62 protein-coding genes and 2 other annotated features (2 of these 64 cut by a window edge) are annotated in these 57,671 nt (G+C 35.7%); of the genes, 22 read left to right on the top strand and 40 right to left on the bottom strand.

Features of this window, described 5'->3' with window-relative positions; genetic code table 11:
- The 5 genes from RCJ96_RS23265 to RCJ96_RS23285 all read right to left on the bottom strand — a co-directional run.
- On the bottom strand, nt 1–61 hold the 5' end (the start) of the coding sequence (locus RCJ96_RS23265) for a thioredoxin family protein (RefSeq protein ID WP_001982629.1). Its footprint begins 248 nt before the window's first position; 61 of the gene's 309 nt are visible here — the first part of the coding sequence; its start codon is at nt 59–61; its stop codon lies off the left edge, out of view.
- 3 nt (nt 62–64) lie between these two features.
- Complete coding sequence (locus RCJ96_RS23270) at nt 65–409, bottom strand: toprim domain-containing protein (RefSeq protein ID WP_000640869.1); 345 nt, start codon at nt 407–409, stop codon at nt 65–67.
- A gap of 704 nt (nt 410–1,113) precedes the next feature.
- A complete protein-coding gene (gcvH, locus tag RCJ96_RS23275) occupies nt 1,114–1,497 on the bottom strand; it encodes a glycine cleavage system protein GcvH (RefSeq protein WP_000026900.1) in 384 nt (127 codons plus the stop codon).
- Nucleotides 1,498–1,538: 41 nt separating this feature from the next.
- Entirely contained in the window at nt 1,539–1,904 is a 366-nt protein-coding gene (locus tag RCJ96_RS23280) for an arsenate reductase family protein (RefSeq protein ID WP_000218967.1), read from the bottom strand.
- A gap of 421 nt (nt 1,905–2,325) precedes the next feature.
- On the bottom strand, nt 2,326–2,853 hold the full coding sequence (locus tag RCJ96_RS23285) for a hypothetical protein (RefSeq protein ID WP_074606427.1): 528 nt from the start codon (nt 2,851–2,853) through the stop codon (nt 2,326–2,328).
- A gap of 143 nt (nt 2,854–2,996) precedes the next feature.
- Between RCJ96_RS23285 and RCJ96_RS23290 the strand changes: the two genes are divergently transcribed.
- Nucleotides 2,997–3,644, top strand: a complete 648-nt coding sequence (locus RCJ96_RS23290; RefSeq protein ID WP_446699864.1) for a phosphatase PAP2 family protein — start codon at nt 2,997–2,999, stop codon at nt 3,642–3,644.
- A 56-nt stretch (nt 3,645–3,700) separates the two neighbouring features.
- On the opposite strand, the gene RCJ96_RS23295 is transcribed toward RCJ96_RS23290, so the two are convergent.
- From RCJ96_RS23295 to RCJ96_RS23310, 4 genes are all read right to left on the bottom strand, one after another.
- The gene (locus RCJ96_RS23295; protein ID WP_000666170.1) at nt 3,701–4,714 is read right to left on the bottom strand and encodes a PTS transporter subunit IIC; all 1,014 of its coding nucleotides are present in this window, start codon (nt 4,712–4,714) and stop codon (nt 3,701–3,703) included.
- A 22-nt stretch (nt 4,715–4,736) separates the two neighbouring features.
- Nucleotides 4,737–5,687, bottom strand: coding sequence for an L-lactate dehydrogenase (locus RCJ96_RS23300; RefSeq protein ID WP_001974376.1), 951 nt, complete (start codon nt 5,685–5,687; stop codon nt 4,737–4,739).
- A gap of 245 nt (nt 5,688–5,932) precedes the next feature.
- Nucleotides 5,933–6,181 carry a spore coat protein gene (locus tag RCJ96_RS23305; protein ID WP_416504331.1) on the bottom strand — a complete coding sequence of 83 codons (249 nt, stop codon included), beginning with the start codon at nt 6,179–6,181 and terminating at the stop codon, nt 5,933–5,935.
- A gap of 13 nt (nt 6,182–6,194) precedes the next feature.
- Entirely contained in the window at nt 6,195–6,380 is a 186-nt protein-coding gene (locus RCJ96_RS23310; RefSeq protein ID WP_001180555.1) for a hypothetical protein, read from the bottom strand.
- Between the two features lie 202 nt (nt 6,381–6,582).
- On the opposite strand from RCJ96_RS23310, the gene RCJ96_RS23315 reads away from it, so the two are divergent.
- On the top strand, nt 6,583–6,825 hold the full coding sequence (locus RCJ96_RS23315) for a hypothetical protein (protein WP_113759709.1): 243 nt from the start codon (nt 6,583–6,585) through the stop codon (nt 6,823–6,825).
- A 259-nt stretch (nt 6,826–7,084) separates the two neighbouring features.
- Here the strand turns inward: RCJ96_RS23315 and RCJ96_RS23320 are convergent, their stop codons facing one another.
- From RCJ96_RS23320 to RCJ96_RS23350, 7 genes are all read right to left on the bottom strand, one after another.
- Entirely contained in the window at nt 7,085–7,651 is a 567-nt protein-coding gene (locus RCJ96_RS23320) for a permease (protein WP_074606432.1), read from the bottom strand.
- 86 nt (nt 7,652–7,737) lie between these two features.
- Nucleotides 7,738–8,295: a TetR/AcrR family transcriptional regulator gene (locus tag RCJ96_RS23325; RefSeq protein ID WP_074606434.1), complete on the bottom strand. Its 558-nt coding sequence runs from the start codon at nt 8,293–8,295 to the stop codon at nt 7,738–7,740.
- Nucleotides 8,296–8,298: 3 nt separating this feature from the next.
- A complete protein-coding gene (locus RCJ96_RS23330; protein ID WP_073541770.1) occupies nt 8,299–9,021 on the bottom strand; it encodes an MBL fold metallo-hydrolase in 723 nt (240 codons plus the stop codon).
- 139 nt (nt 9,022–9,160) lie between these two features.
- On the bottom strand, nt 9,161–10,945 hold the full coding sequence (locus tag RCJ96_RS23335; protein ID WP_000416279.1) for an acyl-CoA dehydrogenase family protein: 1,785 nt from the start codon (nt 10,943–10,945) through the stop codon (nt 9,161–9,163).
- A gap of 143 nt (nt 10,946–11,088) precedes the next feature.
- Nucleotides 11,089–11,322: a hypothetical protein gene (locus RCJ96_RS23340; RefSeq protein ID WP_242304766.1), complete on the bottom strand. Its 234-nt coding sequence runs from the start codon at nt 11,320–11,322 to the stop codon at nt 11,089–11,091.
- Between the two features lie 11 nt (nt 11,323–11,333).
- The gene (locus tag RCJ96_RS23345) at nt 11,334–12,506 is read right to left on the bottom strand and encodes an acetyl-CoA C-acetyltransferase (protein ID WP_001206335.1); all 1,173 of its coding nucleotides are present in this window, start codon (nt 12,504–12,506) and stop codon (nt 11,334–11,336) included.
- 21 nt (nt 12,507–12,527) lie between these two features.
- Nucleotides 12,528–14,909 (bottom strand): 3-hydroxyacyl-CoA dehydrogenase/enoyl-CoA hydratase family protein, encoded by a 2,382-nt coding sequence (locus tag RCJ96_RS23350; RefSeq protein WP_074606436.1) that lies wholly within the window; start codon nt 14,907–14,909, stop codon nt 12,528–12,530.
- 235 nt (nt 14,910–15,144) lie between these two features.
- Here RCJ96_RS23350 and RCJ96_RS23355 point away from each other — a divergent pair, with 235 nt between their 5' ends.
- Both RCJ96_RS23355 and RCJ96_RS23360 read left to right on the top strand, forming a co-directional pair.
- Nucleotides 15,145–15,291, top strand: coding sequence for a YuzL family protein (locus RCJ96_RS23355; RefSeq protein ID WP_001096347.1), 147 nt, complete (start codon nt 15,145–15,147; stop codon nt 15,289–15,291).
- An 87-nt stretch (nt 15,292–15,378) separates the two neighbouring features.
- A complete protein-coding gene (locus RCJ96_RS23360) occupies nt 15,379–16,218 on the top strand; it encodes a D-alanyl-D-alanine carboxypeptidase family protein (protein ID WP_000831476.1) in 840 nt (279 codons plus the stop codon).
- A 22-nt stretch (nt 16,219–16,240) separates the two neighbouring features.
- On the opposite strand, the gene RCJ96_RS23365 is transcribed toward RCJ96_RS23360, so the two are convergent.
- The 4 genes from RCJ96_RS23365 to RCJ96_RS23380 form a co-directional block, all read right to left on the bottom strand.
- Nucleotides 16,241–17,158, bottom strand: coding sequence for a proline dehydrogenase family protein (locus tag RCJ96_RS23365; RefSeq protein WP_000436772.1), 918 nt, complete (start codon nt 17,156–17,158; stop codon nt 16,241–16,243).
- Nucleotides 17,159–17,468: 310 nt separating this feature from the next.
- Complete coding sequence (locus RCJ96_RS23370; protein ID WP_001290596.1) at nt 17,469–17,714, bottom strand: YusU family protein; 246 nt, start codon at nt 17,712–17,714, stop codon at nt 17,469–17,471.
- Between the two features lie 48 nt (nt 17,715–17,762).
- Complete coding sequence (locus RCJ96_RS23375) at nt 17,763–18,065, bottom strand: MTH1187 family thiamine-binding protein (protein WP_001018860.1); 303 nt, start codon at nt 18,063–18,065, stop codon at nt 17,763–17,765.
- A gap of 77 nt (nt 18,066–18,142) precedes the next feature.
- On the bottom strand, nt 18,143–20,143 hold the full coding sequence (locus RCJ96_RS23380) for a methyl-accepting chemotaxis protein (protein ID WP_416504329.1): 2,001 nt from the start codon (nt 20,141–20,143) through the stop codon (nt 18,143–18,145).
- Nucleotides 20,144–20,329: 186 nt separating this feature from the next.
- Here RCJ96_RS23380 and RCJ96_RS23385 point away from each other — a divergent pair, with 186 nt between their 5' ends.
- Nucleotides 20,330–21,088: a TrmB family transcriptional regulator gene (locus RCJ96_RS23385; RefSeq protein WP_416504328.1), complete on the top strand. Its 759-nt coding sequence runs from the start codon at nt 20,330–20,332 to the stop codon at nt 21,086–21,088.
- A gap of 30 nt (nt 21,089–21,118) precedes the next feature.
- Here the strand turns inward: RCJ96_RS23385 and RCJ96_RS23390 are convergent, their stop codons facing one another.
- The 3 genes from RCJ96_RS23390 to RCJ96_RS23400 form a co-directional block, all read right to left on the bottom strand.
- On the bottom strand, nt 21,119–23,275 hold the full coding sequence (locus RCJ96_RS23390; protein WP_416504327.1) for a SpaA isopeptide-forming pilin-related protein: 2,157 nt from the start codon (nt 23,273–23,275) through the stop codon (nt 21,119–21,121).
- Nucleotides 23,276–23,545: 270 nt separating this feature from the next.
- Nucleotides 23,546–23,713 carry a hypothetical protein gene (locus tag RCJ96_RS23395; protein ID WP_162200734.1) on the bottom strand — a complete coding sequence of 56 codons (168 nt, stop codon included), beginning with the start codon at nt 23,711–23,713 and terminating at the stop codon, nt 23,546–23,548.
- An 81-nt stretch (nt 23,714–23,794) separates the two neighbouring features.
- Nucleotides 23,795–24,979 (bottom strand): MFS transporter, encoded by a 1,185-nt coding sequence (locus RCJ96_RS23400; RefSeq protein WP_139302703.1) that lies wholly within the window; start codon nt 24,977–24,979, stop codon nt 23,795–23,797.
- A 398-nt stretch (nt 24,980–25,377) separates the two neighbouring features.
- Here RCJ96_RS23400 and RCJ96_RS23405 point away from each other — a divergent pair, with 398 nt between their 5' ends.
- On the top strand, nt 25,378–26,133 hold the full coding sequence (locus RCJ96_RS23405) for a YiiX/YebB-like N1pC/P60 family cysteine hydrolase (protein ID WP_416504326.1): 756 nt from the start codon (nt 25,378–25,380) through the stop codon (nt 26,131–26,133).
- Nucleotides 26,134–26,200: 67 nt separating this feature from the next.
- Nucleotides 26,201–27,415 (top strand): hypothetical protein, encoded by a 1,215-nt coding sequence (locus RCJ96_RS23410; protein WP_416504325.1) that lies wholly within the window; start codon nt 26,201–26,203, stop codon nt 27,413–27,415.
- Nucleotides 27,416–27,539: 124 nt separating this feature from the next.
- Here the strand turns inward: RCJ96_RS23410 and RCJ96_RS23415 are convergent, their stop codons facing one another.
- Complete coding sequence (locus RCJ96_RS23415) at nt 27,540–28,853, bottom strand: APC family permease (RefSeq protein ID WP_048557419.1); 1,314 nt, start codon at nt 28,851–28,853, stop codon at nt 27,540–27,542.
- Between the two features lie 65 nt (nt 28,854–28,918).
- Nucleotides 28,919–29,156, bottom strand: a binding site (T-box leader).
- Between the two features lie 166 nt (nt 29,157–29,322).
- Between RCJ96_RS23415 and RCJ96_RS23420 the strand changes: the two genes are divergently transcribed.
- Nucleotides 29,323–29,550, top strand: a complete 228-nt coding sequence (locus RCJ96_RS23420) for a hypothetical protein (RefSeq protein ID WP_416504324.1) — start codon at nt 29,323–29,325, stop codon at nt 29,548–29,550.
- A 78-nt stretch (nt 29,551–29,628) separates the two neighbouring features.
- Here RCJ96_RS23420 and RCJ96_RS23425 read toward each other — a convergent pair whose 3' ends face one another.
- The 3 genes from RCJ96_RS23425 to RCJ96_RS23435 all read right to left on the bottom strand — a co-directional run bounded on the left by RCJ96_RS23425 (nt 29,629) and on the right by RCJ96_RS23435 (nt 31,669).
- Nucleotides 29,629–30,444, bottom strand: coding sequence for a hypothetical protein (locus tag RCJ96_RS23425; RefSeq protein WP_416504323.1), 816 nt, complete (start codon nt 30,442–30,444; stop codon nt 29,629–29,631).
- 129 nt (nt 30,445–30,573) lie between these two features.
- Nucleotides 30,574–31,356, bottom strand: a complete 783-nt coding sequence (gene yidC / locus RCJ96_RS23430; RefSeq protein ID WP_000920536.1) for a membrane protein insertase YidC — start codon at nt 31,354–31,356, stop codon at nt 30,574–30,576.
- Nucleotides 31,357–31,384: 28 nt separating this feature from the next.
- A complete protein-coding gene (locus RCJ96_RS23435; RefSeq protein WP_000394930.1) occupies nt 31,385–31,669 on the bottom strand; it encodes a hypothetical protein in 285 nt (94 codons plus the stop codon).
- A 277-nt stretch (nt 31,670–31,946) separates the two neighbouring features.
- Here RCJ96_RS23435 and RCJ96_RS23440 point away from each other — a divergent pair, with 277 nt between their 5' ends.
- Nucleotides 31,947–32,840: a YitT family protein gene (locus RCJ96_RS23440; RefSeq protein ID WP_000530036.1), complete on the top strand. Its 894-nt coding sequence runs from the start codon at nt 31,947–31,949 to the stop codon at nt 32,838–32,840.
- 98 nt (nt 32,841–32,938) lie between these two features.
- Here the strand turns inward: RCJ96_RS23440 and RCJ96_RS23445 are convergent, their stop codons facing one another.
- A complete protein-coding gene (locus RCJ96_RS23445) occupies nt 32,939–33,460 on the bottom strand; it encodes a GNAT family N-acetyltransferase (protein WP_074607021.1) in 522 nt (173 codons plus the stop codon).
- 461 nt (nt 33,461–33,921) lie between these two features.
- Between RCJ96_RS23445 and RCJ96_RS23450 the strand changes: the two genes are divergently transcribed.
- Nucleotides 33,922–34,308 (top strand): DUF3938 domain-containing protein, encoded by a 387-nt coding sequence (locus RCJ96_RS23450; protein ID WP_001077770.1) that lies wholly within the window; start codon nt 33,922–33,924, stop codon nt 34,306–34,308.
- 603 nt (nt 34,309–34,911) lie between these two features.
- Here RCJ96_RS23450 and RCJ96_RS23455 read toward each other — a convergent pair.
- From RCJ96_RS23455 to RCJ96_RS23470, 4 genes are all read right to left on the bottom strand, one after another.
- Nucleotides 34,912–35,052 (bottom strand): DUF3985 family protein, encoded by a 141-nt coding sequence (locus RCJ96_RS23455; RefSeq protein ID WP_000404782.1) that lies wholly within the window; start codon nt 35,050–35,052, stop codon nt 34,912–34,914.
- A 96-nt stretch (nt 35,053–35,148) separates the two neighbouring features.
- Nucleotides 35,149–36,201 (bottom strand): M50 family metallopeptidase, encoded by a 1,053-nt coding sequence (locus RCJ96_RS23460; RefSeq protein ID WP_242304753.1) that lies wholly within the window; start codon nt 36,199–36,201, stop codon nt 35,149–35,151.
- A gap of 42 nt (nt 36,202–36,243) precedes the next feature.
- Nucleotides 36,244–36,954 carry a DUF3169 family protein gene (locus tag RCJ96_RS23465; protein WP_000238426.1) on the bottom strand — a complete coding sequence of 237 codons (711 nt, stop codon included), beginning with the start codon at nt 36,952–36,954 and terminating at the stop codon, nt 36,244–36,246.
- The gene (locus tag RCJ96_RS23470) at nt 36,941–37,162 is read right to left on the bottom strand and encodes a helix-turn-helix transcriptional regulator (RefSeq protein ID WP_000776167.1); all 222 of its coding nucleotides are present in this window, start codon (nt 37,160–37,162) and stop codon (nt 36,941–36,943) included. The genes RCJ96_RS23465 and RCJ96_RS23470 overlap by 14 nt, the downstream gene beginning before the upstream one ends.
- Before the next feature lie 164 nt (nt 37,163–37,326).
- Between RCJ96_RS23470 and RCJ96_RS23475 the strand changes: the two genes are divergently transcribed.
- Nucleotides 37,327–38,118, top strand: a complete 792-nt coding sequence (locus RCJ96_RS23475) for a hypothetical protein (RefSeq protein WP_074607015.1) — start codon at nt 37,327–37,329, stop codon at nt 38,116–38,118.
- 56 nt (nt 38,119–38,174) lie between these two features.
- On the opposite strand, the gene RCJ96_RS23480 is transcribed toward RCJ96_RS23475, so the two are convergent.
- The gene (locus RCJ96_RS23480) at nt 38,175–38,789 is read right to left on the bottom strand and encodes a DedA family protein (protein WP_000454749.1); all 615 of its coding nucleotides are present in this window, start codon (nt 38,787–38,789) and stop codon (nt 38,175–38,177) included.
- A 404-nt stretch (nt 38,790–39,193) separates the two neighbouring features.
- Between RCJ96_RS23480 and RCJ96_RS23485 the strand changes: the two genes are divergently transcribed.
- The 6 genes from RCJ96_RS23485 (at nt 39,194) to RCJ96_RS23510 (ending at nt 43,948) form a co-directional block, all read left to right on the top strand.
- Entirely contained in the window at nt 39,194–39,637 is a 444-nt protein-coding gene (locus RCJ96_RS23485) for a DUF3978 domain-containing protein (RefSeq protein WP_074607013.1), read from the top strand.
- 30 nt (nt 39,638–39,667) lie between these two features.
- Nucleotides 39,668–40,129, top strand: a complete 462-nt coding sequence (locus tag RCJ96_RS23490; RefSeq protein ID WP_000734938.1) for a L,D-transpeptidase — start codon at nt 39,668–39,670, stop codon at nt 40,127–40,129.
- Nucleotides 40,130–40,493: 364 nt separating this feature from the next.
- Nucleotides 40,494–41,159: a response regulator transcription factor gene (locus tag RCJ96_RS23495; RefSeq protein ID WP_000148833.1), complete on the top strand. Its 666-nt coding sequence runs from the start codon at nt 40,494–40,496 to the stop codon at nt 41,157–41,159.
- On the top strand, nt 41,137–42,579 hold the full coding sequence (locus tag RCJ96_RS23500) for a sensor histidine kinase (protein WP_074607011.1): 1,443 nt from the start codon (nt 41,137–41,139) through the stop codon (nt 42,577–42,579). Before RCJ96_RS23495 ends, RCJ96_RS23500 begins: the two co-directional genes overlap by 23 nt.
- 139 nt (nt 42,580–42,718) lie before the next feature.
- The gene (locus tag RCJ96_RS23505) at nt 42,719–43,621 is read left to right on the top strand and encodes an EamA family transporter (RefSeq protein WP_416504322.1); all 903 of its coding nucleotides are present in this window, start codon (nt 42,719–42,721) and stop codon (nt 43,619–43,621) included.
- Between the two features lie 72 nt (nt 43,622–43,693).
- Nucleotides 43,694–43,948, top strand: coding sequence for a hypothetical protein (locus tag RCJ96_RS23510; protein WP_416504321.1), 255 nt, complete (start codon nt 43,694–43,696; stop codon nt 43,946–43,948).
- Between the two features lie 41 nt (nt 43,949–43,989).
- Here the strand turns inward: RCJ96_RS23510 and metG are convergent, their stop codons facing one another.
- Entirely contained in the window at nt 43,990–45,624 is a 1,635-nt protein-coding gene (metG, locus tag RCJ96_RS23515) for a methionine--tRNA ligase (RefSeq protein WP_416504320.1), read from the bottom strand.
- Nucleotides 45,625–45,674: 50 nt separating this feature from the next.
- Nucleotides 45,675–45,945, bottom strand: a binding site (T-box leader).
- A gap of 114 nt (nt 45,946–46,059) precedes the next feature.
- On the opposite strand from metG, the gene RCJ96_RS23520 reads away from it, so the two are divergent.
- The 4 genes from RCJ96_RS23520 to RCJ96_RS23535 all read left to right on the top strand — a co-directional run bounded on the left by RCJ96_RS23520 (nt 46,060) and on the right by RCJ96_RS23535 (nt 51,337).
- On the top strand, nt 46,060–46,878 hold the full coding sequence (locus RCJ96_RS23520; RefSeq protein WP_416504319.1) for a class I SAM-dependent methyltransferase: 819 nt from the start codon (nt 46,060–46,062) through the stop codon (nt 46,876–46,878).
- A 413-nt stretch (nt 46,879–47,291) separates the two neighbouring features.
- Nucleotides 47,292–48,986 (top strand): methyl-accepting chemotaxis protein, encoded by a 1,695-nt coding sequence (locus RCJ96_RS23525; RefSeq protein WP_416504318.1) that lies wholly within the window; start codon nt 47,292–47,294, stop codon nt 48,984–48,986.
- Between the two features lie 224 nt (nt 48,987–49,210).
- Entirely contained in the window at nt 49,211–50,902 is a 1,692-nt protein-coding gene (locus RCJ96_RS23530; RefSeq protein ID WP_074607005.1) for a methyl-accepting chemotaxis protein, read from the top strand.
- A gap of 117 nt (nt 50,903–51,019) precedes the next feature.
- On the top strand, nt 51,020–51,337 hold the full coding sequence (locus RCJ96_RS23535; protein WP_000076425.1) for a metal-sulfur cluster assembly factor: 318 nt from the start codon (nt 51,020–51,022) through the stop codon (nt 51,335–51,337).
- 42 nt (nt 51,338–51,379) lie between these two features.
- Here RCJ96_RS23535 and nprB read toward each other — a convergent pair whose 3' ends face one another.
- From nprB to RCJ96_RS23565, 6 genes are all read right to left on the bottom strand, one after another.
- Nucleotides 51,380–53,029 carry a neutral protease NprB gene (nprB, locus tag RCJ96_RS23540; RefSeq protein WP_139302731.1) on the bottom strand — a complete coding sequence of 550 codons (1,650 nt, stop codon included), beginning with the start codon at nt 53,027–53,029 and terminating at the stop codon, nt 51,380–51,382.
- 156 nt (nt 53,030–53,185) lie between these two features.
- Nucleotides 53,186–53,884 carry a pirin family protein gene (locus RCJ96_RS23545; protein WP_416504317.1) on the bottom strand — a complete coding sequence of 233 codons (699 nt, stop codon included), beginning with the start codon at nt 53,882–53,884 and terminating at the stop codon, nt 53,186–53,188.
- Nucleotides 53,885–53,934: 50 nt separating this feature from the next.
- Nucleotides 53,935–54,345, bottom strand: a complete 411-nt coding sequence (locus RCJ96_RS23550; protein WP_416504316.1) for a MarR family winged helix-turn-helix transcriptional regulator — start codon at nt 54,343–54,345, stop codon at nt 53,935–53,937.
- A gap of 112 nt (nt 54,346–54,457) precedes the next feature.
- On the bottom strand, nt 54,458–54,892 hold the full coding sequence (locus RCJ96_RS23555) for a DUF3920 family protein (protein WP_074607000.1): 435 nt from the start codon (nt 54,890–54,892) through the stop codon (nt 54,458–54,460).
- 164 nt (nt 54,893–55,056) lie between these two features.
- A complete protein-coding gene (locus RCJ96_RS23560; protein WP_000380209.1) occupies nt 55,057–56,256 on the bottom strand; it encodes a cation:proton antiporter in 1,200 nt (399 codons plus the stop codon).
- Nucleotides 56,257–56,754, bottom strand: a complete 498-nt coding sequence (locus tag RCJ96_RS23565) for a cation:proton antiporter regulatory subunit (RefSeq protein WP_001026065.1) — start codon at nt 56,752–56,754, stop codon at nt 56,257–56,259.
- A 406-nt stretch (nt 56,755–57,160) separates the two neighbouring features.
- On the opposite strand from RCJ96_RS23565, the gene RCJ96_RS23570 reads away from it, so the two are divergent.
- Nucleotides 57,161–57,671, top strand: the start of a protein-coding gene (locus tag RCJ96_RS23570; RefSeq protein WP_000227572.1) for an alanine/glycine:cation symporter family protein. It continues 923 nt past the right edge of the window; the window shows 511 of its 1,434 coding nt (coding positions 1–511); it begins with the start codon at nt 57,161–57,163; the stop codon falls past the right edge of the window.

Raw genomic sequence — 57,671 nt, forward strand, 5'->3', positions numbered from 1 at the left:
TTTCTTCGTTCTCTATTAGGGCTGTAGCTTCGGCTCCTGTCCAATCAATCACTTCTATCATTCCTTACCGTAAATATTCTGTATAAACGTCAATGTCAGCTCCCCATAATACATTTGCTAAGTGTGAAGATGGCGCTGTTGCCACTTCCCGGTACGAGCGATCAATATAAATATGCTCTGCTTGCGGAAATTCTTTTCGAAACTGTTTCCTTAACTTTTCTCCAGCATCATCAGCATCCACTAGCACATACACTTCCTTATCAAAAAACTGATCAACGAGCTCATCCATTTTCGACAAACCAATTGTACCATTTGTACAAACAATTTCCACTGGTTCCCGAATAATAGATTCAATCTTTCTTCTATCTGATGTACCTTCTACAATAATGACTTTTTCTACATAAATCATATGTCATCACCCGATCACCATATACTATACAACCTTTAACTTAGTATATAGTATATTCGTTATTTTCATGTTGTTTCCTGTTTATTTTTGCAAAAGAAAAGCGCAAGCGGCTCGTTCAGAACAGAAGGGCATTGGAACTCCTGAACTAGAGGCGCCTTTTGCCTCAAGTGAAGGAGTGAAATGACCGACTGTTCTAGCCGCTGGAGCTGGATCATAATAAAAAGCGCAAACGGCTCGTTTAGATTGTGAGAGGGATGGAGCTTCTGACGCAAAGGCGATTTTTGCCTTGCAGGAAGAAGTGCAGCCACCGAACAATCTAGCCGCTGGAGCTGGATCATAAAGAAAAGCGGAACCGACTGCTTAGCCCTGTTGGCTAAGGTTCTTTCGCACAGAAGACGCTTTTTGTCTTCTCGTGCGGAAGGTTCTTAGACATGAAGGGCTAGGAGGTGGAGCTGGACAATGAAAAGTGCAAGCGCTCGTTCAGAACAGGAGGACACCCGAACCCCTGAACTAGAGGCGCCTTTTGCCTTGCAGGAAGAAGTGCAGCCACCGAACAATCTAGCCACTGGAGCTAGACAATAAAAAAACAAAAATTTTTTTCAAAAAACGTTCTTCCACACGATAATTAGTATATGATTCTACGTTCATTATTTTACATAAAATAAAAAAGGACAGCACAAAGGCTGTCCTTCATTCGACTATAATTAGTCTTGGTTTGTCATTTCTGCATATTTTTCAGCAGTTAATAACTTTTCAACTTGGCTTGCATCAGAAAGTTCAACTTTAACCATCCATGCACCCTCGTATGGAGATTCGTTAACAAGTTCTGGTTGGTCACTTAATTCTTCGTTTACTGCTACAACTTTACCGCTTACAGGTGCGTATAATTCAGAAACTGTTTTAACAGATTCTACGCTTCCGAATGGCTCGTCAGCTTCGATTGTTGCACCTACTTCAGGAAGTTCAACGAATACGATATCGCCTAGCTCACTTTGTGCAAAGTGAGTAATACCGATAACAACTTCATTACCTTCAGTTTTTACCCATTCGTGTTCTTCAGAGTAACGTAAATTATTTGGAATGCTCATGACTGTACCTCCAGTGAATGTATTAATTATGTAAAAATACCTTATTGGTACTTTTTCCACACACTTTCAAACTGCTCTTCGTTAAAACCAAGTGTTACCTTCGTTCCATCTGTTACAATTGGACGTTTAATCAACATGCCATCAGATGCTAAAAGCTCGTACATTTCGTCTTCACTTGCATCTTTTAACTTATCTTTCAGACCAAGTTCACGGTAACGCATTCCACTTGTATTAAAGAATTTTTTTAATGGTAATTCACTTTTTTCATGTAAATTACGTAAATCTTCTTTTGATGGTGGATTTTCAACAATATGAATCATCTCATATGCTACATCGTTTGCCTCAAACCATTTCTTTGCTTTTTGACATGTGCCACACTTTGGATATGAATAAAATGTTACTGTCATAAATTCACCTACTTTTTTACTAACCTTTACCTTTATCATATAGAAAACGTTTTATTATTTCAAACGATTATTCGCTAAACTTTTACTTATTTCGTGATAATTTTTAATAATCCTGCAAATTTTTCTTATTTTTCCGCCATTTGTTAAGAAAAAATAAATATATATTTTTTTAGATTTTTCTCTCATTCTGTATCGAACATATATGTTAAACAAACGTTTGATTAACTCACTATTTTTCTTTGTTCACTCTTTTAGCTACATCGTTTTCTTTCTACCGAACATATATGTTAAACAAACGTTTGATTAAATTCCTATTTTCCCTTGTTCACCCTTTAGCTACATCAATTTCTTCCTACCGAACATACATCTTAAACAAACGTTTGATTAAAAAAATAAGAAGCCTCTTTTGCAGGCTCCTTCATTATCTATTCAAATAATCTGCAATTGTTTGAAATACGACGATATACATATTATGAATACTTTCTTCTGTATTTCCGCCATTAGATAAACCAACTGCCCATTGTTGTCCTTCACCACTTCCGATATTTGCAAACCCTTGCGTATACATCGCATTTACATCTTTTCGGGCACTGTTATACTCTATCCCTTTTGTAATAAAAATCGAATATGATTTATCTTGTAAACCGATAAAAAATACTGGTTTCTTTAGTGATGAAAATACATTTTTATACTGATTTGTTGAGGCTTCTTGAAAGTGATCTTTCATTATTAGAAAACCATCTACTTCCTTAGATTTCTTTTCCAGTTCCTCTAACTTCATTTCCTCAAACTTTACATTCCTAAACGTATCTTTCGGTTTTTCTCCAACAACTCCAATTACGAGTGCTCTTCCGTTATATTCTAATTTCTCTCCTTCTTTATCCTTTGCACACCCAGCACTCGCTAGGCATATCAATATAAAAACTAAGAAATACGATAAACGCTTCATTCAGCACCCTCCCCTTCTTTTCAGTCAAGTGACAAAAACGTAAGGTTCATTCAAGAAAATGTAAGCAAAATCGATAGCCCAAATTACGTTTCTATATTATAATCAATTGAATTTACTTACATTACTAAACATAGGAGATTATCATGAAGAAATTTAAACTTTCATCTTTTCTTCCGTTAAGTTATATACTTCTACTCGTACTCGTAAGTCCCCTTTACGATGTATTAAATAAATCGGCTGTTCACGCAGTAGATGTCACAACTGTAGTAGATGATTGGATTCCATTTGTGAAAGCATTTATTATTCCTTATTTACTTTGGTTTCCTTACTTATACGGCGCACTTATTTATTACTGCTTTGCAGATCGAAAACAATATTATGTCACTTTAAGTAGTATCATTCTTGGAAAACTTGCTTGTTTTTCCATTTATTACTTTTGGCAAACAACTGTACCACGTCCAACAGTCGTTGGATCAGACGTATTTTCCGAATTAGTTCGCTATATTTATAGTATCGATCAACCGGTGAACTGTTTCCCTAGCATTCACGTTCTTACTACCTTTATCATTATGTTAGCTGCCTTTAGACGTAGAGAACAACATGCTTTTGAATATTACATTCTTACCTTCTTCGGTACGCTTATTATTTTATCAACGCTATTTACGAAGCAACATGCATTTGTAGACGCCATTTCTGGAATGACGCTTGCAAGCATACTCTACTTCGGCGTTCAGCTTTTATTAGCAAAAGAAACCGTACGTGTTCTAGTAAAACAAAATCATAAAATGTAAAAAGCAGACTGTGGCTTCTCAGTCTGCTTTTCTCTATATAAAAGGAGATTTTTAAGTTAAGATTGCGGTACAGTCATATCACCAGAGTGAATACGACCTGCTTTTTTAAGAGCAATGTAAAGTATATAAGAAACAGCTACTGGAATGACGATATAAGTGATTACCATCGCTGGGACAACTTCCCATCCTTCGCTGGAAATTAAATTAATTGGTGCGATAAGAGAACTTAATCCAAGACCTGCAATTTCTTTTCCTGCTTCCAGTTGGAAAATTAATGCGGATACTGGACCAACTATAGCACTGGCGACGACAGTTGGGACGAGAATCATTGGATTTTTAGTGATATTTGGCAACTGTACTTTCGGAGTACAAAGTGCTTGAGCTAATATGCCGCCTAAATTGTTTTCTTTCGCTGAGATAACAGAGAATCCGATAAACTGAGCAACGCAGCCTGCAAGAGCAGCACCACCTGCAACACCGTCTAAGCTAAGTGCGATCGCTAGCGCAGCTGATGAAGCTGGAGAGATAAGTAATAGTCCCCAAACAACTGCAATGACGATAGAAGCGATAAACGGGCTACCAGCTGAACTATCTTTAATGAAAGCTCCAACTGCGTTTAAAACAGGAGTGATATTATGAGATAACCAAATACCTACTAAACCAGAACCTAATATTGCCGCAAATGGAACGAGCATCATATCTAACGCAGTTTTTCCACTTAAACGTTTGCCAATATATACAGCTAAAGTCGCTGTTAATAATGCACCGATTGGTTCACCTGTTTTAATAATTAGACCTGCTTCAGTAATGGAAATGGATCCGGCACCAATCGCTCCAGCTACCATAGCCGAGAAGATTACAAGTCCGTTTGCACCGAGCATAAAAGCAATTCCCGCCCCAATGGCTGGTGCCATAAGTGATTTTGCAACAACTCCGATTGTAATAAGCAACGGAATATCAACAATTCTTCCTATATTTTCGATTAGTAAACCAATTCCAAGGGATACGAAAATACCTTGTGCGATTCCAGCTGATGCTTTAAATACACGAGACATTATATATTCCTTCATTTGTTTCACCTTCTCCTATAAGTTAGTAACCAATTGTTTTCATATAATCACGTAAAATATCGTTTGATTTTGCGAATCGAGATTCTTCATCCTCTGTTAAATTTAGTTCTACAATTTCTCTTATACCATCTCTAGTAATAATAGCTGGCACTCCTGTACAAATATCATATTCACCATACTCACCATCTAAAATAGCTGATACAGCAATGACACGATGATCATCGTTAAAGATTGAGTTTGCAATATATGCTAGAGAATTTCCGATTCCGTAATAAGTAGTACCTTTTCGTTTATAAATTTCCCATCCGGCTTTCGCAGTCTTCTCAACGATTTCATCTAAATCTATTTCACCAAATCGTTCTTTTTGTTCTTCTAATATTTGCAGAATTGGTTTTCCACCAACAGTTACGTGTGACCAAGCAACCATTTGAGAATCACCATGTTCTCCTAATGAATACCCATGAATACTACGAGGATCTACATGTAACATTTCAGATAAAATTGTTCGTAAGCGAGAAGAATCTAGTGATGTACCAGTACCGATCACACGATTTCTAGGTAATCCAGATAATTTCCACACTTCATATGTAATAATATCAACTGGGTTTGATGCAAGTAAGAAAATACCATCAAATCCACTTTCCATTACGCCGCCAACAACACTTTCCATAATCTTTGCACTCGCTCCTAAAGTATCTAAGCGACTTTGTCCTGGCTTTGGTGCTGGTCCTGCTGTAATAATAACAATGTCCATATCTTTGCAGTCTTCATAACTTCCTGCATATACTTTTGTTCTTGTATTTGTAAAGTTAATGCAGTGTGATAAATCCATTGCTTCCCCAACTGCACGTTCATGATTTATATCAATTAATAATAGCTCTTCGCAAATGCCTTGATTGACAATGGAATATGCACAACTTGATCCAACTAATCCAGTACCGATAATTGCAATTTTTCTTGTATGTCTTTTCATAGCAATCTCTCCTAATTGATCATATAATCTATTTCTTTTGTTCCTTACACTCCTAATTATAGAGGTTCCCACAATAGAAACCATGGATACTTTGTGAAATATTGAGCAAAGTTTTTGTCCTTTTTGTGAATTGTTATATTCCATTTTCGTCATATTTGTTACAACTGGAAAAATATTTATTATGTATTTATTGACATATACAAAAAGAAAACGAGCGAATAGATTCGCTCATTTTCTTTTTCCTGTTATTCCGCACTTAATTGGCTTTTTAATTGTTGTACAATCATCGGATTTGCAGGTGCTGCCGGCTTGTAATAACTCTTTTGCTTTGCGTATTCATACATATTACGTTGGCGAATTTCATCTTGATTACGAATTTGAATTAACGTTTGGTGTAACTGTTCATTATCAGACTGAGCAATATAATTTGCATAACTTGTTAAACTTGCATTTAATCCTGCTAAATAATCATTTACCATATCTTTTTCATTCATGTTCCGCTTCCTCCTATCCTAGGAAAGTCATTAATTGTTGCTTCGTATTTCGTGCATCTTGCGCATCTTTTTGTAGCATTTGTTTCAGTTGTGGATCCGTACATGTCTGTGCATACTGCTCCAACTTGTTAATAATTGTTGCATGTCCACCAATTAAATGACGTAAGTTTTCTACTTCAAGCTCTGTTAAGTTTTGCATAGGATACTCCTACCTTTCTTCTTTCATTCCCCTTTAGTATTCTGTTCTTTTTAAATCGTATTCATGAAAAAGCTTTCTTACATTTCACATCTATTTATAAATACAAAAAAATGTTACAATTACAGAAAAATACAAATTTTCAAAAGGTCACCTTACACTAACGATAGCATCTCAAAACAAACCATAGTAGGTAGGTGTGCTTATGCAAAAATATTTTAAAATTATCTTCTTTATCGTCTACACCATTCTATATGTAAAATTATTAATTGATGTATTAACTTTAAAACCACTATTCACTTCTATCCCTTTACATATGTTATTTCTCATTTGTTTTTTACTCATTGCGCTTAACAATTATAAAAATCGTAACACTACATTTTTCCTATTGTTTATTAGTGCAACTCTATTAGTAAGTATTAGTTTCATTAAAAGTATTCTTATATAAAGGAGCAATGAACATGAAAACACACGACTTCCTTACAGAAATCCAGAAGGGCTCTGAGCCTAGTCCCTATCAAGATCCCTTCGTATTCGGCTTCGTTTGCTTTTTCTTAGCAATATATACATTTTTCAAACCTGCAAAATAATATCATTTAACAAGAAAAAGCCTCTAAACCACTAGAGGCTCTTTCTCATCTAATCTTTTGGACTCATACGCACTAAAAAACCTTAGAATCGCTTCTAAGGTTTCCGGCTATCCATATTCAAGACACTATACTGATGAGCAACGAAAAAATTAATAATATAACTACCAACCCGCCGGTTATTCTTGCTATAAATTTCTTTTGTTCGCCCGCACTTGAAACGATAAAACGGAAATATAATATACCACCTATCGCAATAAGAATACATTCCGATATGATACTAATAGCCGGAAATCTCCACAATCCAAAACCAAGCATAGGTAAACCCCCGTAATTGCCCGGAAGTAACGGCAAATCAGCACGGTGCACAAGTAAATCTAAAATCCAATGACTAAAAACTACAGCTCCAATAACAAAGCCATTTCGCTTTCCCCACAGCCTCGTACCGACTATTCCTGCAACAAAAGCAATAAACAGTGCTCCTATTAAAGAGTGTGTGTAATCCGCATGAATGATTGCTTCACCATAATTATTCCTGTTAATAGGTTCAATTGTCTCTACTCCTAAAATATAAAGTGGCAAAAAAATGACATCCAACAATTGTGAGCTTAACATGAGAACCCAAAGTGGTAGTTTCGGTGACTTTGTTTTCACTAATACTGCTAAACCAAAATGCCCTGCAAACATTTCACATCACATCCTTTTGTCATGTGCCTCCAACAAACCGCAACTTACTGTACAAAAGCATAATCAGATGTTTTCTTTCTTCTTATTCATTTTCGCATTACATGTAATCCTTTAATAAACGTTTCCAATAATACATGTAAACTTATATCCAAATCTAACGGCAAACCAAATCCGCCCTGCTGTTCAATCGACGCAAACCCGTGACAAATACTTCTGAATCCACGTGTCGCATGAAGTGCATTTTCCCCTTCTAAGCCGTACTGTTGTAAAACTTGAAGACAAAGCTTTACAATCCCGTCACCCGCTTTTCTTACTTCTTCATCTCGTAAAAAGGTTGCTTCATATAGTCCAGGATGTTTGCGTACGAATGCTACATATGCTTCTCCTAAAGCATGAATTGCTTCATCCATCCGTTTACCCTCGGCCGCTTCTTCCAGTTTGTTATACAGCTGCTTGATTCCGTAAATACCAAGATGTTTCCGTACATCTTGTAAGCCTTTCACATGATTGTATAGCGAAGGTGAACGTACCCCTAATGTTTGCGCTAATGAAGCTAACGTTACTTCTTGTATTCCATTTGTATCTGCAATTTCTGCTGCTGTTTCTACAATTTTCTGTAATGTAAGTCCGATTCTCGGTGACATAAATTAACCCTCTTTTCTACTTTCTATATTTCGCTTAGCTTCCTTAATAGCAAGCTCTATGACAGCCCCTGGATCGTTTATCATTTTCCCATGCCCTGCCGCAAGCAAGGACGGCTCATATTCTCTTAACTTCTCTGCACTTTGTAATGATATTTCTTTACTCCACGTTGCCATCGCAGGAAACGGAAACCAAAATTTCATTTGTCCTGAAACAGCCGTACCTCCTCTTGTTTGAAATGCATCCCCAACAATAAGAGCTTTATTTCTTATATCAAGAAACGACATGGAGCCCGGTGTATGTCCCGGTGTCATAATAGCAAGCAGCGATCCAACTCGGTCACCATCTTCTAATAAAATATCAGGTACCGTTTTTATCTTTTTAGGTACACCGCCTTTTATTGGCGTATTTGGTTCATCCTTTTGTAACGTCGTATCTCCTTCTAACAGCTTTGCGTCCCGCTTAGAAATGTAGACTGGAACATAAGGAAGTACTTCCTTTAATGCGTCTAATGCACCGATGTGATCATCATGCGCATGTGTTAATACAATATTCGTAATTGGTTTTCCTATTTTCTCAGCCGCCTGTAAAATTCCTTTTGCGCTATATGGTAAAGCAGCATCAATTAAAGTTAAACCATCTTCTTCCTCCACAAAGTAACAATTCACAGGAAACACTCTTGGCAAAAATGACAATTGATATACCGTTTTTTCATGCATCATTCTCATATTCCCATCTCCCTCTTCACAAAAACTAATACCATTAGTTTTATTATACTAATGGTATTAGTTTTATACCACTAAAAATTTCATTTTTTCAGAAAAAAAGAACAGTAGCCTTATAAACGACTACTGTTCTTTAAAGGTATTAAACTGTATAACGCTCATCTTCTAAAATTTTCGCAGCAATTTCACGTTTCTTCGGAATTACGTTAAGTGGTGTGTGGCGAGTTAATTTACGTAATGATGATAACATCATGCGTAACATGTCGCCGTTTTCAACTGCGATAAGTGTTTCTTTCGCATGTGCTTCGATTTCGTTGAATGCTTCTTGGCAGAATACTTCAGTGTATAACACTTTTTGTTTATTCTTTTCAAGACCAGTTGTTTTAATTGCTTTTTCTGTACGAAGAACAGCTGACTCCATTGCGTATAGGTTGCTTACGATGTCAGCGATATTCACAAGAATTTCTTGCTCTTTATCTAATGCTTTACCGTATTTTTGAGCAGCTAATCCAGCTACCATTAAGCCGATTTTCTTCGCGTTATTTACTAAATACTTTTGAAGTGCTAATGGCTCATCGCCTACTTCTTCTGGCATCATCATCATTAACTCTTCTTGTAATTTTTGTGCTTTTTGAAGAAGTGGTAATTCACCTTTCATTGCTTTACGTAAGAACGTACCTGGTACGATTAGGCGGTTAATTTCGTTCGTCCCTTCAAAAATACGGTTAATGCGAGAATCACGATACATTCTTTCAATCTCGTACTCTGCCATAAATCCGTAACCACCGTGAATTTGAACACCTTCATCTACTGTATAGTCTAACACTTCAGAACCGAATACTTTGTTTAAAGAGCACTCGATTGCATATTCAGCGATAGAAGCTGCTACTGCTTTACCGTCTTTTACTTCTTCTTCAGATAATGTGCTCATACGACTTTCGAATAAACCTACTGTACGATATACAGAGCTTTCAGCTGCATATGTTTTCGCTGCCATATTCGCAAGTTTCTCTTGAATTAATGGGAAGCGAGCAATTGGTTGTTTGAACTGTTGACGTTGGTTTGCATATTGTGCTGAAATTTCTACTGCACGTTTCGCAGATCCAACCGTACCAACACCTAATTTATAACGACCGATATTTAAAATGTTGAATGCGATAATATGACCTTTACCGATTTCACCAAGTAAGTTTTCTTTCGGTACTAACGCATCTTCTAAAATTAACGTACGAGTTGAAGAACATTTAATACCCATTTTCTTTTCTTCTGGGCTTGTAGATACGCCAGCGTAGTCTTTCTCTACGATAAATGCTGAGAAGTGCTCTCCATCGATTTTTGCATATACAATAAATACGTCAGCGAATGCAGAGTTTGTAATCCACTGTTTTTCACCGTTTAATACGTAATGTGTACCTTCTGCATTTAAACGTGCAGTTGTTTTTGCACCCAATGCGTCAGATCCTGAACCTGGCTCTGTTAATGCGTATGCAGCTAATTTTTCACCAGTTGCAAGTAATGGTAAATACTTTTTCTTTTGCTCTTCGTTACCGAATAATACGATTGGTAAAGATCCGATACCTACGTGAGCACCGTGAGTAATTGCAAAGCCACCAGCGCGAGAGAATTTCTCTGCGATTAACGCTGAACTTACTTTATCAAGACCAATTCCACCGTACTCTTCTGGTACGTCAGCGCCTAATAAACCAAGTTCACCAGCTTCTTTTAAAAGACGAACAGAACGATCAAACTCATGTTGCTCTAAATATTCAAGCTCTGGAAGAACTTCATTTACGATAAAGTCCTCTGTCGTTTTTGCAATCATTTTATGCTCAGATGAAAAATCTTCTGGCGTAAACACTTGATCAATCGTAATCTCATCTACTAAAAAGCTACCGCCTTTAACCGCATTTCCTACTGTTTTTTCCATGAAAATTTCCTCCTTCATATTTTCATAAGCCGCTTCTCTCATTTCGAAAGAAGCTGGCTCTCCCGTTTATTTTTTATAAACCTTTGTTGCTTCCATTCTTTGCATTGTCGGCGTCTCGTTGTGAGCGAGCCACTTCCATTTTTTTATAATCCAGTTTCAGCGGCTAGAATGTTCGGTGGCTTCGCTTCTTCCTGCGAGGCAAAGAGCGCCTCTTCGTCTGAAGCTCCATCCCCCTCACATTCTGAACGAGCCGCTTCCACCTTTTTATATAATCCAGTTCCAGCGGCTAGAACAGTCGGTCGTTTCACCCCTTCCTGTGAGGCAAAAAGCGCCTCTTCGTCAGGGCTTCCAACGCCCTCCTGTTCTGAGCAAGCCACCTGCACCTTTTTTATAGTAATTCAAACACTCCCGCTGCTCCCATTCCGCCGCCGATACACATTGTTACGATACCGAATTGTTCGTTGCGGCGTTTCATTTCGTGAATAAGAGATAGTGTTAGTTTTGCTCCTGTACAGCCAAGTGGATGTCCAAGTGCGATTGCACCGCCGTTTACGTTTACTTTTTCTTCATCTAAACCAAGTTCACGAATAACTTGGATCGATTGAGAAGCGAATGCTTCATTTAGTTCGAATAAGCCAATATCAGATAGCTCTAAGCCAGCTAATTTTAACGCCTTTGGAATTGCAGCGATTGGGCCGATTCCCATCACTTCTGGTGGTACGCCAGCTACTGCAAATGAACGGAATTTCGCAAGTGGTTTCATGCCATCGCTCACTGCTTTTTCACGATCCATTAATAGTACAGATGCTGCGCCGTCACTCATTTGTGAAGAGTTACCAGCTGTTACAGAACCGCGAACGTTAAATGCTGGACGTAATTTACCTAAAATATCTAGCGTCGTCTCTGCTCTTACACCTTCGTCTTGCGCAAAAGTAATTGTTTCTTCTTGCAGTTTGTTATTTGCTCCAACAGTACGTAACGTTACATCTACAGATACTGTTTCATCAGCAAAGTTTCCTGCAGCTAATGCTTTCGCAGCACGTTGATGACTTCTTACTGCAAATGCATCTTGCTCTTCACGAGAAATTCCATATTTCACAGCAACTTGCTCCGCTGTATGTCCCATACCCATATAATATTCTGGAGCTGCTTCTACAAGGCGACTATTTGGACGAACAACGTGTCCCATCATTGGAACTAAACTCATTGATTCCGCTCCGCCTGATAATACCGCTTCCGAGTGACCGAGCATAATGCGCTCTGCTCCGTAAGCGATACTTTGTAAACCTGAAGAACAGTAACGGTTAATTGTAATAGCTGGAACATCGTAAGAAAGTCCTGCTAATCCGCCGATATTACGAGCCATATTTAAACCTTGCTCTGCTTCTGGCATCGCACAACCGAAAATTAAATCATCGATTGGTCCTTCATAATTCGCACGCTTTAACGTTTCTTTTACTACTAACGCCCCTAAATCGTCAGGACGAACTGTTTTTAATGAACCCCTCTTTGCTTTTCCAATTGGTGTTCTTGCTCCCGCAACAATGACAGCTTCTCTCATGAACGATATCTCCCCTCGTTATTAGTTACGTAATGGCTTTCCTTTTACAAGCATGTGCTGCATTCTTGCTTGTGATTTCATCTCACTGACTAAGCTAATAAATGCTTCACGTTCTACATCTAATAAATACTGCTCATCAACTTCTGTTCCGTACGGCACTTTTCCGCCTGCGATGACATATGCAAGTTTCTTCGCAATATGAAGGTCGTACTCTGAAATGTAACCAGATAAATGCATTGCTTCTGCACCAAGTGCAAGAGTTGCATATCCTGTTTCACCAACAACAGGTATCTTTTTACGAATCGGTGCTTTGTAACCAGCTTCATATAAAGCAAGTGCTTTCTGTTTTGCATCGTATAGTAAGTGATCACCATTCACACTAATACCGTCTTTATCACCTAAGAAGTTATGAGAAACCGCTTCTTGTCCTGAAGTTGAAACTTTCGCCATCGCGACTGTTTCGAACACTTTATTTGCAACTTTTTGCAAGTCAAATTCTACGCCGTTTGCCATTTTATTTAAGTGTTTAATGTATAGCTCTTTATTACCGCCTCCGCCAGGGATTAAGCCAACACCAACTTCTACTAAGCCCATATACGTTTCACTAGAAGCTTGAATGCTCGCTGCTGGTAAGCAAACTTCTGTACCTCCGCCAAGCGTCATACCATATGGCGCTGCTACAACTGGCTTAGAAGAGTATTTAATTTTCATCATTGCATCTTGGAAGTTTTTCACAACCCACTCAATTTCAAAGTAGTTGTCGTCTTGTGCTTCCATTAAGATCATTGCGAGATTCGCACCAACGCAGAAGTTCTTCGATTGGTTACCGATAACAAGACCTTTATAATTCTTTTCTACTTCATCAACAGCGTAGTTAATCATTTGCGTAATATCCATACCGATTGCATTGCTCTTCGAATGGAATTCTAAACAAAGGATACCGTCGCCTAAATCGATTAAGCTCGCTCCGCTATTTTTCTTTAATACGCCATTTTTCGCTTTTAATTGCTTAAGAGAAATTGCTTTTTTATTACGTTCGATTAGCTTATATTCGCCATTATCGTAATAGTAGCTATCTCCGTTATCATGTTTGTAGAAAGTAGTGAAACCTTTCTCTAACATTTCTTTCACCCAAGCCGGAACAACTACGCCGTTTTCTTCCATCTTTTGAACGGACTTTTCAACGCCGATTGCATCCCAAACCTCAAACGGTCCTTGCTCCCAGCCGAAGCCCCACTTCATCGCTTGGTCTATTGCAACGATATCGTCAGCAATTTCTTTATGAAGTTTTGCAGAGTATAAAAGAGTTGGTGTGATGATGTTCCATAACAACTCTCCTGCGCGGTCTTTCGCATATACAAGCGCTTTCAATTTATTCGATAAACCTTTTTCTTGTTTACTTAACTCGATCGATGCAGCTTTTAATTTTTTACGAGCTTCGTACTCCATCGTTTCTGGATTTAATTCTAAAATTTCTTTTCCTTGTTTTAAGAAGAAGCCTTGACCTGTTTTGCTTCCAAGCCATTTTTTATCAAGCATGTCATGCATGAAAGCTGGTACTTTAAATACATCACGCTCTTCTTCTTGTACGTTTTCATATACGTTATTTGCAACGTGTACAAATGTATCTAAACCGACAACATCTAATGTACGGAACGTTGCACTCTTCGGACGACCAATAAGTGGGCCTGTTACAGAATCAACTTCCCCAATGCTATAGCCGCGTTTTACCATCTCTTGAAGGGTTACAAGTAAACCGTACGTACCGATGCGGTTTCCAATAAAGTTTGGTGTGTCTTTCGCGATAACAACGCCTTTTCCAAGAACGTCTTCGCCAAATAGTTTCATGAAGCTTAATACTTGTGGATCAGTTTCTTTCGTCGGTATTACCTCTAGAAGTTTTAAATATCGTGGTGGGTTAAAAAAGTGTGTGCCTAAGAAGTGTTTCTGGAAGTCGTCTGAACGACCTTCTGCCATTTTTTCAACTGAAATGCCTGACGTATTCGAGCTTACGATAGAACCCGGTTTACGAACAGCATCTACTTTTTCAAATAGTTTCTTTTTAATATCTAAGTTTTCAACTACTACTTCAATAATCCAATCTACATCAGCTAGACGCTCAAGATCATCTTCTAAGTTACCTGCTTCAATCAGTGCTAAATTTCCTTTCACTGTCAGAGGAGCTGGTTTTTGCTTTAATAGTTTTTGCACAGCCGTATTACTAAAACGATTTCTCACACTTTTATGTTCTAATGTAAGTCCCTTCGCCTCTTCTTCTTTCGTAAGCGCAGGTGGTACAATATCAAGCAATAATGTCGGAATACCAATATTAGCTAAGTGTGCCGCAATTCCTGAACCCATTACGCCTGACCCTAGAACAGCAGCCTTTTTAATTTGGAACATCCAATTCTCCCCCTATTCTTGAATGAATGCTCATTCAATTTTTCGACATAAGTCGCAATCAATGAGTGAGCCTCTACTAATAAATATATGATACTGTTTAAATTTTCGCAATATATTTATTGATAAAATTTTCTGAAATAAATATTTTTCTTTTATTTGCCCATGCTATATATGTATTTTCTTCACTAAAATACACTTTCCCTTTTTATAATCTGACGAAACTGGAGGAATATATATGGCAAAACTTAAGAAGAACCCTTCAAAGGCTGGAATTAGCGCAGCGAGTGTGACAGGAAACGCTGGACCAACTGATCGAGGCGTGGAAAAAGGACGTCAAGGTAATAACCAACAATATAAGAAGCATAATATGGGCGAAAAATAACGCTATATTTTTGGGCAGAGAACGTGGCATAATGGGTAATGGCTGCTTTTTCTGCCCAATTTATTTGTAACAAATGAGGGAATTATAATGAAACGAACAATAGTTATGATTGTAATGATTGCCACACTATTTACAGGGATGATTTTCTTCTCTTATGCACAAAGACAACAAGCTGTAAGAGCCGATCAGCCTAGCATCACTGGACAATACGGAATTACAATCGATGCAGACACAGGTGAAATTTTGTATGGAAAACGAGAAGACGAACGCTCTTATCCGGCTAGTATAGCCAAAATGATGACAACCCTTCTTTTACTAGAAAATGTAAAAGAGAATGAAGAAATTACAGTTACAGAAAACGCAATTAAAACAGAAAGTCAAAGTAAGAAAATTAAACTTCGTGCTGGGGAAAAGTTAAAACGTGATGAGGCATTAAAACTGATGCTTATCATTAGTGCAGATCCAATAGCTGAATCCATCGCAGAACATATTGCAGGATCAAAAAATGAATTTGTAAAAATGATGAATGCTAGAGCGAAGGAACTTGGTACAAAGCATGCGACTTTCAAAAATGCAAGTGGTGCTGATGCATTAGGAAACAAAGTATCACCATATGACATTGCTATGATTACGAAAGAAGCATTAAAATACCCAGTTGTTTTAGAATATATGAATTCAACGCGTACAACTCTACATACTTCAGAACGCTCTCCAAACATCGCAAACTATGGACGAGAAGAACTATACGACGATCCATATGCAATTGGAAGTAAAAGCGGTCTATCAGCACTCGGAAAATATACAGTCGTAACAGTGGATGAGAAAGACGGTAAACGCGTCATTAATGTTGTATTATCTTCTACTCGCAAGCAACTGTATCCTGATACGAAGAAAATGGCACATTACGCATTTCAGCAATTAAAATAACCAAGGAGTATTTACTCCTTGGTTATTTTTTAACCATACCTTTTAATACGAACGCAACGTTTGCTGGACGCTCTGCTAGGCGACGCATGAAGTAGCCATACCAGTCGTTTCCATAAGGTACGTAAACACGCATTTTGTAACCTTCTTTTACTAGCTCAAGTTGACGCTCATTACGAATACCATATAGCATCTGGAATTCAAATTGATCCCTTGGAATGTTGTGTTCTTCGGCAAGTTTTTTCGTATATTCAATAATCGCTTCGTCATGTGAAGCAATTGCAGTATAATTTCCATTTAATAAGTGCATTTTAATAATCTTTTTATAATTGTCATCTACATCTTTTTTGTCCGGGAACGCCACTTCTTCAGGTTCTTTATAAGCCCCTTTTACAAGACGTAAATTAGGATTATAAGCATTTAAATCCTCAATATCTTTTTCTGTACGATATAGGTAAGCTTGAATAACAGTACCGATATTATCGTACTCAGATTTTAATTGTTTAAAGATATCGATTGTCTTTCCGCAACGTGTATAATCTTCCATATCAATTGTAACGAATACACCATTTTCTTTTGCAGCTTCTAAAATGCGGCGCATATTGTTCATTACAATTTCATCAGAGATATCTAATCCCATAGAAGTCATCTTTAAAGAAAGTTGCGAATCCAAACCTTCTCTTCCAATTGCACGGATTGCTTCAATCGATTGGTTAGCCATTTCATTTGCTTCCGCTTCATTATCAACGAATTCCCCTAAATAATCGATTGTTACACAAAGTCCTTGCTTGTTCAATTGTTTAATAGCTGCTGTCGCTAATTCAATTGTCTCCCCTGCGACAAAGCGACCTGCACCAAAGCGTAAACCGTACTTTTTAGCCAGTTTTGTTAGCGCTTTATTTTTAGATAAGAAAAGAAACGAATTTCGCATTAATTGTTCCATGTAATTCACCCCTATGACTTAATTTATCTGTTTTTTACCCCTCTTCAAAATTATATCATTGTTTAAAATTATTGGATACAAATAATTATTTAGATAATTTATAAAATACTATAAAAACATTTAAAACCCTATATTCTCGCTTGTAAATATGTCTGAAATATTTTTCGACATTTAGAAAAATGGAGTTTACTAGGCACAAAATAAGCATGTCGAAAATATTCGACATGCTTATAAAACCCTTTATATTCCATGTAAATTATATGAGGATATTAATACAGAAAACTTGAGATTATATTTATCCCAAGTTTTTTTATTGTTCATTTCTCTTTTCTTCATTCAGCCTTTTAATATGTGTAATTAACTGCACCATCTCTTCTTTCGCATCGGGATAAGTCTCATTCCAGTGCTTCACTAAAGCCGGCATCGTCTTCGCTATGTAAGAATACAGTGCCCACTTCTGTACCTGTTCTTTTCTCTCTTCATTGCTCTCTCCAAGTAATAGTTCCGTGTATTTCTCTAACAACCCGTCAAACTGTTCATTAAACTTTTCACTCATCTTATCTACCTCCTATATGAAAAAAGCAGCGAAGATCGCTGCTTTTCTTTATAATTTTGATCGAACAGAGTTTAATTTTTTCTCCATTGTGCTTACTTTATCACGACGATCATCGATACGAATTGTTGTTGCAACGCGCTGTGCACCTTTCGTATATGGAACTTCATGCATTTGTTGAATTACTTCTAGAATGACAGGAAGATCTCCTTCAATAATTGTATTCATTGGTGTTAATTGATACTTCACGCGATCTGCATTTTTCTCTAGCACCTTTTGTACTTCTGCTACATATTCACTCACACTTGGATTACCTGTTCCTACTGGAATAATCGATACGTCAACAATTGCCATAGTAGTCTTCCTCCTATAATTGCTTCTTATATATCCATTTTCTATTTTACCGAAATACGCATCATTTTACTAATTTGTTATTCCTCTATTTTAAACTGCTCAACTAATCTTTCTAAGTCTCTCATATGCTCCGTCAAGCTTTCCATCGTATGAGCTACCTTTTCTAGATGATTTACTTGTGATTCAGTTGCAGCATTTACTTCTTCCGAAACAGCTGCACTTTCTTGACTCGTACCAGCAATTGTATGCATTACCGCTGTAATTTCTCCTTGTTCATGACCAATGTTATGTACCTCTTCTACAATTTGTTCCACTGAAGTACTGATGGTATTAACAACTGACATAATTGTGCGGAACTCCGCCTCTGCTTCTGTCGTAACATTATTTTGTATATCCGCAATATCTTTTAATTTACTTACAACTTCTACAACTCGTCTTACCTCTACTTGTACATCACCAATCATCGTCGCAATTTCTACTGTTGCTTCTTTTGATTGTTCCGCTAATTTCCGAACCTCTTCCGCAACAACAGCAAAGCCTTTACCTTGTTCACCCGCACGTGCCGCCTCGATTGAAGCATTTAAAGCAAGTAAATTCGTTTGATCCGAAATACCTTTTATAAGCTCTACAACATTTTGAATCGATCCAACCCTTTGCTCTAACTTTCCAGATGCTTCCTCTGTATGAACAACAATTGAAGAGGATTGTTCTCTCGTACGAACTAAATTACGCATCGTATTTAATCCTTGCTTAGATGCCTCTTCAGCTTTGCCAGCTACACCTTTTATTTCACCAACAGAGTTATTCATTTGTTCCACTGACTGCGCCATATTCTCGAGCTGCTCTGAAACTTCATCTACACTATTAGCGAGCGTAGAAGCTCCTCCGCTCACGTCATCCATTGCACCTGACACTTCTTTACTAGCTGCTACAGTTTCATTCGTTAAATAATGTAGATTATTCGTTGATTGTTGCACGGTTGATACACTATTTTTAATTTTGCTTACCATTTCATTCATTTGTTCAACCATATGATTAAAATGGTTCGTCAGTTCTCCAACTTCATCCTTACTTGTCACTTTCATTTGCAACGTTAAATCACCTTCTGCTACTTTTTGAACGTGATTCGTTAATAATTGCAGTGGTCTTGCTAATCTTCGTGAGAACAAGTATGAAGCTACGATTCCAACGAATAGGCTAATACATGCCATTATAATGACTGTATTTCTCGTACTATGTAATAGCCCATCAATCGTTTCTTTCGGATAAAAAATTCCTATCTTCCATTTCATCAAATCAAATGACTGACTATATGCAACTACCTCTTCACCTTTTAATGTAGTGACAGCATATTTTGTTACATCTTTATTTAAACTCTTCACAAGTGGCTCTTTCGAAACATCTTTGCCTATCTTTTCTGGGTAAACAAGAGCCATATTTTTATCATTTATAATAAACATTTCTCCGCCGTTATTGTATTGAATATTATGAAGTAATTTCTGAATTGTTCCGAGCGATACATCCATCGCCACAACACCTAATACAGATCCATCTTGAGCTGTAATTGCTTTAGAAACTCCCACGCTTAACTTACCTGTTGCAATTTCATACATAGGTTGTCCCCAGTGAACCGTTTTCACATCAGCTTCTGAGTCTTTATACCAAGGTCTTGTCGTTGGATCATATCCCTCTGGCACTTTTCCACCTTCAGCAAGATTGGCACTTAATGTTTTTTTATCTTTCGTACCAATATATAAGTCTAAAATGCCTGGATGATTCTTTTTATACTCCGAAAACTCTTTCGTCAAAAATGCTTCCTCTTCTGGAGTAACTCCGTCTTGAAGCATATTACGAATCATCTCACTGTTCGCATAATACCCCATATCTTCATCCGTTCTTTGAACAAATGTCGTAAGTTGCTCTGTCACAAGATCCATCGTATTTTGAGAATACTGGTCTAAGGAACGCACTTCCTTCTCTTTCTGTAACTGATACATAGCTGTACCTAATATTACGAACATCATAGAAATAAGTACCGAAAATACTACCGCAATTTTTAAACGTAAACTTCTTAACATCTTCCCCCAAGCATCCCCTTCTCATTGAATTCAAAACTTATTAATCATTATATTAAGTATAATGGATAAAATTAAAAAATTGAAATTTATTCTCACCTTAATACAATTAGAAAACTGACTACCACTTGTGCAAAAACAAATAGTTCATTATCCTTAAACTATAATCTCATTCGTTCGGAGGTAACTATGTTACAAAAATTCGGTTTCTCACAATATGAAAGCCAAGCTTACGAAGTTGTCGTATCAAGCAACGAGCCATTAGATGCTACAACGATCGTGAAGCATTCTGGCGTTCCAAAAGCCAAAATATATGAAGTACTTGCACGCCTAATCGATAAAGGCATGGTAATGGATTCCGTTTCAGAGAAGAAAAAGATGTATACAGCATTACCACTCAAGCTAGCAATTGAAAAATTAACGACAGAATTTCAATCCAATATTAAAGAATTGGAGACAACTATATCGAAAAAATCATTTACAGATGACCGTGTATGGAGCTTAAAAATGCAATCTTCTATTCGCGTTCAAAGTAAAGAACTCATCGAAAATGCAAAAGAATCGATTCGCATTTCAGCTTGGAATGATACTCTTTTAGAATATCTTCCATTATTAGAAGAAAAAGCAAAACAAGGCGTCAAAACCGAGTCCCTTATAGTTGGAAAAGTCGAAACAGACTTAGAAAACATGCATTTTCTAATCCCAGCGGAAGAGCCTAACGCGCTAGAGCGATACTTACTGCTCATCGTTGACGACCGTGAGATTTTATTTGCTGGCGTAGAGCAAGGGTCATGGCAAGCAATGAAAACAATGTCACAACCTTTCGTAAAGTTCTTTACAGAATTTTTCTATCATGACGTTGCACTTGCAAAGATTACCCAGAAACACCATGATCTCTTTATGGAAGATGAGGAAATTAAGAGTTTGTTGATGAAGTTGAGATACTAAAAAAACGCCTCTATTACAAGGCGTTTTTTTCTACATTTCTTTTCTATTTTTCATCTTTAACACATAAGCTCCTGCAATAATAAAACCAAGCCCTAGAACAAATAAAACCGTAAATTCATTGCCGACGCCGCCAGTAGCTGGTAAACGTACTTCATTAGGAATATTAGGTTGTTGCACCGGCTTCACATCAGCGGAAGGTTTCACTTCTCCATTTGGTGTTGGCTTATTTGGCTTAGAAGGAAGCGATGCCTTTTCTTCTTTCTTATTTTTCACAATATGTTTAATAATTTCTCCATCCTCTTTTATTTCAAATCCGAATGTCTCTTCATTTATTACATATCCATTTGGTGCTATCGTTTCTTTATACGTGTACTTTCCGTATGGTAGTTTGAATTTCGCTATACCTTGCTCATTTGTTTTTCCTTTTACTACTTCTTTTCCTTGTTCGTTGTAGATTGTAAATTCTGCATTCGGTAATTTCGTATTCCCATCTGCTACATCTACTTTCGTTATTTCTAACTCACCTTCTACCTTCTTATCTTGAACGATATGTTTAATAATTTCTCCATTCTCTTTTATTTCAAATGCGAACGTCTCTTCATTTACTACATATCCATTTGGCGCTATCGTTTCTTTATACGTGTACTTTCCGTATGGTAATTTGAATTTCGCTACACCTTTTTCATCCGTTTTCCCTTTTACTACTTCTTTCCCTTGTTCGTTGTAGATTGTAAACTCTGCATTTGGTAGTTTTGTATTCCCATCCGCTATATCTACTTTCGTTATTTCTAACTCACCTTCTACTTTCTTATCTTGAACGATATGTTTAATAATTTGCCCATCCTCTTTTATTTCAAATGCGAACGTCTCTTCATTTATTACATATCCATTTGGTGCTATCGTTTCTTTATACTTGTACTTTCCGTATGGTAATTTGAATTTCGCTATACCTTGCTCATTTGTTTTTCCTTTTACTACTTCTTTTCCTTGCTCGTTGTAAATAGTAAATTCTGCGTTCGGCAGTTTCGTATTCCCATCCGCTACATCTACTTTCGTTATTTCTAATTCACCTTTTACATTTTCATTTTTCAGCTCTAATACAGCTGTTTCACCAGTTTTCACTTCAATTTTTTTAACACTTCCGTCTAACACATATCCAGCTGGCGCTTGAATTTCTTTGACGCTATATATACCGATTGGAAGATTACCTAACTCCGCAATCCCCTTATCATTAGTCGTAACATTTTGTTTAAAGTTTTCATTAGAAACTTCAAACACCGCTCCTTTTAATAATTCCTTTTTTTCTCCTAATTTCATAATCTTTAAAGAACCTACTGATTCCCAATTTACAACTAAATCTGTACTGATTTTCTCACTATTTCTTTGTAACAATACCGTTGTATTTTGAACTTTTTCCGATCCTTTAAAAGCTATTGCTTGTAAATTTGTTAAAATAGACTTCACTTTCATTTTAAAGTTACCACTACTCGTATTTTTCGGGATTAAGAGTTTGAATTTTTCGTTAATTGATAACGTACTTTTCTCTTCACCATTTTCATTTACAATTCGAAGCCCTTTAGGAGCATTTTCAGGAAGAATTGTATAAGAGCCAGAAACCGCATTTGTTTGCACTGCATAAAATCCTGTTTCTAAATAATCACCTTTTTGTGTAGCAGTTTGTGAATCTACAGGATTAACTTTAAAGAATACATTTTGTGATCCAGTTTCTTTCTTTGAAGCCTCTACTAAACGCTTCATAAGATTATGTACACGTTCATTTTTTGCAACTAAATCTTCTTCCGTTAATTCATTTGCTGCAATCCATACTGCTAATTGTGTAGCATAATGCGCTTCTTCCGTTGTCGCTACACCTAATTCAGATGGGCTTTTTTGAGGATATCCATTTAATAAAATACGATATACAGCATCGGATGTTTTCCCCATCTCAGGCAAATCATCCCCATTGGGCGAACGTAAATCAGGCGTTAAACAATACGCAATACTACCCGAAGCCGTTTTAATGATTTCTGTCTTTATTTCACGCTGTTTCGAATTACTATAGCTCCAATCCATTTTATATGTTTCTCTGTTCATTACTTCTGCCTTTACTTGTGGCATTGCAATTCCTAATAAAATAATAAGAGCACTAAAAAAACTAAACCATTTTCCTACCATCTTTCGTTTCATTCTCTCCACCACCATATATAAATTTCTACATGAAGCAATCTTACTGTTTCATTGTACTTATAGTGAAAAAAAGAGAATAGGTGGTTTTTTTGTAGTATCTTGTCGAATTGTTGAGAAAGTTTCAAAGTAATAAGCAACCTTAAAACTGTTTGTTGTCATGGTGCTATTGACAAATAAATATTACATGTTTTCAATTTTCAAACATAATAAAAAAGGCACTTTATAAGTGCCTTTTTAACTTACGGGAAACAAATTTCAAACGAATACATATTACTTATCTTTTTCCTTTATCTCCATCAACAGCTCAATAATCTTTTCATTTTGCTCCACTTGTTTCTCTGAATTTTGATAGATGAAACGAACCCATCTTAACACAAAAACAACTATCAATATCGGTAGTAGCGCAATTATCATGCCGAATACCGAGAAATTAGACATCATTTTCCATCACCTCGCTATATACACCTTTCTCCATCTACCCACCAAACCCTTCCATTTTTTACAAATAAAAAGAACCTATCAAACGATAGATTCTTCTTTTGCAAACTGAGTAGAACGTCCTCTCGTAATCGAGAAAATCGCACAAAGCAACGCTAATATAATAAAGCCGCCGCCTACCCAAGCATTATATATAACAGATGATTTCTCAATAACAACTCCGCCTACTGTTGAACCGAGTGCAATCCCTAAGTGAAGGGCAGAGTTATTTAAACTTTGCTGAATACCAGCTGATTCTGGTGCAATTTCAATTAAATAGTTTTGTTGTGCTGGCGAAATAGCCCAGCTCAGCATACTCCAAATTCCCATCATAATAATGAACAGTGGGAATGAGAATGTCATCATCGGCAATAGGAAAATCGCACACGCAAATACGATAATAATTGAAATAATACTTTTCTTCGATCCCCATTTATCAGCAAGCCAGCCTCCGAAGCCGCCCCCAATTACTGCTGCGATTCCGAAGATGAAGTAAAATACACTAATCCAATTCGCTTCCACATGCATAACATCTTTTAAAAATGGTGTTAAATATGCATATAGTGTTAAATGACCCGTTAAAAATAAGAATGATGTTAACTGTGCACTTACAATTTTTTTATCTTTTAACGTAGCAATTTGTTCTCTTATTGATAATACCGATGTCGGTGGTACTTTCGTTAAAAATAGAGAAATACAAGCGATTGCCATAACTGTTAAGATTGAAATGAGTACAAATGGTGCACGCCATCCGTATGCATTTCCGAGTACAAGGCCAAGCGGTACTCCAAGTACAAGTGATCCACTAATCCCCATGAAAATGATTCCAATTGCACGCGCACGAAAATGCGGCTCTACAACGCTAGAAGCAAGTGTTACTGACAGTGCAATAATAAGCGAACCACTCGCCGCACAAATTACCCTTGAAAACATTAACATTCCGTAATTCACACTAAATGCTGAAATAATATTTCCGATTAAGAAAATTGATAATGCCCCAACATACAATGTTTTTCTCTCAAACTTCCCTGTTAAAGCTAATAAAACAGGACCTGATAAAGCAAATACTACTGAAAATATTGTGATAAGCTGACCAGCTGCACTAATAGATACTCCTAAATCATCGGCAACTAAATCGAGCGTTCCTCCTATAATTAGCTCAACCGTTCCGACTACGAAAGCCGCGATAGCTAAAATATACACACGAAAATTCAAGTCTTTTCCCACACTTTCTATTTTGGTTACTACGATTATAGTAACCAAAATAGAAAGCGGAAGCAAGTACAATTTTTTATAATAAAAAACTTCCCTCTTATGATATATCTCCAACATTTAAATAAAGATCCTTATCTGAAAAATTATCACTACTTCTATCCAATTTGTAATCAAACTAAGAAATATTAATAAAAAACAACATTAATTATTAAATTTATATATATAAATTTAATTTATAATAAACTTGATTAAATTTCCTATTATTTACAAACAAATTGTACCAAATAAGATTTTTCTTTACTAGACTTGTATTGAAATTACAGAAAAATTATTATTTTCTTGTAGAGTAAATACTATACTTTACAAACACACAATAGTTTGGAATATCAAAAAACTTAGGGGGAAAAGAAATGAAAAAATTAACTACACTAACTTTGACAGCAAGTATTTTAGCTTCAGCTGGGCTTGTGCCTACATCATCTTTCGCAGCAAGTAACGAACTTCCGTATTTAAATGAGATTAAGAAATTGCAGCCAGACGTAAGTACAGAAGAGTTAATTTCAGATATTATTGAAGTTGCAAAAAATACGGGCAATACAAAAGAAGCTTTAGCAGAACAAATTTATAAAGAATTAAAAGCAAATCATGAACAAGGAGAACGAGAAGCTACTCAACGAAATAATAAAGATACTACTAATGTTCAATATGGTGCTAGCGGCGGAAATGTAAAAGTAGGAAATTCTAATATGGGCGACTTTTATTATACTGGATCTACAACTGCTTATATGAATCACGGACATGTCGGTATGTACTATAGTAAAGACTTGATTGTTGAATCTGTACCAGACAAAGGTGTGCGCACAATTGCTACTAATAAACGCTTAGTTGATAAAGGTGATGCAGTTGTCAAATCTGTAAATACTTCTTGGCAAAATAAAAATGACGCAGCTTGGTGGGCGAAAGATCGTGTAGGAAAGGATGACTATTCTTATAATTTCGCAAACAATAGAAATACTAGCCATTATGGCGCGAAGAATTGTTCTAAATTGATATGGTCTGCTTATAAATTACATGGTGGTTTAGATTTAGATAAAGATGGTGGAGCAGGTGTATATCCTCGAGACGTTAGAGATGCGCAACAAACATCGTTAATTCGTAATATATAATTATAAAACTGAAAGTGGGACAATTTATTTGTTTCACTTTTTGGTTATTTGAGGAGCAGAAGTGAAGATGAAAAATCGCCGGAAAATAATTCTATTTTTTACGAGTATTATAACGATTGCAGTATTAGCTTACTATTTATGTATAAAAGATAAGAATGCAAACTTAATATCAGATAAAGAAATACAAAATAAAAATTTTTTAGATGATAAAAAAGCTGTGCTTTACTTCTCATCCACTGCCGATCAAGATTTAGATGGTAAAGGCATTAGTTATGCCATATTTATAAATAAACAAGGCGTTGCTAGCGGATATAAAATGGGTGGTCTAGAGCTCGGCGGTATTGGTGTATCTGACGATAAAAAACAAGTTCTATTAGAGAGTAAAAATACTATAACATTTCTAGGAGAAAATCCTACTACTCATAAAATAAAATACCAACATACCGGTGATTTTAATGGATATTTAGCAAAACAAAAGATATTTGTTACTATTTACAATTCAGGAATGGACAAAGAGAATGGGAACTATAATTCAAATGTTTTATTCGGAAATGAAAAAGTTATTCATAAAAGTAATATCCCTCATTTCATTATTAGCTCTGGATTAGATGGGGAAAATATTTTAGTAGCCACTCAAGAATTAGTTACTAATAAATACGAATTACAAAAATTAACGTTTAATGATGCAACAATGAATATAGAGAATATTACAGCGCTTAATATAAATGGAAAAGAGGACCATGCTAATCTTTCACCTATTTTAGTAGATTCAGAGAATTACTACATGGTTATGAGTACAATTGATAAGGGTGATCCGCTAAAAGGGGAAACATTCTTGTTACGTACTAATAAAGCCACTTTAGAACAAAATACAATATTTATGTATAAAGAAGAAAACTCAACTGCAACCAGCCCATTTTCATTAGATAATTCCGCATATATATATAACAACGAATTATATTTTTTAAACGGTCTTGGTGATATATATACATATAACCCTAAAAATAATACGATGAGCCATAAATTCACCATAGATTACCATGTTAAAGATGGCGTTAGATATAATGAACAAACTTATTTCGAAAACGACTCATTATATGTTCTACGTTATGATGCAAAGCGCAATAATAAATACTATATAGAAAGATACAACTTAACAAACGGAAGAAAAGTATCCGAACAAGAAATACAAGGTATAGAATCTATACTCGCCACTGTGAAAGGCGGAAAGAAAGTTTATGCTTATGACTTTAAAATGTTACTACCCAAAACAGATAATTAACTATACTTAATTACCTGTTTCTAGGTTATAAAATAGGGTAATGTAATTCCCCATAATTTTAATTTTATACTTTCAAATTTTTTCACATAAAAAACAGGCGTATGATACGCCTGTTTTCTAATTATTAAACAGCAGTTTTATTCTTCTTATTTAAATACCAATATACCGGCAGTCCCGTAAAGACAATTCCAATTGATAAGAAACAACTTAGTGGATCATTAATAATCGCACTACCGATTACAAAGAGTGAGCCCAAAATCGCAACGATTGGGACGATTGGGAATAACGGTACACTGTATGCACGCTCTTTATTTTTATTACGTTTTCTTAAAATGAAGACACCGATAAACGTCATTACGTAGAAAATATAAATAATGAATACGGAAATCTCAGATAGCTTATTCGGATCGCTAATAATCATTAAAATAATTCCTAAAATAATTTCAACAGTAATCGCATTTGCTGGTGTTTTAAATCTTGGACTTTCCTTCGCAATAAACTTAGCAAATGGAAGTTGTCCACGTTCTGCCATCGACATCGGGATACGTGGGAACGTTAAAATCTTTCCATTTAAACAACCGAAAATAGAAACGATAATACCGATACTAATAATTTTCCCGCCATATTCTCCAAGTAGCATTCCTGCAGCTGTCGCTGTTGCATTTTCTCCAAGTTCTACAATTTGCGTTGCTGGTAATACATTCAATAACGCCAAATTAATTAATACGTAAGCAGCTGTTACAATTAAAATCCCAACTGTCATTGCTTTCGGTAATAGCTTTGTTGGATTCTTCATTTCTCCACCAATTGACGCAAGTAGAATCCAGCCGTCATAAGCAAATAATGTTGCTAAGATCGCCATCCCGATACTTTGATTTTCTGATATCGGCACAACTACGTTAAAGATATCGCTATTCCCTTTCCAAAAACCTAACACAACAATTAATACGATTGGAATCATCTTCCCGATTGTCGTGATCGTTTGGACGATACCTCCGTATTTTGTTCCCATACTATTTACAACGCCAAGGAACACAACTGTTCCAATTGCGATTGGTAAATTCCATACTTTATCTAAATAGAAAAAATTAATCATTAAAGAACTAAAGTATAACCCTAACGTTCCAATAATAGCTGGCCCATACACAATTGTTTGCATCCAGCCTGATAAATACCCCCAAAAACTTCCATAAATCTCCTCTAAATACGTATACAACCCACCATTTTTCGGGATTTGCGCTCCAATTTCAGCTACTGTTAAACCACTTGCTAACGTTAACAGACCACCAATTACCCAAGCAAGAATCGCCATATTAGAACTCCCCGAGTAATCTAATACGCTCCCTGGTTTCATAAACACACCAGACCCAATAATCGTTCCTACTACGATAGAAAGTGCTACCGTTAAACCAATTTTGTTCTTCTCATCATGATGCATGCTTCGTATCCTCCTTCCAATTCTAGTGTGATGCAAAAATGAAATAAAAAAACACTCCTCCCTAAAAAAGGGACGAGTGTTATATTCGTGGTTCCACCCTTGTTTCAATTCGTAAAGTAACACACTTCACCAATTTCTCAAGTCTAAAATAACGGTTTTTGCCGGCAAGCAATTACTAGATGTTCGTTCACTGCTGCAGTTCAGAGGTGGTAATCCATTTTTCCGTATTAGGAAGCTCACAGCCAAAGGCCTCCCTCTCTGAGAATCGTAAAAAATTGATCGTGTCCTCATCATCACTTCTTGATGTCGAATTTTGTAGTTATTGTTCATTATATTGAATTGTTAGAAAAAATCAATATATTTTCTTATATAACATACGAAATATTTCTCTTCTTATATTATAACAGAAGTTACGCCACTTCTCTAATTACCTAAAAATGGTATAATCTATATAGGAGGTGCATCAATCATGATTGCTGTTTTTTGTATCATCGCTACATTTCTTTCTGTTCTATTTGCTATCATGCATCGGCACAAGTATCCTGGTTATAGCATTTTAGCGGTAGCTATTATACCAGCTGTTTCCTTCTACGTATTAGGTAAATACCAATACACGGAAGTGTTTATCGGTTTTGCAATCTTCTACTGCGTCTTTGGATACATACTAACAATGAAAAGAATTTTATTGAATCGTTAAAAAGGACCGATTTCTGCTGACAGAAATCGGTCCTCGCACGTACCTTCCGGTTGCCCACACGAAAGATATGTAATTCGCTTATTTATCTTCTTTATTCATAAAAAACTTATGATGCGGAAGATCCACATTTAATGCCTCTAATTGTTTCTTTTCATTGTCTAAAATTGCTTTTGCTTTTGTTTTTGTTGCCTCATCTAATCCCGCAAAGATGTCTTCATGCTTCTCTTTCTCTGAGAGTTTCACACCTAGTTTTGTTAATTCTTCTTTTGCTTGCTCATGCGTTAATTTCCCAGACTTTTCCTGTTCAAAAATAGACTTTGCTTTTTCCTTTGTTGCTTCATCTAAGTTAGCAAGTATGTCTTTATGCTTACCCTTCTCTGGCATTTTCACGCCTAACTTCGCTAATTCCTCTTTTGCTTGTTCACGTGTTAATTTGCCGGATTTCTCTTGCTCTAAAATTGATTTTGCTTTTTCTTTTGTTGCCTCGTCTAATCCCGCAAACATTTCTTTGTGTTTACTCTTTTCCGGGAACTTCACGCCTAATTTTGTTAATTCTTCTTTTGCTTGTTCACGTGTTAATTTCCCAGACTTTTCTTGCTCTAAAATTGATTTCGCTTTTTCTTTCGCCTGTTCATCTAATCCCGCAAACATTTCTTTACGTTTTTCTTTCTCAGGAAGCTTTACACCTAGCTCCTCTAACTGTTTCTTTGTATCATTCATAATCGTTTTTACTTTTTGTTTTGTAGCGTCATCTAAATCTTTTTTCGCCGTTTTTGTAGATTGCTCAGCTGCTGGAGTATTCGTTGCCGCGAATGCCGGGATGCCGACTCCCCCAATGATTCCGAATGATAAAGCACCTGCAATTGCTAAATACCCAACTGTTTTCTTCTTCATAGGAAATTTCCTCCTTCATATTTCTAATGCATGTACACTCTCGTATACAATGCCTATAGTAATGTTGGTTTCTTAACATTTCCTTAACGACTTAACAAAAAAACACCGCTCATAATGAGCGGCGTTATTCTATGCTTTTTGTAATTGTAATTCTTCACGTTCCATTATTCTTCTTAATACAATTGTTTGTGTCATTGTAAATAAGTTACCTGTTATCCAGTACAACACAAGACCTGATGGTGCCGCAAATCCCATAAATAAAATCATTGCCGGCATCATAATTTGCTGCATCTTTAGCATTTGTACTTGTTCTCCAGGTGTAATATTCGATTGGAAAACCTTCATTTGAATAAATGTCGTTAATGCTGCAATAATCGGTAATATATGATAAGGATCTGCATGTCCTAAGTTCACCCATAAAAACGAAGATGTGCGAATCTCTTCTGTTCGGCTAATCGCATAATACAAAGCAGAGAAAATCGGCATTTGTATAAAGATTGGCCAACAACCAGCAAGTGGATTCCAACCGCCTGATTTCATTAGTTCTGACATTTCTTTTTGATACTGTTTTTGTTTTTCTAGATCTTTGCTTACATCACCGTATTTCTGCTTTAACTTCTGCAATTCAGGTTGCATTTTCTTCATTTTCGCTTGGCTACGATATTGCGAAACAGCTAATGGAATCATTGCTGAACGAATAACGAGCGTCATAATAATGATAGCAATCCCAAAGCTAGCTCCCGGTATATGATGAGCAACAAATTGAATCATGAACGAGATTGGATATACAAAGTAATGATCCCAAATTCCCGTACTATGTGCATCAATTGGTGCTGCATTACTGCAACCAGATAAAACAAAAACAAGTAATAATGATAAACTAACGAGCACAGCTCGGTATGATTTTAACATGTTCATTCCTCCAATGTTTCATAATTATTTAGCGAAACATTGGTGTATACGGACCGACCTCGTCATTCTCTTCACTTGATTCTTGTCTGCGTACAGAACGAATCATTCCATATTTATAAAAAATAGAAAATAGCGGTACATTCCCCGCACTATCTTCACATGTATCAACTAACGCAAATGCTCTTTGTCTACCGCTCGATGCTTGCTGACGCACAAAGCGAGAAACGTTAGCAAGGAAGAAAACTTCTAATAAACAAAGTGCTGTCGTTACAAACGATATATATAGAATTGCATCCTGCAATAAAAATTCCATCGCTTCACATCCTTAATAAGGTCATTTTAGCACATTCGGCAAACATTCTCTATTTCCTTTTATCGTCAAAAAAAGTATTTTGCATATTTTCTCAAGAAAATAATAATTAAGAAACATTGTATTCGCTTTCTTTAGTATATTCACACACATCAATGAATAGGCTTGATTTATTAGAAATTTATAAAATTTTTGCATTATAATAAAACTATTGCCAGTTTTTGAAAAAACCTTTATTCTCTTCTTGTAATCAAAAATGAATATGGAGATGAAACATACTATGGGTCAACTAGGAGACGCCGATTACGTTCCCGACACCGCCTTTTTATCCTTCCCAGCAGCTAAAACATTTCACTTAGAATTTATCATACAGTTGGTTGTTATTTTCGTAGCTTCTATTTTGTATGCAATTTCTATGAATATGTTCTTTATCCCGCATAATATGATTAGCGGTGGATTCGCTGGAGTAGGGATGATTATCGGTTATTTAATGCACTACAATATCGGTGCACTTATCTTTTTACTAAACATTCCTCTTCTTATTTTAAGTCACTTTTACTTAGGCAAGAAGACAACCTTTTTAACAGCGTACTTTGTAGCTGTATCATCGTTAGCGATGAACATTATCCCTGTACACCAAGTTTCAGACGATATTTTACTATCTTCTGTATTCGGCGGTGTAATCTGCGGAGCAGCTTCAGGAATCATATTCCGATTTGCTTCTTCAACAGGTGGATTTGATGTTGTTGGATTGATTGTAGCGAAATATCGCGATGTTTCAATTGGAGCAATCATCTTCGGATTCAACTTAATCTTACTTGTTGTAGCAGGATTTATTTTCGGATGGGATATTACACTTTATACGTTAATTAGTCGATTTGTAGTCAGCAAAGTGATCGATGCTGTGCATACGAAACATATTAAATTAACGATAATGACAATTACAGAAAAAGGCGAGGAAATAAAAAGCGCCCTACTACATCACGGCATACGTGGCGTGACAATGGTAGATGCTGTCGGCGGCTATACAAACCATAAGAAAAAAATGATTTACACTGTCGTGACTCGCTATGAGTTAGGCGAAATGAAACGTATTATCCGTCAAGTGGATAACAAAGCATTTATGAACATTACTGAAACAGTTGAAATTGTCGGCCGTTTCAAACGTATATAAAAAGGTCAATACATGAAAGGGCATAACATATAATATGTTATGCCCTTTGTTATTCAACTCACGTACCCTTTAGCATAATACAATCATTAAGTTTATTACTACAAATCGGAGGATAGCATTCCATATACAATACTATCTGTCCATTCATCTTTATTCCAGAAATCTTGTATGAAATGTGCTTCCTTTCTCATGCCTATTCGTTCACACAATTTTTGTGAAGCTGTATTTCGTGCATCAAGATTAGCTTGTATACGGTGTACATTACATTCATTAAATAATTTAAATACCAAACGACTTACCGCTTCTGTTGCCAAACCTCTTCCAGTTACTTCATTTGAAAAACTATAACCTATCTCGACAGTGTCTTTCATATTTGTGTACCATACGGATAAATCACCAACTACCTTAGTTTTGTATATAACCGCCAAACTTAATATTGAGTCTTTAGTAAGTGCATTGTTTGCTAGCTTCTTATTAAATCTTTCCTGCATGTCTTCATGAGTCCACTTATTATGTAATAGGAACTTACATGTATCATCACTATTATAAATAGCGAATACATCCTGTAAATCAGTACTCTTAAAAGGTCTAATTATTAATCTTTCTGTTGTGAACTCCAAGTTAACTCTCCTCCCTTACATTACATGCATGCCATAAAACACTTTTTATCGTATTTAAGACTTCTTAGATCTCACCTTGATTACATATTTCATCAAAATAAATGAAACTCCTTCTTCTACTAAACCGCACCGTTAATGGTATTTCCTTGCGTTTTTTATTTTTTACACTTATTACAAAATCAGATAATTCTATTATTATGTCTCTAAATGTGTTATAATGAAAACAGACTCACAAAAAAAGAGTATATAGACTTGGAAGTTTCTCATATTTTACAAACAAAAAGAAACGAGCAGTCAGGTATATTTCAGACACCATACACGTAACGGTTTAAATAACCGATCATCTTAGTTACTCTTCAATGATCTTTTATAAAAAGATACGTACAATTAAAACTCACTTCAATATACTATACCTACCTTTTTGACTTCCAAATCATCTTATTACATAAGGAGATGAACATATGAATCAATATATACGATATACAATAGCTGTCCTGTTTGCTATTATCGGCGGAACAATCTGCTTCTGGACAAACACTCAGCTTGGAGAGAATATCATTTTTAATGGAATCGAAACACTTGTAAGCGCTTCAATTTTAGGTGGATACATTTTCTTCCTCTTTAATCCAGAAGAAAATGCGCAAAAAACAATGTTATTAACAATGATCGGAATTGTCGGCGGATGTATTTCCTACTCAATGACTAACTATACATTACCACTTCAATTAAGCTCAGCTTTCTTCCACGGTCTATGGACTTGGTTCATTGCATTCTGTCTAGCAGATGTATTCAACCTATTACAAGACAACGAAGAAGAAAACGGTCGCCAAATTGAAAGTAACTCGTAAGCTGGAAGAAATTCTTCCAGCTTTTTTTATGTTGGTTTGCATACCCTGATTGGTATTTACCGGATTATATCAACGATTTTTCAAATATATCGACGATTTCTACACTTTTATCGACGATTTTTTCATTATATCGACGGTTCGACATAGGATATCGACTTACCGACAATTTTCGGCAATCTATTTATGCTCTATACCCCACCACTACAATAAAAAGAAGTTACCCTCACGGCAACTTCTTTTCCATATACCCCATCCAGTATCAACCGGATTATATCAGCGATTTTTCAAATATATCGACGATTTCTACACTTTTATCGGCGATTTTTTCATTATATCGACGATTCGACATAGGATATCGACTTACCGACAATTTTCGGCAATCTATTTATACTTTATACCCCGCCACTACAATAAAAAGAAGTTACCCTCACGGCAACTTCTTTTCCACATACCCCACTTCGTATTCACTAAAATATATCAACGATGTTTCAAATATATCGACGATTTCTACACTTTTATCGGCGATTTTTTCATTATATCGACGGTTCGACACAGGATATCGACTTACCGACATTCTTCGACAATCAAAGCGCACAACATACCCTATCCCCCAAGCAATTTACTGCCGAACTCTACGATTAAAAAGATAATTAATAAGATCGCGAGTATTTTTAATGCTACATACGCTACTTTAAAAACAGCATAAATGAGCAAGACGATTAAAATAATCGTTAAAATTTCCATCTAGAATTCCTCCAAGCTTTGCTCCTCACATCTTATTTTACTCGCCCCACACTTTTTATGGAACGGCATAAGACGACATAGAAAAAAGAGGATACCTCACCCATCGTAAGATACCCTCTCTTTCAGCTGCTCAAACCATTCTCTTTCTAATTGTAAATATCCCATTTCACTCTTCTCGGCGCTCTTCAATTCTTTATCCGCTTTCCTCATATAAACGTTGGAAGCTTCCATATCGCCCTCTACATATTTCACAATTCCTTGTGTACGATAATACCCATGTAAGTCTATTTTTGTAATAGCCTTCCCATGTTCTTTCGCTTCTTGCAGAGAAAGACTATCCATCTGATAAAGAGCTTTATATAAAAGATACCAACTATGAAAACTACTAACGAAATATTTATTTTCTTTCGTTACAGGTAGTTGAACAATTGGTTCTATATATGGTATCGCTCTTTCCATTCCTTCTTGATCGGCTCTGGTATAAAAAACGAGCATAAGTCCGCTCATTATATCTCTTATACTTTTATCTTCCTTTAATTTTTCCTCACTAAGTTCTATTAATCTCTTATCCCAAACTTTCGGCCTCTTATAACTAAATAACTCACTCGATACTTGAATGTTATATAAATGCTGCCTCGCTTTTTCATCATCTTTAATTAAAATGAGAAATTGCATACCATCACTCAAAAACGTTCCTTTTATCGGTACGATTGTAGCTGCAAAAATCACAAAGTGTAATACAGAAAAATATAAAAGATATTGATAATAACTCACCATGTATATGTAACCAGAAGTAATACCAAATAGTAAACTCACAATCGGTCCACCTAAAGTGAGCCACGCCCATTTTTTCGAAAGATTTGGTGTCTCTATGGAAGGAGGCACTAACATCGCCACGCCTCCAAAGTACATCCACAATTTATTTTCTCGAATGCGTACTTTCCCCTTCTCTTTTTGAAAAGTAATCGGCCCTACTGTCATAAATTTAAAATGTAAACCACCTATTAAACCAAACGCTACATGTCCTAGCTCATGAATAGCTAACACCAATAAAAAAATTCCAAATAATGCCCATATATCCAACATTACTTCTAATTTCCCAGTTCGGATTACTCCGTATAAAATGGACAAAACTAACGCCGCCGTCATAGTACCAGCTGGCCTTCTTAAAATATCCACCTTTTTCTCCCCTTAATAAATCATTTTTCTATGCATTTCGTACATAAATTTTCCGATATGTAATATCCAAATAAACGAGATTAAACCAAGCAACACGAAATTGATATCACTAACTGCTGTATATATAACGGCAGCCCACCACACATATGCCAATACTTTATTCGTAAATTCGTACGCTTTATATCCAGCTTCATGCACAATATGCTTTAATCCTTCATCAGCATTTTTCTTCCACATCTCCATCGATTCCATATACGTTACACCTTGTTCAGGGTAAAGCTTGTTATAACGATTCCTCGCCATAATCCCAATGATTACTATAATAATCGTAAAAGCAGTAGCAGCTATCATATTCCAAATTGCGAAGGAAACATTTGCATCATGCATGAATGCACGTCTACATGCAATAACTGCATATACAAACCATGCCTGCGTAACTATATCACCTATACGTAAATACATAATTACAATCCCCAATTTTCTACCTTGTACACTCTCTTCTTCATCACGTGCCTCCGCTAACATACGTGTATTCTTCCAAGTGTAATACATCATTATCATTCCAAAAAGAGTACATACACCTATTAATATATTGGGTGATAATTTTCTCGGTTCATCCGAGAGTAAATCTAAAGCTATATAAGATGCAAAAAAGCCACCTACCATACTTAATATGAGTTTGCAAAAACTAATAAATTGTTCTCCCAGTTTACCCTTCACCATCATCTTCCCCCTCCACTAACGTAAATATTTCCTCCACCGGTACATTGAAAATTTGTGCGATTTTTAACGACAATACGATAGATGGTGCATAATCTCCGCGCTCAATTAAACTAATCGTTTGCCGCGATGACCCAATCGCTTTCCCTAAATCCCCTTGTGATAAACGATGCTTTGCTCGTAGTTCCCTCACCCGATTTTGAAGCTTCATATCTTCCCTCTTTTTCATTTATTTAATTAAAATTGTAAATAATATCCTTATTTTTGTCAATTATAATTGTCATTTTGACGTTAATAATTGACAAAAATAAAGATATATTATGATAAAAATAACCTATATAATGAATGTGAAATATTAAACAAAGGAAGTGACCTATGAATAAAACATCTACTTTTTCCTATATTCTTACTAAACTTACAGCGACTTTCTTTTTATTATTACTTATTAGCACGCTTCTCTTAACAACTAGTCAACCAACATTATATAGTTTCTTAGCTGGATTACGAGAACTACTATATTTTCCCTTCGTTCCTTTCCTTGCGGTATATGCAATTTTTTGCTCTATTTGCATAGATAACTTGAAATTAAAAACATATACAAGACTGAAGACATTATTACTTTATATTTTTTGCGGCTATTTATTTTTTCTTCCCTTCTTAATATTTAAAGAAGCTGATCTAATACAGTTCTTGTTCCTCGGATCAATCGGAGCAGTATGTTCTCTTTCTTTCTATTTATGCACAGTCATAGCAACAAAATTTAAATGGATACAGTATTTCGTACCAAGCATTATGTTTATTATATTTATCACAATTCACTTAGTAGATATAGCAAGGGTTGGAACATCAAAAGAACAATGGGTCGAAACAAAAACCGATAACTCTTTCGAAGCATCTTTTCAACATTTTAGTGGTGAACATAAAGTCCCAATTGAGCTAAAACGAGGTGACATATTAGAATTCACTATTGAATCACAAGCTGAAAATTCGAATGGCTACATAGGGGACATAAAAATGGCTAGTGAGTTTCAAGAGGAAGAAAATTATTTAGCTCCAGCTGGCCCTAATACGTACCATTTCGCAGCAATTAAGACAGGCACTTATTACATTATAGTTAGCGGAAATCAATCAAAAGGAAAGTTAAAAATCGATTGGAACATAAAATAAAAAAGGCAGTGCTTCTGCACTGCCTTCCTAAATTCTGACATAGAATGGATTCCATATTAACTTGCGTTTTGTAATAATGCTCGTTTTAACTGTTTACGGAAACGAACTCCTAACGTAATTGCTACAATCGCAATCACTCCAAAAATAATTTTACCGATGTGACCTTCTAGCGCTCCAAAAATATCATGCAAGTTTCCACCTAACCAGTAACCACCAATTAAGAAGAATGATACCCAAAATAGAGCACCTGAGTAAATTGTAATTGCAAAACGGCGGAATGGTAAGTTAATAATTCCTGCAAAGTATCCTGTAAAGTGACGTACACCAGGAATAAAGAAACCGATAAAGATTAGGAAATATCCATACTTATCAAACCACATTCTTGTTAAGTCGATTTTTCTTTGTGTTAAAAATACGTATTTCCCATACTTTTGAATAAAGGGCATACCTAATTTATTTCCTAAAAAGTATTGAATCGTCATTCCTACACTTGTCCCAATAAAGGATAGAATGATTAAAATCGGTAAACTTAAATCACCTTTATGTGCTAAAAATCCCGCATATGCTAACGTTGGCTCTCCCGGAAACGGAAGTGCAATATATTCTAACAGCAAGCCGACAAGTACAACATAGTACCCGTATTGCTGAAATAATTCATGAATCCATTCCATGTCATCTCTCCTTTCAATCACGTGCAACTTCTTACTAATATTGTATAAAAAAATTGTCGAAATAACTATCACAATAGCTTACATTTTTATTACATTTTTGTAAGGCTCTCACTAAACTTTTACGTTCTTTATTTACTTTCACTTTCAGACAACTTAACAAGTATATAACTTGAGAAACCAGGGCCTTAATATGCATTTTTTATCCATTTTTTAACACTTAAAAATCGTTATATTTTGTTCTTAATAAAAAACCACTACAAACTCATACGAACTTCATATTAGCTTCATATACGTATTGTAAGATTATATCGGAATTTGTTTAAAAATTTAACTAATATATGACTAAACATTAATTTGAATAAATATTAATCGCTTTTCGAAATTGAAAAAAGGGTGAATACGAAATGGAAGCTTATAAAATGCACGATTTTATTAATACAAATGTTGAATCTCACCAAAATGAAACCGTTTTTAATTTGCACATATGTGAAACAAATGAATTTGACGTAAGTTTAACAAAGTCTACAACACTATCTTTTATCGTTTCAAAAAAGAACATTAAAATTGTCACGAAAAAATGGATTAATTCAAATCAAGAAAGCATGATTGGTAAAAGCTATATCATTCCAACGAAAGCTTTTCACTACTTCTTACCAATCATTTCTGAAACGGAAGATGAATTAAATATTCAAGTTCAAAGTTTTGGACTACATGGTGAACTTTTACTAAATGAAAGATTACTTATTGATAAAAACAACAAACACGATGCCAAAATTACTAATTTCTTTGAAACATTAGATGAAAATGTAAATAAAGTATTACGAGGGTTGCAAGTTCATTGTATGTAAGACTACTACAATAGTAAAAAGGAGAATATAATGAAAAAACTATTATTAGGCGCACTATTATCATTAGGATTTTTAACTATTCCATTCACAACTACTGAAGCAGCTACAACGAAAGATCAACTGATTGTAAACACACAGTTAAATAAAATGGATTATTATCAAAACGGAAAATTCATAAAGAGTTTTACTGTCGCTACTGGAAAAGCATCTACTCCTACACCTAAAGGTACTTTCCAAATCGTAAATAAAATTAAAAATCGTCCTTATTACACAGGCAAAATTAAAGGCGGCGATCCACGTAATCCACTTGGTGACCGTTGGCTCGGACTAAACATGGCAGGAACTTACGGAACAACTTATGCGATTCATGGTACGAACAATAACCAGGCAATTGGTAAGTGGACAACACTAGGTTGTATTCGTATGTATAACAATGATATACACTGGTTATTTGAGCGTATTCCCCAGCAAGCTACTGTCACTGTAAAATAACCTCAAAGCGCGATTTACGTGTAGCCAAGAATTTTATGTCTTGGCTTATTTTATTTCTTCATTTACAGTAGCAAAACAACTGTATTTACATATATAATAGGAATAGATTGTGTTAAGTAACATCCAAACATTGATAAACATGGATATTAAAATTATACAGTTATAATATTTTATAAATTTTATAATACATACTATAATAGAATTACTGTAATTCTTAAATATTCAGTTTCACTAAACAACTCCCCTTGCTACTTTCATGATTATTTTATGGCGGGGGCTTATTATATGTATAAACAATCTGAGTCATCGAAAAAATGATGAATTCGAATATTGCAGTTAAAAGCGTTATTTAGGAGGTGTTACTATGACGCATATACTGGTGATTGAAGACAACCCAGATATACAAGAGCTGATTCGTGAATTTCTAATGGCACAAAACTTTACTGTTGATGTCGTTGGTGCTGGGACAGAAGGTATACTTCTTTTCCAAAAAAATTCATACGATCTTGTCCTCCTTGATGTGATGTTACCAGATATAGATGGCTATAGTATTTGTAAAATTATGCGAGGACAATCTGATGTACCAATCATTATGTTAACAGGCTTACATAATGAAGAAAGTGAAATTAAAGGATTTGAATTAGGTATTGATGACTATATTACGAAACCGTTCCATTACACCGTATTTATTAAACGTGTAGAAGCTGTATTAAGAAGGGCAGCAACGAAGGAAGCCGAAGCTGCGACTATACTACAATTCCATGAATTGATGTTAAATTCTACAGCATACGCCGCTTATGTTCATGGTAATCAAATTGAATTGACAACAAAAGAATTTGAAATTATTTATACTTTACTGCAAAATCGAGGAAAAGTATTATCAAGAAGTGATTTGTTGAATAAGGTATGGGGCTATGAACATTATGGTGATGTAAGAGTTATAGATACACATATTAAAAACTTACGAAAAAAATTAGGAATTCCTTATATTAAAACGGTGAAAGGCATTGGCTACAAAATCGAATCGTAGCAAAGACAACATCACCAAAAATATTTTCATCAAAACCTTATTATTTTGTATTCTTTTATCACTTTGTCTTTATCAAGTTATTTACTTCTTAGCTTCAAACTACGATAAAGAACGTTTTGCGAAAGAAAATGGAACGCATACTACAGAACAAGCGGATTCAGATAAACAAAACGACCAAAGTAAAACGAATCAAAATAAAGCTGTATCACAGGGGGACATGTTTAATTTCCAATCTGCTATTATAGATTATAATTCTCTCTCTACAGCTATCAATCATCTTTTGCAGCCTAGCCAAACTGCAAAAGCAAAAGAACATGCTCAAAATATTTCGGGGGAAAATAGCGCTTCTGCTCCATCTACAGAAACGGAAAAGCAAGTCGCTACTAATGATGCCTTACATAAACAAAATGCAGCAAGTAAAGCAAATGATGCACAAGATAATCCAAAATTAACAGATGTACTGCAGCAATTAGCTCCACATATTGGCGCAACAATGCTTGCATTATCTCTGCTCGGATCTTTAATTTATGCAAAACTAATTGCTAAACCTTTTCAATATATGAGTGATGCTTTAAAAGATATTATGAATCTTGATTTCTCAGATAAAAAGCTACTCAACAAAAATACGGATCAAACAGATTTTAATTTACAAGTAGCTGCTTCACAAATACCAAATATAGTGAAGAATTTACATGCGAGCAATCAAGATTTAAGAAATGAACTCAAAAAGGAGCAACAATTAGAACAATCCCGTAAAGAATTTATGTCTATGGTTTCCCATGAATTAAAAACACCAATCGCAGCCGTTATGGGACAACTAGATGGCATGATTCACGGAATTGGAGCTTATAAAGATAGAGATAAATATTTAAAACGTTCCTATGAAATGATGCAAGACATTAACATATTAACGGAAAAAATGTCGGAATTATCCAAAATACAAAACCCTCAATTTAAACCTGATTTAAAAGTTATCTCATTAACTAATATTATTGAGGATGTTATGAAGAAAGTAGATTATTTCGTATCTGTAAAACAGTTAAATGTTCAATCTAACATTAAACAAGATGTACAAGTTTTAGCTGATCCTAAATTTATTCAAACTGCCATTTTTAACATTATTTCAAATGCAATTCATTATACAATTGACCATCAGCATGTATATATAAAGCTTTATGAAAAGCCAAACGGTTACGCATTAGAAGTATTAAATACAGGTTCACAAATAGATGAGGATAAACTTGCCCATTTATTTGAGCCATTCTATCGCGCAAACCCTGACAAACACGGCTTAGTACAAGGTAGTGGTCTTGGGTTATACATTGTAAAACAAATACTAGATAAACATCAATTTCCTTATGGTATACAAAACACGCCTCAAGGTGTAAAATGTTCTATTGTATTCCCAAAAGCAATGTAAAAACCTACTACAATTTCATATCCCAAATTCATACTTCGTATGAGTGGCGGAATTTTGTAGAGTATATGACTCTGTTTCGTTCGCCCGTTATCCTTATTTGGATAGCGGGCGTTTTTTATTATGTAAAAGGAGGATTTTCATGGAGAAATTTAAGTATTCATTACTCGTTTTATTCGGAGCTTGTAGCTACGGCGTACTTTCAACTATTTTCAAACTCGGATTCATTGATGGATTTTCAGCCCATCAACTATTAGGAGGTCAATATGTCTTCGGATGGATCGGTCTTCTTCTGCTCGTTCTTTTCGTTTCACGTCATAAAGTAACAAAAAAGCAATTCTTTTCCTTACTAACAGTTGGCACAACGATGAGTATGACCGGTATCTTCTACGCTATTTCTGTAGAAGAACTACCAGCATCTATCGCTGTCGTCCTACTTTTCCAGTTCACATGGATTGGTGTCGTTATTGAAGCAATTGCAAACCGAACATTTCCAAGCCGTGAGAAAGTTATATCTATCATTATTTTATTTGCTGGAACATTGTTTGCAGGCGGTGTCTTTGAAGGTCTCGGACAAAACTTTTCCACGAAAGGTATAATCTTTGGACTATTAGCTGCTGTTTCCTTTTCATTCTATGTTTTTGCAAGCGGGCGTGTTGCTACAGAAGTTCCGCCTTATACGAAAAGCTTTCTTATGACAACAAGCGCTACGCTTATCGTATGCCTATTCTTCCCACCAACCTTTTTAACAGATGGTGCCCTGCAAGCTGGCCTATGGAAATATGCTTTCTTCCTCGGATTATTCGGCGTTGTCGTACCTGTCATTTGTTTTTCAATTGGCGTACCGAAAGTAGGAACAGGACTTGGTACAATACTAGGAGCAGCTGAATTACCAACAGCCATTATCGCTTCTATTACACTTGTACATGAAGTCGTAACGTTCATGCAGTGGATTGGGATTATCGTTATATTACTTGGGATTTTCACTCCTCAACTTCTTACAGCTAGGAAAGAAAAAAAATGTAATCGCGTGTATAGTGCTTAAAAATATTAACTTGCGTATAAATGGAAATAAAGTTACAATGTGGTATAATTTCAAATCTATTTGGAGGTATAAATGACTATTTTAAGCGTAGCCTTTTTTGCCATTATGTGTATCTTCTTCCTAATAAGATATATGAAAGAAAAGAAATTTTACGATGTGCTCTTCATTCCTATTTGTATATATGCTGGAGCAGTCAAAACCCCTTTAGTGGAGTACTTAAACTTTAATACTACATTCAAAATAACATATGATATTGCAGCTATTATTCTCGTAATCCTTGCCGTTCTGTTCTTCTTAAAGGATAAGAAAGAGAATCCTACTGCATAACAAAAGACCTTTCATTTATTTGAAAGGTCTTTTTCTCTATCTCACTTTATTGCTCCATATAGCTTTTCTAACTCACGCTCAATTTGTTTTACATCGATTCGTTCAAATAGTGGCTGCACGCTATCAATTCTACTTGGCAACGTATGTTGAGGCTCCCAATTTCGGTTCACAATCGATAATATATTTCTAATTCTTTCACTTGAAAATGGTAAAAATGGTTCCAGGAGATTTACAAAATTAGCGATGAGATACACACAATTATAAATCGTTTCTTCGCATGAAACTGGATCATCCTCCCTTTGTTTCCAAGGCTGCCTCTCATCAAAGTATTTATTTGCAAAACGTACTGCATCAAATATTGATTCTAGCGCTACCTTAAATTTAGTTTGCTCAATCGCCTCTCCTACATGTTTATATAATCTTTCTATCTTATCTTTTAGCTCTACATCAATACTTCCATTCGGCACGATACCACCATAATACTTTTCAATAAATTTTAATGTCCGGTTTACAAAGTTTCCGTATGCCCCTAACAATTCACTATTATGACTGTAAATAAATTCACGCCATGAAAAGTCAGTGTCACGATTTTCTGGTGCATTTACTGTTAAAAAGTAACGAATAGAATCTGGATCATAGCGTTCTAATATATCAGGCACCCATACTGCCCAGTTTTTACTCGTAGATAATTTTCTTTTTTCAACTGTTAAATATTCATTCGAAACGATATGACGAGGAATTGCCCCTTCTCCTATTCCAAGTAATACTGCTGGCCAAATGACGGAATGAAACGGAATATTATCCTTTCCGTGCACATAATATGTTTTCGCTTCGCTATCCCAAAACTCTCGATCCTCTTTCCCTGTTTCTTCAGCCCAATGTTTACTTGCTGAATAATACCCTGTCACTGCTTCAATCCATACGTAAATTTTCTTATCTTCATACCCTTCTACTGGAATTGGTACCCCGATTGGTAAATCGCGTGATACGGCCCTATCTAGTAATCCTTCCTTTACATATCTCTCTGTTAGTTGAATCGCATTGTCGCGCCATGTTCCTGTTTGTTTAGCGATTTCTACAGCCCTTTTAATTTGCTCCTGAAATGTATGCAATGCGAAATAGAAATGCTCTGTTTCCTGTATGGATGGTGTACTACCACATAACTTACATTTCTTTTCTAACAAATCGAGTGGATCTAAAATAGCTGAACACGCATCGCATTGATCTCCTCTTGCCTCTTCATGGCAATGTGGACAAACACCTTCTACATAACGATCAGGTAAAAACTGTGTACACATTTCGCAATATGCTTGTTCTACTGTTTTTTTATAAATATGTCCCTCTTCTAATAAACGTAAAAAAACATTTTGAACCGTTTCATGATGGTGCTCACTATCTGTACGTGTATAGCAATCATACGTAAAACCAAGGCTACGAAAACATCGCTGGAACTCTTCATGATACTTATTAGCAATTTCCTTCGCCGTCACACCTTCTTGTTTTGCCCGAATTGCAATTGGTGTTCCATTGCAATCACTCCCCGAAACATACAACACATTCTCACCTTTTGCCCGGTAATAACGTGCTAAAATATCTCCAGGTAACAAACTCGCAATATGTCCAAGATGTAACGAACCATTTGCATACGGCCAAGCTCCTCCAATAAAAATACTCATCTTACATTCCTCCTTTAAAAATATAAAAAGCCCCGCCCTTATCTAAAAAAGATAAGGGCGGGGCTGTATAAACAGTCGCGGTACCACCTTATTTCGCCAATTACTCACATAATTAGCCTTAACAAGTACGGAGCTATATGCTCTTATACTGTGGTTTTGATAACGAGTACCAACTCTCGTCGCCGCCTACTATTATCATTTGATAAGTTCAGGACGAAGCTCAAAGGCCATTGTTCAAATGAATATTCTTGCTTCTTCTCAGCTACCGAAGCTCTCTGGAAAGAATGTGTTCATCCTACTTTTCCTTTTCAACGCTTTTACGTATAACATGTATTGTACGACTTAATAACAGAAAAATCAAACTTTTATCCAAAAAGAAAAGGAAATCCCATCCCCCTGCCGAATACCTATACGTTCACAAAAGGAGTGATACGATTGAATCAAAAACAACTAAGCATACGTAATGAAAAAAGCTGGAATGCAGCTGCTTATGAAGCTTGGACGAATCGTCACGGGGCACCAGCTGATTATGCGAAAAAAATCATAGAAGACCCTATGCGTGAGGTAGATCACTATTTACCTTACATACAATCTCCGAAAGGAAAACGTATTATTAATTTACTCGGGTCAAAAGGAAACAAAGCTGTTGCTCTCGCTCTTTTAGGAGCTGACGTAACAGTTGTTGATATTTCAGCAAGTAATGCAAAATATGCAAATGAACTTGCGGACGCAGCCGGTGTCTCTATCGAGTATGTCGTTTCTGATGTATTACATGTACAGCTCTCACAATCATTTGATATCGTATTGCTGGAACTTGGTGTACTCCATTACTTTTTAGATTTAAAACCGCTCTTTCAAAAAATTGCTACTTTACTTAAAGAAGATGGAATGCTTATCCTTCGTGACTATCATCCTGTTTACACGAAATTATTAGGAGTCGACCACCCATCATTTCAGGCCAATGGAAATTATTTTGATAAAGAATTAATTGAAGAGGATGTTGCTTATAGCATCCTTCTTACAGAAGCGCAGAAAGAATCGTTACCTAAAACAACCATCCGCCGCTGGACGCTAGGAGAAATTGTTACAACACTTGCAGAAGAACATTTTAAAATTGAAAAACTAGTTGAAGAACATGGGCCTCATCAAAGATGGGTCTTCCCTTCTACTGCACCGGAAGGAATTGAAGAGCGTGTATCGGGTCTCTATACATTAATTGCGACAGCATGCAAAAAAGGATCCCTTCACGGATAGGATCCTTTTTGCATGCTCACGCATATAAGTTGAGGTTGGAGATTACCATAATTCTGTAGAATAGGACACAAGATATTTCAACATTTCGTCTCTGACTTACGTCGTCAAAAAGGGGTATGACCAACATAACGAAGAGTAATGTTCTTAGTTGATACTGATAATCGTTATCAACTAATTAGAAGTATACATGATGTTATTTCAAATTACAATAGCATTTCTCATTTTTATTTATGAATTTTTTGATATACAAATGTATACATTTTAAGAACATTTACTCATATGAATCTGCCATATTCCATTATCTGCTATAATTTTTATTGAACAGATTAATAACTTCATAATGATGTTTTTATTAATTCTGCTCTAGATATTTATAAATTATAATAAACAGTTTTTAAAAGGCAGGGGTAACAATGAAATATGTTAGTATTCGAAAAAAACTACTGTTCACACTCTTAAGCATTTCTTCTTTATTTAGCATTGCTCTTATTGTTATTCTTTCATTCGCTATGAGCCAAGCGAGCGAAATTGAAACGTTAAAAAATGATGTATCAAAAAGAGCAACCATTTTAAAAGAACGTGGCGATTGGTTTCAAGCACAAGTTGCTGGCTTACAAGAATATTTACTATCACATGATCAAAAAGGATTAGATAAATTCAACCGAGAAGGAAAAAAACTAGCTGATACGAGAGAGAAAGTAACAAGTGATAAAAAACTCCCCGAAGGAATGAAAGAAGCGATTTTAATGGGCGGAAAATGGCGAAGCGTCATAGATAATGAAGTCCTCCCTCTCGCTCGCGAAGGAAAATGGGACGAAGCATCTAAAATCGCTTTAGCTCAAACTGATTACGTAAACGACCTTTTAAGTCGTTTTACGAAATATGCAAATGAAGAAAATGATAAACGTGACGCATTAATTGCTGACGTGGAGTCTTCTTCATCCCTTATTCAATATATTATCTTCTTCTCACTCATTACATGTACAGTAACGTCTATTTTATTAGCATGGTGGTTCTCTGGTAAACTCGTTAAACCGATACGACAAATTGATGAGAAATTAAAAGAATTAGCTTCGCAAGATGGTGATTTAACTGCTAGATTGCATGTAACGAGTAAAGATGAAATTGGTGATATCGCCAATTCCTTTAATCAAATGCTCGCTAATTTACAACGTATCATAAAACAAGTGCAACAAACATCAACAAGTGTAAAAGAAGCATCTGAAAATGTGTTTATCGAAACAACTGCTTCTATGGAAAATACCGCAAAAACTGAAGAGACTATGAATGCTCTTGAGCACAATATTCGTTCACAAGTTTCCAGCATCGAAGAAAGTTCAACTGCAATGGACGATATGGCAACGAGTGTTCAGCGTATTGCAGAATCCGCCTCTTCTGTTGCTACCCTAGCTGTTACAACTTCTGAAAAAGCTGATAGCGGGAATAAAGTCATTGAGAAATCTATTACACAAATGCATACCATTAATGAAGCTGTTAACGCTACATCACAAGTAGTAGAACGACTTATTACACATACAAATCATATTGATACTGCACTTCAATCCATTTCTAATATCGCAGAACAAACGAATTTACTCGCTTTAAATGCTTCCATTGAAGCGGCCCGTGCTGGTGAACATGGAAAAGGCTTCGCTGTTGTTGCCGATGAAGTACGAAAGCTTGCTGAACAATCTCAGCTAGCAGCTACTGATATTAATCATTTACTTCATCGAATTCAAGAAGATACAAAAATAGCAAATGAAATGATGACGCAAGGTCAGTCAGAGGCTTCTCAAGGCATTACAGTCATTCGTACCGCTGGATCTTCATTCTCAGAAATTGTTAACCACATTAACAAAGTCTCTACACAAATGCAAGAAGTGTCTGCAACTGCTGAAGAAATGGCCGCAAGTTCTGAAGAAATGAATGCAGCTTTAAATAACATCGCTTCTATTTCAAATGAAGTTGCCGCCGAAACATCACAAACAGCAACTTCAGCTGGTGACCAAGTAAACAAAATGAGTGTCGTTGCTAAAAAAGCGTCTGAAATGAAAACGACTGTGCAAGAACTTGAAGTTCTCGTTTCTCATTTCAAAACAAACATTTAAAGCTAAACTTTCATTTATATTTTTAGGAGTTCTCAACTAGTAAAAAGAGGGATTTACACTCTCTCTTTTTTCACCTTAAAATATTTCTTTCTATCTCCCATTCCGTCTGCTATAATTCCTAAAGGAAAGAAGAAAGCTTTATTCCCAATGGAGTAAAGCTTTCTTTCAATTTTTTACATTAATTAATTCTAATACTATGATTTCATAAAGGAGGCTTTTATCATATGAGCTTTATTAGCATTCGAAAAAAACTAATGTTCATGATGGGAACGATTTGCGCTTTATTTGGCATCGCCTTAGCTTTTATTTTATTTTTTGCTATTGATCAATCTCGTCAAGCTGAAGCATTACAAAAAGAGATTTCTCCCCTTGCAACACAATTAAAAGAGCGCGGGGATGCTTATCAAGTACAGCTCTCTGCCTTAAGAGGGTACTTATTACAACATGATCAAGTTGAATTTGACAAGTTTAATTCAATGAGTAAAGAGCTTGAAGATGCAAAAGATAAGCTTCTTTCTAATCCAAATGTTTCTGAGTCCATGAAAAATACAATGGAATCAGGATCAACTTGGAGAAAATATATTGAAGAAAAAGTTTTCCCTCTTGCAAAAGAACAAAAGTGGGAAGAGGCCCTGCAAGTAGCTTATGCAGAAAATGGTACTGTTTATAAAGTAATTGGTGACTTCACAAATTACAGTAATGAACAAGCTAAGTTACGTGATCAATCTATTAAAAAAATTGATCAATCTTCACTACAAATTGAATATGTTGTTTTCTTATCACTTGTTATTTGTATTATCGTAGCTATCACACTTGCATGGTGGTTCTCTGGTAAACTTGTTAAACCAATTCAACAAATTGATAGCAAACTAAAAGAATTATCATCTCAAGAAGGTGACTTAACAGCCCGCCTACAAGTAAATAGTAATGATGAAATTGGTACGATTGCAACATCATTTAATACAATGTTAGAAAACCTACAACATATCATTAATCGTGTTCAAAAAACATCTGTGGAAGTACAAAACGCTTCTGAAAATATGCTAGAAAAGACGAATATATCACGTGAGGCAACAATAAAAGTTCAAAGCTCGATGTCTAGCTTAAATGCAAGTATTCAATCACAATCTGCTAGCATGGAAGAAAGCTCAACTGCAATGGACGATATGACAGTAAGTGTTCAGCGCATTGCTGAATCTGCTTCATCTGTAACTGAACTTGCTGTAGCTACATCTGAACAAGCTAACGATGGAAATACTGTTATTCAAAAATCTGTTTCACAAATGACAACGATACACGACGCGGTAAATGCTACATCAGAAGTGGTCGAACGTCTAATCACTCACACGAAATATATTGATACAGCTGTACAATCTATTTCTAATATTGCAGAACAAACAAACTTACTTGCTTTAAACGCCTCTATTGAAGCAGCTCGTGCTGGCGAACAAGGAAAAGGTTTCGCTGTCGTGGCTGACGAAGTTCGAAAACTTGCTGAACAATCTAAAACAGCGGCAACAGATATTAACCGGCTACTACATCAAATTCAACAAGACACTGAAACTGCTAACTCTATGATGTCACAAGGCCGTTCGGAAGCATCTGAAGGCATTCATGTTATTCGCGAAGCTGGCAATTCTTTCACAACAATTGTAGAACAAGTAAATAAAGTATCTACTCAAATGCAAGACATCTCAGCAACTGCTGAAGAAATGGCTGCAAGTGCTGAAGAAATGAATGCTTCACTGAATAACATCGCTTCTATTTCGACTGAAGTATCTAGTGAAACAGCAGCAACAGCACAATCTGCTGAGCAAAAAGTCATTACGATGAATGAGATGACACAAACAGCTAAACAAATGAAACAAACAGTTGAAGAATTAGATCAACTCGTATCACACTTCAAAACTGAATAGCCTTTAAAAAATATCCCTCTTCCAAAAGGGATATTTTTTTGAGCTCATTCCCTGCATATTATACACATTTCCGTTATAATGAGAATCGATATCATTAAAATGCAGGGGGTGCTACTTATGTCACAAGAAGCATTTGAAAATAAATTATATGCCAATTTAGAAGCTGTTATTGACCCTGAACTAGGTGTTGATATTATTAATCTTGGATTAGTTTATGACGTTACAGCAGATGAAAATAATAATGCTGTCATTACGATGACGATGACTTCTATCGGCTGTCCAATGGCTGGGCAAATTGTATCAGACGTAAAAAAAGTATTATCAACGAACGTACCTGAAGTCAATGAAATAGAAGTAAATGTCGTTTGGAATCCACCATGGTCGAAAGAACGCATGTCACGTATGGCGAAAATTGCATTAGGTATTCGCGACTAAATACAGAAAGACCTGACATCCTAGTCAGGTCTTTTTCTCTTATTATTTTACGCCTACTGCATCATAAGCTTTCGTTACAGCTTGTACAGCTTTAGAGTTTTTACCATATAAATCTTCAGCTGACTGAAGTGCTGCTTGACGCATCATCTTAAAGTCAGAGTTTGCAGTTAAATATTTCGTAAGAGCACGGTAATAAATTTTTTCTGTCGCTTCACGGCCTACCCCTGTTACTTTCACGCCGTAATGATCTCCACCTTCAGATACTAAGTATGCAGCTTTATTGTTAATGCTGCTGTTAATATGAACGCCGCCATTATCAGCTGTTCCAGTGTAGCGCTTATTGTAATGATCTGGGTAACCTTCACCTGGTTTTAATGGATTTGGAATAGATGCTGGATCTTTCAGAGAACGAAGTGCATCACCAGGTTTTCCAGGTGTATAAATGTCAGCACCTAAATCCCAGCTCTTCTTCTCAACCATGACACCCATAATATCAGATAACGATTCATTTAACGCACCTGACTCATTTTTATAAACAAGATTTGCTGTATGCTCAGTGACAGCATGCGTTAATTCGTGACCGATAACATCTAGTCCAGCAGATAATGGAATGAATGTTTTACCATCGCCATCACCATACATCATTTGCACACCGTTCCAAGCTGCGTTATTCCAGCTTTCTCCAACGTGAACAGTAGAAATTAGCTTCGCACCTTTATCATCGAAAGAGTTACGATTAAATGTCTTTTTGTAGTAATCATACACTTTCCCTGCATTTACATGCGCATCAACTGCCGCTTTATCTTCGAAGAACTTAGATTTACTTTCAACTTCTTCTCCTGTATATCCAAGCCATTGTGAGAATAAATTAAACAAGTTTTCATCCATATTTTCTGCATCAAACGTATGGATACCTTGTCCTCGTTTACCATCAAACAAGTTGAATTGTCCTGTTTTCTCATCTTGAGCAATTTCAAATGATTGTCTAGCTCCTAGTACTCCGTAACCAAATCCAGTAATGTGATCTACAGCGTTATATTTCTCAATCACATTTCCATTCGTTGCATCAACAAAGTAATGCCAATACCCTGGAGCTGGCTTTGAAATCGACGCTTTCACTAAGTATGCAAGATAGTAATTCCCATCTTTTTCATACACATATAAATCTTTTTTCACACCATCATAATTCTTTACTTTACCAACTTCTTTTTCAATATCTGCCTTTGCAATTGTTTCTGCTTGCTCTGCACTAATCTTTGCAAATGCAGGAATATTTTTATCCTCTAAATTCGGAATAACTTGTCCGAAGAAAGCTTTTACATTATTTTCTTTATCTAGTGTAACTGTTTGATCTGAACCGTACACAGGAATGTTATTATGTTTCTCAACTAGCTTCACGTGTGTTGTACCGGATTCAGCATCTTTTTCCTCCCCAACGACATTAAAGTGTTTATCAATATTTCCTGCTAATTTGAACATATCTTTCTTACTCTCTAAATATTGAAAGACCGTTTCTTTTTTATCTAGTCCTTCCGGTGCTTTCCATTCTTCACCTATGTATGCAGGCGTTTTAAATTCTTGATGGTATTGAATTTTTTGTTCTTCCGCTTTCGTTGTCGTTGCTCCAAATGTTCCAAATCCCCCGGCGATAACAGTTAACGCTAATGCTGATGAAATGACTTGCTTTTTCACTATAACATTCCCCATTCCCTAAAGATTTTTGACACTTTTATACAGTTCTTGGTTTTCAAGTGGATACCTTTACCTAAAATTTGAGAAAGTTTTTTCTGACAATTCCACTCAAAAAAAGAGGACATCCTATCGGACGTCCTCTTTTTTATAAACATTTTATTGCTTTTTCAATTCAATTGCTAAATAGTGTGATTGCTCTTTCGCTTCAATATGAATATCTTCTTCAATCGCTTCTGCCGCATCACGCATAACAAGTGTTTCACCATTGATTGCACTACTTCCTTCAATTTGAACAAGATACAACTGACGACCTTCTTTCACAGGAAAATGAATTTCTTTTCCTGCTTCTAACGATAAAGAATATAAATTCGCATCTTGATGAATTTGAATTGGTGCCTCTCCTTCTAATGGAGATACCATATGGAACCATTCGTTTTCACGCTTACTCCAATCAAATTTAAACTCACCATAGTTTGGCTTATAATCCTCACGGTCTGGTAAAATCCAAATTTGTAATAAACGTAGTGTTTCATTTCCTAAATTATGCTCACTATGAAATACACCTGTGCCAGCACTCATATATTGAACATGTCCTCGCTCAATTGTTCCGCGATTCCCCATGCTATCTTCATGTGTTAAAGCACCGTCTACAACGTACGAAATGATTTCCATATCGCGGTGTGGATGCATATCAAAACCAGTTTGCGGTGCTACTAAGTCATCATTAATAACACGTAACGCTCCAAAGCTCATGTTATTTGGATTATAGTAATTCGCAAAGGAAAAATGAAAATGTGTATTTAACCAACCGTGATTTGCTCTTCCCATATTTTTATGATCAACTTTTCTAAACATACCGTTCACCTCATATTATCTCGAATTCAAGATTTATTTTAAAATTTTTCTCACTGTAACTTTTTTAGTAATTGTAATAATTGATGTTGTTCTTCTACATTTAAATTTTGAAACTGCTCCGCTTGGAATGTTTCTTGAGGCGGGACGATTTCTTCATATAAAGCTCTTCCCTTTTCTGTTAACGAAATATATTTTGTAGTACCTTCTTGTTCACGACGAATCCACTCGAGCTGTTCCATTTTATTTAAAAGCTGCGTAATATTTCCTTTCGTAACAAATAGCTTATTTCCAAGCTCTTGCTGCATTAAACGATCATGCCCTCCAACTTGAGCTAGTACATCAAACTGCGCGGCAGATATATTCCATTTCTTCAAATGCTTATTCGTCTCACGAATACTTTTATTATAAAAACGTGATAAACGAAACCATAATAATAATCCAAGCCTATCTTCGGTTTTCATTCTATCACCTCGCTCGTTTTATATCGTTAGTTTAGAACTAAACTTCATAAAAGTCAATTACTTATTTTTAGTAAGAAATAAAGAAAGCACAGCGCCATTTCTCCACTATGCTTTACATTAACTTTCTATTTTTATATTCATCTAACTTCCTCTCCGCGAACTTTCTCGCATCTTTCTCAATCCATCTTTCTTCGTAAGTTTCACTTCCGACATACAATATTTCACTCTTATGCTGCATCGCATGACGAAATTCATGCAGTAGTGTTTTAAGGACTTGCTCATACTCTTCCCACATACAAACAAAAATTAATTGTTTTTCTTTATGATAAAAACCACCTACCGGAAATAAAAACTCTTCTTCCTCTTCTCCTAGTGATAAAAGCACATGATTCGCATCACACGTATCACAAAAAATAACTGGCGTTTTACATACTTCAATCAGTGAAAATAAATCGTCTCTAAGCCTTTTGACATCCCAAGGAAGCTCCGAATCCAACACATACCAATTCTCCACCTGTTGATATACATTTTGAAACTGGAGTTCCATTTCTCTTTATTCCCCTTTCCAAGCACCTTTTTCTATATGTATGCCACAATATGGTAAATATTAAACGTATTCTTTCATCCTAAAAAAAATGCCAATAAAAAAAGGGATCTATGTCGACATAGATCCCTTTTTCATACATATTTTGTACTTTGATTTTTAAAAATTTAGCTCTTCTTCATATCCCACTTAAAGATTTTATTTAACAATTTATATACATTCTTTGACTCTTTCGTCAGAAGTGGACCTAAGATCGATAGTATAAGCACGTATAATGCTGAGAATGGTTTCAGTACTGACATTAAACCACCCGCGATACCAATATTGGCCATAATGATGGAGAATTCTCCTCTTGAAACGATTGTTAATCCAATATTTGTTGATGCTTTATGAGATAATCCAGCTTGTCTCCCAGCAATCATCCCTGCTACAAAGTTTCCGATGATTGTAAGAAGGACAGCACCTAACGTTAACCATATTGCCCCTCCTAATGAAAACGGATCAATGCTTAATCCGAAACTGAAGAAGAAAATAGCTCCGAAAAAGTCTCTAAATGGAACGACGAGATGTTCAATTCTGTCACTATGCTCTGTCTCAGAGAAAACTAACCCTAAAAGAAGTGCTCCAATTGCTTCAGCAACGTGAATTGTTTCTGAGAATCCTGCAATAAAGAATAATGAAGCAAATACTACAATAATGAAAATTTCATCTGAACTAATATTGAGCAATTTATTTAATAACGGCGTCGCCTTTCTAGCTACAATAAAGAATAGAAGCATATATCCTAAAGCAATTCCAATTGAAGTAAGGGCACCTAAGAATGAAGCATGATCCCCTAGAACTAAACCAGAAACGACTGATAAATATACAGCAAGGAATATATCTTCGAACATGATAATTCCTAAAATTAATTCGGTCTCATTATTACCAGTTCTTCTTAAGTCCACTAACACCTTTGCAACGATAGCGCTAGAAGAAATCGTAATAATACCCGCAATAATTAAAATTTCTAGTAAAGGGAATCCCATGATAAATCCGTATAATAACCCAAGTGAAAAGTTAATTAAAATATAGATTGTTCCACCAATCGCAATAGAACGTCCAGATTTAATTAGTTTTTTCATTGAAAACTCTAGTCCTAGATAGAACAGAAGAAACAGAACGCCAATCCGTCCAAGAAACGAAATTACATTTGCACTTTCAATAAATTTGAAATCGATCACACCTATTGTCGGCGCATGTGGTCCCACTAGCATCCCAAGAACAATTAGAAATGGAATGACTGAGAATTTAAACTTTCCAGCAATTACTGCTGCAATTGCAACTAAAACTAAAGCTGTACCAACTTCAAAAATTAACGTATCCATCTAGTCAGTCCCCCTATTCGAAAGTAACTCATTAATGATTTTTTTAATTTCTTCTCTCTCACCAGAAACTACAAGCATATCGCCTTCTTCAATTACCGCATCTGGTCCTGGATTAAATAGCTTTTTCATATTCTTCTTCATAACTGCAATGATCGTTACGCTATAGTTTTTTCTTATTTCAAGATCACCAATTGTTTTTCCGATTGCTGGCGCTGCATTCTCTACTTTAAACCACTCAATCGCTAAACCTTCAAAGACCATTTCAACATTTTCTAATGCTCTAGGTTTATACACCATTCCACCTAATATTGCTGCAATTTGTCTTGCCTCTGAGTCGCGTAATGAAATACTTGAGATACTTTCTTCATGGTCTGAATCAAAATGATACATTTCTCTACGTCCGTCATCATGAATAACAATTACCATCTTTTCATTACCTTTCGTAACGATTTGAAATTTATAGCCAATACCCGGAAGTTCACTTTCTCTAATATTCATGTTTAGCTCCTCCTCTAATTTTATTTAAATTTTCTGTTTTTCTATCTTTTATTCATCCAATCCATTTTAGAAATTCTAACCATTCAGGATACCTGTGATTTGGAAATCTTTTATTGTAATAATAAGTGGCTCCTAAAAAGATACTAAAAGATGTAATGATAAAACATATATTACTTCTCATTTTCAAACTCTCAAGGCTTACTTTCCATAAAGATTCTTCTTTCAAATCACCCCCTCTTTCTCGCTTTACATTTAGTTTTTTAAAATGTAAATAATTCTAAAAATATTATTATGTAACATAATCATAACATAAAATAGATTTAAGTAACATGATTTTTAGAAAAATTGATTCTCGTATATTTTTTGCATATAATTTTCTTATTACGTAAAAAAGGAAGTGTATTATATGGTTGATATCTTTAGCAGATTCCTTGAGGTAACGAATAATATTTTATGGTCATATATTCTTATTGCAATGCTAATCGGCTTTGGTCTTTATTTCTCTTTTAAATTGAAGTTTGTCCAAATTACTCATTTCGGTGAGATGGTCGGTTTAATTAGTAAAGGATTTAATCGAAAAGAAAAAAAGAAAGATAGTATCTCCCCGTTCCAGGCATTTTGCTTAAGTGCAGCTGCACGTATCGGTATCGGAAACTTAGCTGGTGTAGCATTAGCTATCTCAATGGGCGGACCTGGCGCAGTATTTTGGATGTGGTTTATCGCTATCCTTGGAGCAGCTACTAGTTTCGTAGAATGTACGCTCGCGCAAATTTATAAAGTAAAAGATGGAAGCAGATTCCGTGGTGGCCCAGCATATTATATGGAAAAAGGATTAAACAAACGCTGGATGGGTGTTTGGTTCTCACTTCTTATTACAGTTGCGTACGGATTAATTTTCAACTCTGTACAAGCAAACA

The sequence above is a fragment of the Bacillus sp. BSL6 genome, from assembly GCF_052928345.1.

What these genes read in the sequence shown, in the direction of transcription:
- RCJ96_RS23270 (WP_000640869.1), bottom strand. Translation starts at nt 409, where the DNA reads ATGATTTATGTAGAAAAAGTCATTATTGTAGAAGGTACATCAGATAGA.
- gcvH (WP_000026900.1), bottom strand. Translation starts at nt 1,497, where the DNA reads ATGAGCATTCCAAATAATTTACGTTACTCTGAAGAACACGAATGGGTA.
- RCJ96_RS23280 (WP_000218967.1), bottom strand. Translation starts at nt 1,904, where the DNA reads ATGACAGTAACATTTTATTCATATCCAAAGTGTGGCACATGTCAAAAA.
- RCJ96_RS23285 (WP_074606427.1), bottom strand. Translation starts at nt 2,853, where the DNA reads ATGAAGCGTTTATCGTATTTCTTAGTTTTTATATTGATATGCCTAGCG.
- RCJ96_RS23290 (WP_446699864.1), top strand. Translation starts at nt 2,997, where the DNA reads ATGAAGAAATTTAAACTTTCATCTTTTCTTCCGTTAAGTTATATACTT.
- RCJ96_RS23295 (WP_000666170.1), bottom strand. Translation starts at nt 4,714, where the DNA reads ATGAAGGAATATATAATGTCTCGTGTATTTAAAGCATCAGCTGGAATC.
- RCJ96_RS23300 (WP_001974376.1), bottom strand. Translation starts at nt 5,687, where the DNA reads ATGAAAAGACATACAAGAAAAATTGCAATTATCGGTACTGGATTAGTT.
- RCJ96_RS23305 (WP_416504331.1), bottom strand. Translation starts at nt 6,181, where the DNA reads ATGAATGAAAAAGATATGGTAAATGATTATTTAGCAGGATTAAATGCA.
- RCJ96_RS23310 (WP_001180555.1), bottom strand. Translation starts at nt 6,380, where the DNA reads ATGCAAAACTTAACAGAGCTTGAAGTAGAAAACTTACGTCATTTAATT.
- RCJ96_RS23315 (WP_113759709.1), top strand. Translation starts at nt 6,583, where the DNA reads ATGCAAAAATATTTTAAAATTATCTTCTTTATCGTCTACACCATTCTA.
- RCJ96_RS23320 (WP_074606432.1), bottom strand. Translation starts at nt 7,651, where the DNA reads ATGTTTGCAGGGCATTTTGGTTTAGCAGTATTAGTGAAAACAAAGTCA.
- RCJ96_RS23325 (WP_074606434.1), bottom strand. Translation starts at nt 8,295, where the DNA reads ATGTCACCGAGAATCGGACTTACATTACAGAAAATTGTAGAAACAGCA.
- RCJ96_RS23330 (WP_073541770.1), bottom strand. Translation starts at nt 9,021, where the DNA reads ATGAGAATGATGCATGAAAAAACGGTATATCAATTGTCATTTTTGCCA.
- RCJ96_RS23335 (WP_000416279.1), bottom strand. Translation starts at nt 10,945, where the DNA reads ATGGAAAAAACAGTAGGAAATGCGGTTAAAGGCGGTAGCTTTTTAGTA.
- RCJ96_RS23345 (WP_001206335.1), bottom strand. Translation starts at nt 12,506, where the DNA reads ATGAGAGAAGCTGTCATTGTTGCGGGAGCAAGAACACCAATTGGAAAA.
- RCJ96_RS23350 (WP_074606436.1), bottom strand. Translation starts at nt 14,909, where the DNA reads ATGTTCCAAATTAAAAAGGCTGCTGTTCTAGGGTCAGGCGTAATGGGT.
- RCJ96_RS23355 (WP_001096347.1), top strand. Translation starts at nt 15,145, where the DNA reads ATGGCAAAACTTAAGAAGAACCCTTCAAAGGCTGGAATTAGCGCAGCG.
- RCJ96_RS23360 (WP_000831476.1), top strand. Translation starts at nt 15,379, where the DNA reads ATGAAACGAACAATAGTTATGATTGTAATGATTGCCACACTATTTACA.
- RCJ96_RS23365 (WP_000436772.1), bottom strand. Translation starts at nt 17,158, where the DNA reads ATGGAACAATTAATGCGAAATTCGTTTCTTTTCTTATCTAAAAATAAA.
- RCJ96_RS23370 (WP_001290596.1), bottom strand. Translation starts at nt 17,714, where the DNA reads ATGAGTGAAAAGTTTAATGAACAGTTTGACGGGTTGTTAGAGAAATAC.
- RCJ96_RS23375 (WP_001018860.1), bottom strand. Translation starts at nt 18,065, where the DNA reads ATGGCAATTGTTGACGTATCGATTATTCCAGTAGGAACAGGTAATCCA.
- RCJ96_RS23380 (WP_416504329.1), bottom strand. Translation starts at nt 20,143, where the DNA reads ATGTTAAGAAGTTTACGTTTAAAAATTGCGGTAGTATTTTCGGTACTT.
- RCJ96_RS23385 (WP_416504328.1), top strand. Translation starts at nt 20,330, where the DNA reads ATGTTACAAAAATTCGGTTTCTCACAATATGAAAGCCAAGCTTACGAA.
- RCJ96_RS23390 (WP_416504327.1), bottom strand. Translation starts at nt 23,275, where the DNA reads ATGAAACGAAAGATGGTAGGAAAATGGTTTAGTTTTTTTAGTGCTCTT.
- RCJ96_RS23395 (WP_162200734.1), bottom strand. Translation starts at nt 23,713, where the DNA reads ATGTCTAATTTCTCGGTATTCGGCATGATAATTGCGCTACTACCGATA.
- RCJ96_RS23405 (WP_416504326.1), top strand. Translation starts at nt 25,378, where the DNA reads ATGAAAAAATTAACTACACTAACTTTGACAGCAAGTATTTTAGCTTCA.
- RCJ96_RS23410 (WP_416504325.1), top strand. Translation starts at nt 26,201, where the DNA reads ATGAAAAATCGCCGGAAAATAATTCTATTTTTTACGAGTATTATAACG.
- RCJ96_RS23415 (WP_048557419.1), bottom strand. Translation starts at nt 28,853, where the DNA reads ATGCATCATGATGAGAAGAACAAAATTGGTTTAACGGTAGCACTTTCT.
- RCJ96_RS23420 (WP_416504324.1), top strand. Translation starts at nt 29,323, where the DNA reads ATGATTGCTGTTTTTTGTATCATCGCTACATTTCTTTCTGTTCTATTT.
- RCJ96_RS23425 (WP_416504323.1), bottom strand. Translation starts at nt 30,444, where the DNA reads ATGAAGAAGAAAACAGTTGGGTATTTAGCAATTGCAGGTGCTTTATCA.
- yidC (WP_000920536.1), bottom strand. Translation starts at nt 31,356, where the DNA reads ATGTTAAAATCATACCGAGCTGTGCTCGTTAGTTTATCATTATTACTT.
- RCJ96_RS23435 (WP_000394930.1), bottom strand. Translation starts at nt 31,669, where the DNA reads ATGGAATTTTTATTGCAGGATGCAATTCTATATATATCGTTTGTAACG.
- RCJ96_RS23440 (WP_000530036.1), top strand. Translation starts at nt 31,947, where the DNA reads ATGGGTCAACTAGGAGACGCCGATTACGTTCCCGACACCGCCTTTTTA.
- RCJ96_RS23450 (WP_001077770.1), top strand. Translation starts at nt 33,922, where the DNA reads ATGAATCAATATATACGATATACAATAGCTGTCCTGTTTGCTATTATC.
- RCJ96_RS23455 (WP_000404782.1), bottom strand. Translation starts at nt 35,052, where the DNA reads ATGGAAATTTTAACGATTATTTTAATCGTCTTGCTCATTTATGCTGTT.
- RCJ96_RS23460 (WP_242304753.1), bottom strand. Translation starts at nt 36,201, where the DNA reads ATGACGGCGGCGTTAGTTTTGTCCATTTTATACGGAGTAATCCGAACT.
- RCJ96_RS23465 (WP_000238426.1), bottom strand. Translation starts at nt 36,954, where the DNA reads ATGGTGAAGGGTAAACTGGGAGAACAATTTATTAGTTTTTGCAAACTC.
- RCJ96_RS23470 (WP_000776167.1), bottom strand. Translation starts at nt 37,162, where the DNA reads ATGAAGCTTCAAAATCGGGTGAGGGAACTACGAGCAAAGCATCGTTTA.
- RCJ96_RS23475 (WP_074607015.1), top strand. Translation starts at nt 37,327, where the DNA reads ATGAATAAAACATCTACTTTTTCCTATATTCTTACTAAACTTACAGCG.
- RCJ96_RS23480 (WP_000454749.1), bottom strand. Translation starts at nt 38,789, where the DNA reads ATGGAATGGATTCATGAATTATTTCAGCAATACGGGTACTATGTTGTA.
- RCJ96_RS23485 (WP_074607013.1), top strand. Translation starts at nt 39,194, where the DNA reads ATGGAAGCTTATAAAATGCACGATTTTATTAATACAAATGTTGAATCT.
- RCJ96_RS23490 (WP_000734938.1), top strand. Translation starts at nt 39,668, where the DNA reads ATGAAAAAACTATTATTAGGCGCACTATTATCATTAGGATTTTTAACT.
- RCJ96_RS23495 (WP_000148833.1), top strand. Translation starts at nt 40,494, where the DNA reads ATGACGCATATACTGGTGATTGAAGACAACCCAGATATACAAGAGCTG.
- RCJ96_RS23505 (WP_416504322.1), top strand. Translation starts at nt 42,719, where the DNA reads ATGGAGAAATTTAAGTATTCATTACTCGTTTTATTCGGAGCTTGTAGC.
- RCJ96_RS23510 (WP_416504321.1), top strand. Translation starts at nt 43,694, where the DNA reads ATGACTATTTTAAGCGTAGCCTTTTTTGCCATTATGTGTATCTTCTTC.
- metG (WP_416504320.1), bottom strand. Translation starts at nt 45,624, where the DNA reads ATGAGTATTTTTATTGGAGGAGCTTGGCCGTATGCAAATGGTTCGTTA.
- RCJ96_RS23525 (WP_416504318.1), top strand. Translation starts at nt 47,292, where the DNA reads ATGAAATATGTTAGTATTCGAAAAAAACTACTGTTCACACTCTTAAGC.
- RCJ96_RS23530 (WP_074607005.1), top strand. Translation starts at nt 49,211, where the DNA reads ATGAGCTTTATTAGCATTCGAAAAAAACTAATGTTCATGATGGGAACG.
- RCJ96_RS23535 (WP_000076425.1), top strand. Translation starts at nt 51,020, where the DNA reads ATGTCACAAGAAGCATTTGAAAATAAATTATATGCCAATTTAGAAGCT.
- RCJ96_RS23545 (WP_416504317.1), bottom strand. Translation starts at nt 53,884, where the DNA reads ATGTTTAGAAAAGTTGATCATAAAAATATGGGAAGAGCAAATCACGGT.
- RCJ96_RS23550 (WP_416504316.1), bottom strand. Translation starts at nt 54,345, where the DNA reads ATGAAAACCGAAGATAGGCTTGGATTATTATTATGGTTTCGTTTATCA.
- RCJ96_RS23555 (WP_074607000.1), bottom strand. Translation starts at nt 54,892, where the DNA reads ATGGAACTCCAGTTTCAAAATGTATATCAACAGGTGGAGAATTGGTAT.
- RCJ96_RS23560 (WP_000380209.1), bottom strand. Translation starts at nt 56,256, where the DNA reads ATGGATACGTTAATTTTTGAAGTTGGTACAGCTTTAGTTTTAGTTGCA.
- RCJ96_RS23565 (WP_001026065.1), bottom strand. Translation starts at nt 56,754, where the DNA reads ATGAATATTAGAGAAAGTGAACTTCCGGGTATTGGCTATAAATTTCAA.